The sequence below is a fragment of the Candidatus Enterococcus leclercqii genome (assembly GCF_009933135.1).
In the GTDB taxonomy this organism is placed as follows: Bacteria; Bacillota; Bacilli; order Lactobacillales; family Enterococcaceae; genus Enterococcus_C; species Enterococcus_C leclercqii.
In genome coordinates, this window is sequence record NZ_MAEH01000016.1 from 1 (window position 1) to 57671 (window position 57671).

The following is a 57671-nucleotide window of genomic DNA, read 5'->3' on the forward strand; positions in this document are numbered from 1 at the left end:
TCGCTAAAACATCTTTTTCCCCCATAGAAACATGATTTTTATATACTTTCCAAAAGATATTGGCTAAAAATCATTGATATAAATACCTAAAGAATACTATTATGACCCACTAACATGCATTCTAGGAGTCGTTGCCAATATCTATCAAAGTCAATATAAATATTGTTTATTTCCTGATTCATCGTGTTGAGGCTAAACTATTAATTATAAAAAATGAATAGAAGCATAACACTCCACAGGCGTATATTCGGATGCAACGCGTCCTATATTATCTAATTAATACTATAATCGATTAAATTCAAACTAGTATTTCTATCCTTTAAAATTGTATTGTTGCATTCTAGACACTGGTATACAGCTCCAGATTCTAAAAGATTAAAGTTCATACTTTTACATCTATAACATATTTTACTACAAGGGTAGGTTGGGGCCACTTCGGTAAAATCAATATTTAGTTCTTCACATTTGTAGTGGAGTTGCCTTTTTAATTCATAATAGCACTCCTTTGATAACCTTTTCTGATGTTCTTGTTTTTTCATTAATTCATGAAGAGGTAAATAAGAAATCACTATTTTCTCAGGGCGCTTCTTGAGAATGGTTGTGGTAACATAGTGCCAATAGTTTTCACGAATATTTGAAATTTTCCTGTAGATCAATTGAATTCTTATCTCTAACTTGTGAAGATTCTTTTTTTCAACAAATAATTTATCTTCATTCATCCTTATCTTTCGACGATGTTGTTGTTTTAGTCTAGCTAGTTTTTTCTCAAGTTTTTTCATTGTGTTAGTTTGGTTTATTGAAGTAAATTTTTCTCCTGTAGACAACACAACTGGATAAGTTCCATCCAAGCAAATTCCCAAAGTACCACTTATTGGATAAGTTATTTGATCAACTTCTAATCCCACAGCTAAATACCAATACTTTCCGTCAAAAGAGATTCTAGGATTATATACTTTCTTATTCACCGGCAAATTTACATTCGTTTTTACCCAACCTATTTTTTCCAACAATACAGACTTATCCTTAAACTTTATACGTGTTGAATCATTATAAAATGAGGGAGTTGTTTTCTTCTTGGTTTTATATTTCGGAATTTCAACATATAAATTACTTGACCCATCTATTGTATGAAACCACTTTTTGTAAGCATCACAAGCATCTTTAACAGCTTGTTTTGCTATATTATTCGACACTAAGCTTAACCAATAGTATTTAGGCCGTTTTTTCATTTTTGTAATATGTTTTCGAATCAACTGGTCGGAAAGGAATCCCCCATCATTAAATCGATAATTCATACGTTGCATACTTATTGTATAATTATAGACCCAACGAGCAGTTCCCGCGGATTGCCATAGCTTCATTAATTGTTCATTCGTGGGACATAGCCTTATCTTTTTCCTCGAATCATTTTTTTCCCTCCCTCGAGATTAATGATCTCTTCACCAGAATATTATTGACAAGTCTCCACTAAAATCATTAATTATAAATAAATAATGAAATGGAGTCTTCACTATATTTCTGTTGCTTTGAATCACAAACGACCAGTACAGACACACACACATATACAACAAGAAAAGTATAAAAATCACTAACAAGCTCACTCTTCTCACTTCTTTCGTTGTTCCCTTCGTAAAAGAAACACACTATTTTTTTGATGACGGGTAACCTGAAAAATTGCCTACTTGACTGTATACTGTAAGATAATCCATTTTATAATAACTCTTTATAACGATGGATATAGAATCGTTTCACGATGGTCACTAAAGCCAAGTACGCCACAATAGTAGCTGCTAACCATAACCAATAATCGGTCGGCAAAGCTGCTAACCCTAAACTTTGTCCAAAGTTTGTAAATGGCAAGACCGTCCCTACAGCGATACCTAGTGAAGTAATAGCTGTCATGATAAATGAACCCCTGCTTTGAATAAACGGAATCTTCGGCGTCCGTAATGCATGTAGTACTAAAGTCTGTGACCATAAGGATTCCACAAACCAACCAGCATGGAACACAGCAATAAACGCGACTTGTTGAGCTGGTGTCAGAGTATGAAATTCTCCGCCAATAACAGCCGGACAAATGACAAAATACATGAGTAAATAGGTCGTAATATCAAACACGGAACTTGTTGGTCCTAACCAAATCATAAATTTCCCAATACTAGAAGCTTCCCAACGTTTCGGTTCATCAAGATATTCTCTATCCATGTGATCCCAAGGAATCGATACACAGGAGATATCATAGATAAGATTTAAAAAGAGGATTTGCAAAGGCAACATCGGTAAAAATGGTAAGAATGTACTGGCAACTAAAACTGAAAACATGTTTCCGAAATTTGAACTTGCTGTGGCTTTGATATATTTCATGATGTTTCCAAATGTTTCTCGTCCAGAAATAATCCCTCGTTCCAAAATCATCAAGTCTTTTTCCAATAAAATAACGTCGGCGGATTCTTTGGCAATGTCAACTGCGGTATCCACTGAGATACCAACATCCGCTGCTTTCATAGCTGGTGCATCATTGATTCCGTCACCAAGAAATCCTACAGTATGACCATTTTCGCGTAAAATCCGCGTAATTTGTTGTTTTTGGTGTGGATTTAGTTTTACAAATACGTTGTATTTTTCTACTAAATGGCTGAGTTCTTGATCTGAAATATTTGCAATATCCTCGCCACTGATTAACTTTTCTGTCCCCAAGCCAACTTGTTTACAAACTGATTGTGTTACCAAGGCATTATCCCCAGTCAACACTTTCACACCAACTCCATGCGTCTTTAAAGTCTCTAAGGCTTGTTTAGTTGTTTCTTTTGGAGGGTCTAAAAAGGCTAAATAGCCAATTAAAACCATCTCAGATTCGTCTGCTACTGAAAACTCTCCTACAACGCTAGGATTTGTCTTTTGTGCAACACCAATCACTCGTAAGCCGTCTTCATTTAATTCGCTTACCTTTTTCAATATTTCTTGTCTAACCTCATCAGTCAATTCTGTAACGGTCCCTCTAAAATCTACAAAGCTTGAGATGCTCAACATTTCTTCAATTGCACCCTTAGTGATCATTTGGGTTTTTCCACTAGTATCTTCTACTACCACACTCATACGTCTACGTTCAAAATCAAAAGGAATCTCATCAACTTTTTTGTAACGTATTTCTTTCGTATCCAGTTCTTCTTTTGCCGCATCAATAATAGCAACGTCCAACAAGTTTTTTAATCCTGTTTGATAATAACTGTTTAAATAAGCATGGCGTAATACACGATCGTCTTCCTCGCCAGATAAGTCCAAATGATACTCCAAAATGATCTTATCTTGTGTCAGTGTTCCTGTTTTGTCGGTACACAACACATCAATAGCACCGAAATTTTGAATCGAATTCAGATTTTTTATAACCGTTCCTTTCTTCGCCATAGCTGTTGCCCCTTTGACCAAATTGGTTGTAACAATCATAGGCAACATTTCAGGCGTCAAACCAACCGCTACAGATAAACCAAATAGAAAAGCTTCCATCCAATCCCCTTTAGTAAATCCGTTGATGACTATAACTGTTGGGGCCATCAAAGCCATAAACTTGATAAAGAGAAAAGAAGTTTTTCGAATGCCCGTTTCGAAACTTGTTTGAATCGGCTTACTTGATAATGATCCCGCAACATTTCCAAATAGAGTACGATTACCAGTTCCAATTACCACACCTTCGGCACTTCCGCTAATAACATTGCTTCCCATATACACCATATTCTCGTAGCTAGTTTCTGAATTATGTTGTGTAACAATGATATCTGATCTTTTTTCTACTGGGTAACTTTCTCCTGTTAGTGCGGATTGTGAAATAAACAAGTCCTTAGTTGCAATGAGTCGGATATCAGCCGGAATCATATCCCCAGCTGATAATTTGACAATATCTCCACAGACAATTTCTTCCATAGGAATTTCATCATATTTGTTCTTCCGTTTTACGGTTGCAGTTACTTTTACAAGCGATTTTAGTTTTTCCGCCGCTTGATTTGATCGCACAGATTGAATTAAAGTCATTGTTCCGCTGATCAAAACCATTGCGAAAATAATACTACTCCCAAAAAAATCACGATCTTCCGGTGCTACAATAACAACATCTGTAATAAAAGAAGTAATCCCCAATCCAATCAGAACTAACGTAAAGGGAGTGATATAGGCTTTTACCATTTCAATGAAAAATGGTGTTTTCTTTCCATATGAAATCTTATTATCCCCATATTCATTTCTTGCTCTGATTGCTTGTCCCTCAGATAGTCCTTTTTTTGATGTTTGAAATGTATCAAAAAGATTTTCAATTGTTTTTCGTGCTATTAAACCATAATTTACATCGTGATTCCCATTATTTTTAATTTCCACTCTTCTTTCCTTCTCTCCAAAAAAAATTCGCCACAATCCTATCCCAATCATTAGGTATAGAATGATATTTCCTAGCGTCTTCATAAAACTTCCTCCTTGCTAGGGTTTGGAGAGTCCGGGAACTAAAAACAAATAGACAATAATAATTGATTTGTTTTTAGTTCACTCTTTTTCTGCAAACCCAACTGCCTCGAACTACTGTCATCCATTTGTTTTCATCTCCTTTTTTTTCGAAAAGTATACTAATTCTTTTTTAAATACTTTTAATGTCAACCCATTTTCATGATAAGCATCCATTAAATCACAATACCCCATTTTTTCATAAAATCCCCAGGCTTGTTTTCTTCCAGTTAAAAAAATGATGGAAAAGTTAAAATTTCTAGCTACCTGCTCGGCATACACAATCAGTCTTTTCCCCAGACTTATTCCTTGATAATCTGGATGAATAGCCACTTGCTTTATTTGAATGCAGTTTGAAGAGCAGGGATGCATTAGTAGAGTACCTACTGTCACGCCATTCCGTTTGACCACCAAGTGAATGTCATTTATCTCACTAATAGGTGAGGCTGTCATATAGGGTTGCCCTGCGCTGGCTTTCAACAACTCATTCCGTAAGATAATCGCTTCCCTGTAAGTTTGACTGTCCCATCTAACTATAGTAAACACTGTTTTACCATGTTTCTTCCTCCTTCGTTAGCTGATAAACTTCAAGTACCTCTTTGTTTCTCGATAAATGAGCAATGATTTCCTTCATTGCTAGATCCATATTTGAAGCGGGCTCAAGCTCAACCTGTAATTGAACCATATCTCCAGCAAGGTCTTGACATACAAAATGACAGAATGATAAATAATACCGATCTAGTTGGGCGATAGTTTCTGTTCTCAGCGAAACTTCGGATGAAATTTTACCTGTAATGATCAAAAAAGAATTTTGCACGTTATTTACAGTATCAGGTCGATAAACTTCCGCAATTTGATCAAATCGATGAGAAATAAAACGTATCACAATGTTAACAAAAGTGATCACAATTGCTGCCAAGAAACCTTCTTTAATCGATCCCGCACCAATCATTACTCCTACTGCCGCTGTACACCAAAGTGTCGCAGCAGTATTTAAACCTGTAACGCTAAAACCATCCCGTAAAATGATGCCTCCTGCCAAAAAACCTATCCCACTAACTACTTGTGCTGCTATTCTTGTTGGGCTAGTATCTGTCGTAAATGTCGAAGACAAAGAAACAAAAATTGTTGCCCCCAGTGAAACTAAAACCATCGTACGTACTCCAGCTAGTTTTTTTCGCCACTGACGTTCAATTCCAATCAATCCACCTGCCAGCACACTCATAAACAACATAATTAAAAATTCATAGCATCACTTCCTCTCTACGTTATTAAAAATAAAAATGAATATGTTAAATAAAAAAACGGTTTTCCGCACAAAAACTCCGCGAAAAACCGTTCTAAAATCATCAAATCACATGACAAAATAAGACGTCGATCTAATCGTTGAGTTTTGGCACTATACAACGTAAAGACAAACATCTTAGCTACCTTAAGAAAAGCCTTGTATTCGACAATCCCTGTTCTACCCATTGGCGTCTCTCGACATTTTTGGGCAGTAGCCTATGTTTGCATAGGAGCCTCACCTAACAAATCATATTTTATTTTCATGGAAATAGTAACAAAATGAATTAGCTCTGTCAACAAATAGTTTTAGACTTGTAAAAAAAATTTGAATAATAATTAGTCAATAATAGAACAATCCGGTTTGGATATTCAAATTAAAAACGAAATTTGATCCCAAAGAATACTATGGATTTCCAAGTAACTAGGCTAAACCCCTCGTTAAGGTATGTTCACTATCTACTAGAACAATACTTGCTAAGGTACAGTTTCTCGACCATTCATATCTTCGGATTGTGGGTTCTTTTTGCCATTGCATCTCACAATAATATATAGAATTCGTATATAAAGAATCTATTCTAATAATTTTAACCCAAGTTTCGAATTGTTAATATGTCAAATGTTCGAGGTAAATATTCTACCAAAATTCTGACCTCGATAAAAACTAACCTATTTTCCAACAAACAAATTTAGACTAGCTCAGCTTGATCATCCTCATTACTATATCAGGAAATTATTTTCTCACTCCTAAATCTGCCATCAGTGGATACTTTTGTGAACTATATAATATGATATTTCCAAAATAAGATTTTTTTATATTCATACGTTATCAAGTTCAAAATGTCAATTTAGATTAGTTTTTTTCAATTTAATACACATTTATAATTTTCCAGTTCCCTGACTTTTGTAAAGTAAAACAATATTGGAAGCTATCCGTTGACTTCGAAATGACATCTAGATACTTAGCCACAACTGAAACTTGAATACTATCTCCTTTTTGTTGATAAACAATCCCAGCCAGCTCAGAAAATTTTAAATTGGTATTGATTGGTGGCATTGCGTTATTTTCAACATAATACTCAAGTTCTTTTTCTGGTGCTGTCGGATAAAGTTTGAAAAACGTCTCTAAAAATTCAGTGATTTCTTCCGTTGTTTCGGCATCAATTTTTGAATCACTTTCTAATTGTTTTGCCTCATATTTTGCCTTCTCTGGTTTTCCAATCATAGTAGGTAAATTAGTCACAATATAATTTCCCTTTTCGTCTTTATAGATTGTCACTCGATAAGCAGAAGAAGTAGGTTGTGACTTTTCCTCTTTTGTAATCTTTTGATTCACTAAAAATGAAATGACAAATTTTGTTGACTGTTTTTCAACACTTAAAATTTTCACAGATTCAACCTCTGAACTAGTTGGAATGTCCGCTCTAACCATATCTTGGCTCAATCCTAATCCTTCTTCTGTTAAATATTGACTAAGTGTACTCACTCTCTTTTCAATTGCTTCTTTGTTATTCTTCCATGAAAAGTATTCTTTCGCAAAATCGATCGTAAAATTCTCTACTCCTGAGGTATTTACTACTTCCTCTCTCACTACTACTTTTTCATGAGTCGTATGCTGATCAATCGCAGTAAAATTCTTGTAGATACCAAAAGACACACTACAAAAAAGTAAAATCCAAAGAGCAGTCACTATTTTTCGATGTTTGCCCACTGATACTATCCGTTCTTTCTTCTGTTTAGAAATCTTCTCCTTTTGACTTCGTTCAATTTTTATCTTCATCGTGATTCCTCTTTTCTATTGTTTATATCGTCCAGCGCCAATGATATGCTGTTGCCAATAGGTTTCTGTAAGATTGGTCCATCCCACTGGATCACCCGCATGGAACATTCGATTGTCTCCTGCGTAAATGCCCACATGAGTGACATAAGTACCCGCATCATAAGTGGAGTGGAAAAAAATCAAATCTCCTGGTTTAGCATCTTTCAGGTCAATATGAGTCATGGCATCATACTGATCTTGTGCGACTCGCGGAAGCTTCAGACCAACTTTGGCATAACACCATTGGGTTAATCCACTACAATCAAAACCTGTTTCAGGACTCGAACCACCAAATACATAAGCAGTACCTTCATATTTAAACGCCTCATCGAAAATTCCCTGAACCGTTTTATCATCAAATTGTGTCGTAGTCAGGTATTGTTTCACCAACAAACAATAAAACATATTCCCGTAGTTATAGCGCCAGCCACCATTTTCCTTAATCGCAATTGGATTGGAATAATGAACCTTTTGTCCTCCTGACTTTTCTTTTGAAAAAGATTCAGCTAAAGCAAAACGATGCTTTTTACCATTTTTTGCCACATGATCCAAATACCCGCCACCATAGTTATAGGCCTGAATGATACTATCTTGATCACATCCTAGCTCCTTTGCCCGCTCGACTAACGAAGCAAAGTAAACACACCCTTGTTTGATAGATGCTTCTGTACTCAATGAATTTGGAGGTAGCCCTGCCGATTCAGAACTTTGCATCACATCTTCCATCGTGCCGCCTGATTCTATTTGAATAATCGCCAAAAGAATCGGAACATAGTCTAATATGTCCGATTCCTTGGCATATTTCTCTACAAGCGAACGATGCTTTAAAACTGCCTCTGAAACACTGCTAGACCCAGCAGAAGAACCATTGCCACTACTTCCTTCACTATCGTCACCAAACAATAAACCGACACACATCACAATCCCCATAAAAGAAATCATTAGAATAGTTAGGGTGATTGTACTCAATTTCTTTATTGTCATTTTTCATCACCTTGCCTTAACTTAGCTCTATTAGAACGATTCTTTTGATAATGAAGGCTTTTTTCTTTTGCTAAAGTGGATTGATTTTTCAATTGTTGGCTACGCGTTAATTTTCGATTTACTGGCGAATGAATAGTTTGTTGGAGAATTTTACGTTCAACTTGTGGTTTCCTGCTTTTCTGCGAATCTTTTTCTAGTTGACGGCGATCCTTTGAAGGACGTTGCTTTGTAGTGACAAGTTCTTTCGCTGACACATTGGTTCGTCGATTAAAGGTAGAATCTCGCTGAGCACCCAACACTTGACGCTTTTCATCCATTATTTTTTGCCGTTGTTGTCGGTGATTGTCTCGTTGTTTCTCTCGTTCTTTTTTCTCCCGAACAAGCCCCCGCTTAAATTCTTCTGGTGCTTTTTTTGTTTTTTCTATTCCTGTATGAAGAAGATATTTCAAGTTCATTGGTGTATCAGACAACTGTTCTTTTGCTTGTTTGGCTTTATCTTTTATTCTGGCTTTTGAATCAAGTGCCACACCAACTTTTCTACCCACTAAGTTCATTCGTGAAGGTTTCTTATTACTAACTACCGGATTTTGTTCCGTCATATCAGGGACTAATTTTTGGCTATCTTGCATGGACTGGTTCTTTCGACTAGATAATTTAATGGTTTTTGAACCATTTTTCACTCTTGAAGGATTGGCTGCTAATTTCCCGCCAATTGCAGCACCCTCACCAAAAGCTAGAGTTCGTCCAACATTTCGATTGAGTTGTCGTAATTTTCGATTCATCAACATTTGAGGTCTCCGCATGACAAGTCTCCCCATTGACTGACTATCATTACTTTGAAGATTGAACATACTCATAATGTCGCCTAATTTGAAATAGATACCGGCAAAGGTCACGATTTGAAGAAACGCAACCATAAAGAACGGGTAAGTAGCTGAGATATTGAAAAACATCGTGGAGATACTAAAAGCAGTCGTAATTACTAAGGTGACCCCTGCTCGCATCATAATCGTATTGAACAAACGAATAATCGCCTTTTTTCCCAAGCTCTCATAAGTTGGTAGCATCGATAATAAGAAGCTGATTGGCAGAAACATAGCGAAAATGATAAAGAGAATTTGGGAGAACAACATAATCCCCGTCAATAAGAAGACAAAGAATGAGATACCAATATTAAACAACACCAAAAAGACCACGGTCCCTAATCGGTTCATGGTCTTTGTAATACTTAGATTCACATTGTCGTTGTCTTCAATTTCAGCTTTTACCGCTTCTTCTCGATCCTTTCCCTTATTTTCATCCGGACTCACAGATAAAATCTTATTGACCCGGTCTTCACCAATTTCTTCAATATTGGAATCATCAAATTGCAACAAGAGCCAGGGTTGTTGAACTTGAATCGAAAACAAACTATCTCGAATCAAATCAACGCTATCCTTTCCTTGACTTTCAGAATTAGGGACGACAATCTTAGTTCCTAACGTAAGAGCTGCTTCACTAACATCCGAACTGAATTCATTGATTTTCGTGATATTAGTTGGTGCATATGCAATAAAGGAACCGGACAGCAGAAAAATCACCACAAAATTAATCACTGCCCGTACTGCTTTAGTGCTTTCACGCTTAAGCAATCCTGTATACACTACATATACTCCCAAAGCCAAAATCATTAATAACAAAAAGCCAAAATAGAAGCCCGAAGTCTGCATGCCGTTTTCATTTATTCCAGCCAGTGTTTGAATATTTTTTCCAATACTTTCTGCCGTATCCGAAATAAAATCCAACTTGTAAGCTTCTTGTACCACATACCCCGTTGCATTCGATAAATACAAACTAACGGTCCAAATGAAATTTGTAATGGCGTAGAGACCGTACATTACGCTTTTTCCTAAACCATCGCCCCAGTTCCAAGGCAACCAGTCCCACGAACTATCTACAAAGAAGTCCAATTGATAGTTATCAAGTGAATATTGAGAATAAAGATTGCCAGCTTTAACGGTATCATCAACTAATCCAGTTGCTTCCGCTACTCTACCGACTAAACTTAGGAGGATGATAAGAGAAAATAGACTGACAAGGACAATTCCCACAATCCGAAAAAGTTTCTTTTTCATCTCCTCACTCCGTTCTTTCTTGAACAGGTGGACGTGTATCAAAAGCATGGAAGAGTTCTTCAAAGACTGGATGAACTTGTACCACACCAACGCGACCATACAAGTCTTGCATCAAACATTGCCCATTTTCCAAATCCCGCAGACGCTTTTGATTACTTTCATCCTCTTGATCTAAACCGAAGAATTCCAAAGTTTTCTTGATTTCATGAATATCCGTGCTTCGAAAGGCAAATTTCAGCCCAATGTTGTTTTTCAGACGTTCATCTAATAAATCATCACTATTTTGAGTGACAAAGTAGACGCCGGCATTCATCGCTCGGCCGGCACGAACCAGTTTATTCGAAAGAGTTTTTCCTTGAGCAACTTGAAGGAAGCTCCAGGCTTCATCCAAATCCACAATTTTGAAGATTTCACGATTGCTATGGATAAAATCTAAGGCAAAAGTTGAAATGACAATCAGCATGGAAACACTAAGCAATTCCATCGTGGTGTATTCTTCAAACGTAGTCTCCGCATCTGGTAAAACCAAATCTGCCACCTGAATGATATTCAATTGTTTATCCAAACTAATCGACTGAGTAATTGACCCATCTGAAAAAAGTAACTGCGCAAAATCATAATCGGTAAACGATTCAATATGATCAGCAATATTTTCCGCAACTGGTGTCCCATCATTTCGAAGCTCGGTAATGACTTGTAACAACCCACATTGATTGCTTTGGGTAACGGTTCGAATAGCTTTTCGTAAAACAGGAAACTTCTCTCCGTCCCGGCTAGAAATTCCCGTTAGGAAAGTCAGAATATCAATTGCTAGACTTTCAGAATCCTTCTTTTTCTTCATGATCACATAGGGATCAAGTAACCCTTGATTTTCTGGTTTACTAGTTAGGTTGAGGATATTAATCTCATCTGCAATTTCTGGTAAGGTTTCTTTCCAACCACCTCGCTCCCCCTTGGGATCAACAATTACTGCTTGACCGCCAAATAAGACAGCATAATAAACTAAGAGATTATTACTAAAGGACTTGCCTCCACCAAGTGAACCAAGAAAAGCGGCAGCTAACGCATTAGTGACGGAACCTTTGACTCCTTGTGAAGCCAATGCCGGTTTAAGATACACATTGCGTCCGGTATCCACGTTGTAGCCAAAATAAATCCCCTCCAATTCTCCTAACATTTGGGTTGCCCCAAAACCAAGTCCAGCAAGAAAATCAGAAGTAACATATTGGATATAGTCGTTCATGTATCGCTTACTTGAAGGTAAAAACTCTTCATGTAGTCCCATCATATCGCCAAAAGGACGGACCAGTTTTACATTGGTATCATCGTAAAAATCTAAAACTTCATCACACCGGCGCTTTAATTCGTCCAATGATTCTGCACTTACCCGAACCACATAGCTTAATTTGTACATAGATTCTTTGGATTGATCCAACGTTGTTTCTAGTTCATCCACGGAGTCCAGAGCATCTAGAACATTGGAATTAGTTTCATTGTTGGACTGATACGCATGATTATCTAAATCTTTCAGTTCTTTTTTCTTATTACGAACTGTCGCTAGTGCCTTTTTATTCGTCACGATTTCTACATTCATACTCGTGTCGATTGGAAAAGTGAATTGTTGTTGCTGGTAATAAAAGAGTTCAGACGATGGAAACTCCATCTCACCGACAATTGTATTAATCGTTAGATAAGCTACATAGGATTCATGATTCTCGTGTTCTAGTCGTAGATAACGTGGTTTCTCTTCAATCAAACAGCGACTCGGACGTAGCAAGTCGTAGCGTTTCACTAAAGTTTCGGACTTCATTTTTTTCTTTGGCAACTGAAATTCATATTCCTCAAAAGGCGTGCCTTTTTCGCCATAGATATGTTCAATCAAATAGCTCAGATCACTAGGTGTTACTCGTCTTACTTTAAATCTACGAGCTAGTTTATTTTCCATCAATTTTTCAAGCTTAGTATACCGACGAATTTCTTCATTGGATAAAGAAACAAAATCTCCCATCAAATGATGATTGACCCCGTAGACAAACTCTTGAAGTCCAGAAAAGAAAGATTTTTTCAGACTTTTTAGATTGATCTCTTCATCTGTCGCAATCAATTTGAAGCCAATAAAAAAGCGATAATCAATTTGAGTATCGCCAATCATGGATACTAAAGCATCCGTCTGTAAATCGATTCGTTGTTTAGCGACTTCTTTCAAGCGACCACTAATTTCTTTTTTCGATCGTTCCTGCGTAGCACGAATACTGCTTTCTGTCGCAATTTGTAACGCATGAATCTTCCCTTCACGATTTTGTGCAATCAATTGGCGAAAGTTATCATGAACTTGATATTTCTGTTCAGGAGATAAAAAAGAATAGTTGTACGGAACAAGTTCATAGTAAGCAAAGCACTCGCCTTCTTGATTAAAGACGAGATTATTTTCAATATATTTAATCGGGTACATAATTCACACTCCTCACTAGGGTGATTGGTTCATCCCATCGTTTTTTCTGTTCTTTTACTTTCTTTCCAGAAAAAGTAACCTTAAATCGTAAGTGATAGCTGATAAAAGATCGCAAGAATCCTAATGGTTTCTTACCATCAAACATTTTTTGTGACATAAACCAAGTGACTGCCACTGGTATACCCAAGTATTTTAAAAATACCCCCTCTATCATAGATAGCGGAGGCACATGAGCAAATACAATGACAAACAGCAAGGATAAGACAAACCAAGCCATCTGATTAAAGGTTACAGGAAAAGGTAGCTGAAAGTCATTGATTGCATAAATGACTTTTTCAACTGCCCAGATACTGGTATAACTTTTTATTTTTTTCATTATTTAACCTCCTATACAAAAAGCCACCGATAATTTTTCGGTGGCTTACAATTATTCCTTATCAATTAATGTATTAAGATAATCTTTATTGTCTTGATAATCATCTGTATTCATAAGTTGATACTTCTGGTTTTCCAGAATGATTATATTTAAACTCAAATCTGTATCATAGTCTTCTCTGTTAAATCCCAATGTTGAAATAATGCATTGAGTGTCTATAGGAATATTTTCAAAGATATATTCAAAAAGGGTTCCCTTTTTCTTATTGTCTAGCTCTGCGTGGTTAGGACTATCCATAACTAGTGGGAATTTTATGGCTTCAGGAAAAAATTCATTTTTCAGTTTAAGCAAGTTCATATACCAAATAACTGTTACGATTGGCTGGTTACTCCCTGTAGCATTCACACTATTTTTGATATTTCCAATAGATTTATCATGTACTTCCTCAAGGCCAAATTTAACAATATCTTGTTTCATAGACTTAAAGTAGAAAGAATTTACGTCTTTCTTTTTCTTCGAATATTCATTTAACTTTTTCGTTAAAATTTTACCTTCAGCGACTAATTCTTTATGATTAGAATCTTCGTCTGACCATTCTCCTTCGAGTTTAGTTTTTAGATCTGAATAGCCCTGAATCTTAAAAATTTCATTTTGACTTTCCTTAGTACCTTTCAAAATTTTATTATATTGATTTAATCTTTTTAAATGATCTTTATAGACACTTTCTTTTTCTTCAATTTTTCTCTTAGATGAAGATATAAAGCTTTGTAACTCCAGACTTACCTGAGATAAGTCTTCAATATTAATATTTTTGATTATCCTAACGTCAAGTGTATCCTCAAGATCTTGACGACATAAAGGACACGTGTGTTCATGAAGTACATGTTCAATATCTTTTTCTTCATGCCTTTTTCTACTTCTTACATCCTCCAAGGTTTTAGTAATTTTCACATAGTTACTCCTTAGGTCAGATAGTTCATTCTTTGTTTTCTGTAAGTCAGAATAGACAGTACGATACTCGCTTTCTTGACGATCTAATTCTTTACGCAGTGCCTCAACATCTTCGGGGATTGCTTCAGGAATTTCTTTCTCGATTTTTTTAAGCATATTTGCAATAGTTGTCAGTTCTTGCTCACTTAATTTAAGCTTCTCAATCAAATTATCCTTTTTTAATTTCAAATCAAAATAGTCTTTATTAAACAATCCAAAATGAGTATATAATAAAGGTTCTTTGAAGTTAATAAACTGGCCTAAGCCAGTGAATGACCCGAACTTACTTCCGTCCATATGATCTTGGTCGGTAAAACTTAACATATATGCAAATGCTGGTGGAGCAATAATCAATTTGTTATCATTCTCTTTTCTTGACGGAAGATAGACAGAAAAACCAAATAATGGATACAATACTTCAGCCAGCTCGTCTCTTTTATCAGTACCAACTATTAAGTTATATTCTGCATCAAATAACTTAAAGAAACGTCCCAAACGCAGGATAGTATATCTTATAGAATCAATCATAAAATCAACTACGAAAGTAACTGTATCCTTTTTCAGGTTATCATCAAAATATACATCTGCACCTAATGCATAATAGACACTTTTCAGAATTAACGATTTTCCTTTTTTATTTCCGTCTTCTTGATCAGAAGTAACAATATTTATACCAGATGTGAAGGATACCTTTTTAGCTTTCTGAGTTGCTGTTGAAAATAGATACACATTATTTACTATCAACTTTTTAGACATTATAAACTTTCCTCCACTTTAATCATGACTATCAAACACAATAATTCTATCTCTTCTAGTGAAAATTCTAAAGGGAATGTAACAGTCGAAATAACAACATACTGTCTAACTAATTCGAAAATTTGAGCAGACTCGAGATTATTGGACTGCTCAAGAATATCATCTCTAATTTTCCCTTCAATCTCTTGCCAATGAAAATCCATTTTAAGACGTGATATTACATTCGGTAATACCGTCATGTATTTAAGACGTTTACCAAGATTTCCTTCAGCTTCCTGTATATATTTTTTACACTGTTCCATTATTGAAACTGACTGTTCCGCATAACGACCCATAATAAGTTTAAATCGATCTGAAGTAAAACCTTTTTTCTCCACTGCCTCTATTCGAGAATTTACCGGAAACTCATAGTTTGCCTTTTCCTGAGCCTCTTGTATTAAAAGAGTTAGTAACGCCCCGGGCTTAACCGGGTCTTCACCGTAAAGTTGAACAAAGAAAGACTCAATTCGACCAACCATAGTTTCTTTAACTGTAGAAATCCCAAGATCACTATTTATAAAGACTACCTCTGATAAATCAATTTCCTCATTTGGGAATTCCGTTCTGATTGCTGACAAAAAAGCATTTCTATTCTCTTCTTCCATTTCTTCAAGCATCAGTTCCGAGTTTGGTATTCTTAAATTACCGGAAACTCCTAAATGAAGATTTGAAACTATAGCTAGTTTAGACTTAGGCATATTTTTTTCTATTTCAGTATGTCGCAGTTTATATAGAGTTCCGATAATGGAATGCTGTTTCGAAGGATCTTTTTTTGTTAAAGCCCTAACTGTATATGATCCAGCATCTTTTTTTGACTTCACCTGAAAAAACTCAAGTCTATCAAGATGATGAATTTCTACATCACAGACATAATCGAAGATCATAGTGAAATTATCGGATTTCATTAGTTCTCTTAAAAATCTGTCAATTCCCCAGTAGATTTCATAAGAAAATCGATTTTTTGACCTGGCTCCAGAAACATCTGCTTCATAATACGAATACGCATCATCAATATCCATTTTTAAACCTCCCTAAAAATGCTATTCTTATTATAGCATCTTGCAGAGAAGTCTTACTATAGCAGGTACATTGAAAATAGGACACAACTCTAGCAATTAACCATTGCACATCTTATTAACTAGTAGCAATGTACTATAAAATTATCCATTATATTCAAAAACTCCTCGATTAGTAACTAAATAGTTTCCTTCTAGTTCTAAATCTCGCCCATATGCTTCATAATCAATATAATTTTGAAGGTTAGTCGGTACCTCACCTAAAGCACCAGTTTCTTCAATCAAATAATACGCCACATCACTCATATCATTACAATCCGGATAACAAATAATATCATCCACATGTTCCATCATTTCCTCAAAAGAATTGAAGAAGGAATGTTGAATTTCTGAAGCGACTTCTCCGATTGGGGTTCCGTCTAGCTCTTCTGCTAGTCCACACAACCGATTAATCTCTTCAATCGGTGTGTACTCATCAATCTCAAATGGAAGTTCATAATCATGAATCGCATACTCCTCGTATTCATCGTTTAGTCCAATACGTTCTTTGACTTCATCAAAATCAACAGGTGGGGTAAACCACGCCCCCACCAGCTCTCCTTCATTATATTTTCCGAGGTTCGCAATATAAATTCGCATCTTCTCCATAGTTTGTTCCCTCCTTATGCCCCAACAATACGGTTAAACAAATTGAGTAGAACATCTTTCACACCCGCTGCATTAAAGACCAATCCTACCGCAATTAAGGCAATTACCAAGAAGCCAATCAGTTTGGAAAACTCACGTTTGAAGCCTAAAAATAAACCAATGACCACAATCGCCAATAAAACTAAGGATTGAGCATTGGTTAAAAACCATTGATATAAATTTTGTCCAAAATTCATTTCATCACTTTCCTTTCTTTTCCATTACTCGGTCTGCAGCTGCGCTTACATTCATCAAACACATCACAGTGACACCAATCATGCTGCCACCGATTACCAATAAAATATCTTTTGCAATTCCCATACTGATTCCTCTTTTCATATAATTAAGTTTTCAATCGCCATACTTTGTTGCTCCAAAATCTTTTTATGCCGATCCGATAACTGAGCATTCTGTACCATATCAAGAATATAAGTCGTCTGATTTAATCGATCTAACTCCTTAGCCATCTTCCAAGTAGGTGCTACTTGTCGCCCCAGCCAGTTTAACGTTCTTTCAATGGTATACGGCTTCGGTTCAGAAGTCAGTTGGATTTCTTTACGATTCCGCCCGACAAAACGACCCCATCGTTCATTCAAGGGCCAGTTAGTTCGCCTTTTTCCTTCCACTTTATCCGCAAATCGTAAATAACGATTAATAATGGAAAAAGCGGTACTTTCAATACTTCGACCTTTTAACAAGTCTTGTATCGCATGATAGGCACGGTCATTTTTCAACCGAATTTCAAAGCGATTCTTCGTTTCAGTCTGGTCTAATGGAATCCCCAATTTGATATATTGCTCATAGTCTTTTTCATACAAACAAAAATAAACCTCACTCTTGAGGCTTCCGATATACAATGTATTTCCCATCCCATCTTTTTCATCTGATTTTAAAAGTTCACCCGAATGGTAACTCTTAAAGGTACGAAACAAAGAAATACATTCTTCCTTCTGACATTTTCTCGTTAATTCAGGAATATTCAATAATCCAACCCGATCATTGATTGCTAAATCCAAGCGTTTCATCACGCCCCTTGCTTTTAGACAATCATCGAAGAAGTCATACCAGCTACGTTTTTGAGCGAGCAAAAAGGTTTCAAATTGTCGACACCCTCGCCCCCTCAATTCCAAAAGAACTCCTTTCTCTTCCTCATGAGAAAGCATCACCACAATATCACCCATGATGTATTGTTCTTGGTAAGAATAAAAGGCATAGTCTTCATGAAGCATATAGTCAAATTTCAAATGCAAAATCTCTTGCACAATCTTTCGGGCATTCGTTGTGGGAAACCGAATTCTCACGTAATCAAATAGTAACGTCAAAGGCAAATCAGGATTGAAACTTTCCAATTGGTCGAATACTTTTCTCATTGTCTTCGCAGATGCCGTCACGCCACCATTTTCCATTTGATTCAAATAGGGACGACTCAATCCACAAGCAGTAGCCAATTTATTTTGAGAAACACCATATTGAGTGCGTCGCTCTTTTAATAAACGATAATCTAAGTTTCGTTGTGCCAAGTTCTCACCTCCAAATGAGTATGTTAAATTTTTCAAATGAGTTAACATCGGGTCAAACAGCTAATTATTCTTGCTATAACAACAATTCTTAATCGCTGCTTGCTTGTTTTTTGTGTTTTTGTACCCCCCTGTTAGATACGGGGGGTGAAACATCATGGCCGGCTAACGCCGTCCATGAACAGGCACAGCACCGCAGAGGATTTCTGCTTCGCAAATCCCCCGCGGTCAGTGCCTATCAGTTTGGTTACTTAGTTGTCATTCATCCGTAATGCCATCTGCCTCAAGCTCTGCTTTCATTTCTAACAAGTATTGACGAATATCCGGTTCTTTCGCTTGGTCCGCAATCCGTTCAAATTCTGCGATTACTTGATTTATTTCAATTCGAGGATCACTCTCCTCGTCCATCAAATAAGGATCACTAGCGACTTTCACCCCATTCTTGCGAATTTCAAAGTTTAGCCAACGTAATTGCTCTTCCAATTCTGGGTCTGACTGAATCTTTCCAATCACCCAATAAACTTCCCCAATTAATTCATCATAAATCATGGACCTCCGCCTCCTTTAATCTTCTGGCAATATCAAAAACGACCGGAACTGTTACAGAATTTCCAGCCTGTTTATACAACTGACTATCTGAATTCACTTTTGCTGCTCTTTCAAAAGCCCAGTCAGGAAATCCTTGTAGCCGCCAGCACTCTCGCGGTGTCAATTTACGTATCTGATATTCTTCTGTGAGAACTGCTTGTTGGTCTCCTGTCAGTAAAGTATGAACACTCTGTTTTCCAAGACGACCACGGCGACTTTTAGAACGAGGAAAAGCCAGGTTCACACTATCCCCTGGCTTGACTTCTTGATATTCTGTTTCATTTTTGCGAACCATGATTTTTGTGCCACCTTGTTTCGTGGACAAGGTTGGCGCTGTTCCAGTGATATCATAAACTCGTTTATCTTGTTCATAATTTCCAGGCAACATACCCGCCACCAATATGCCCTCCTTTACTGGCTGAGCAATTTTTATACTCTCATCACCTGTTAGTGTTGGCGAAATACCGTCTGAACCATAGACTTGCCCACCCATCCCGCGATTGGAGGGATTAATATTCAGCAAGTTTCTGATTTTTTGATCAGATGCTGCAGACGATCCAAGGATAGGAAATACTTGTTCGGTACATGCGTCTCGAGAATGTCCGATAAGAAATACTCGCTCACGGCTTTGGGGAACGTAGGCCTTTGAGTTAAGCACCTGCCATTCCACATCATACCCCAATCCATCCAACGTTCGGAGGATCGTTTCGAACGTAGCCCCTCCTTCGTGATTAAGCAATCATCGGACGTTCTCAAGGAATAAAAGCTTAGGTTGTAGAAGAGCGGCGAACCGAGCGATTTCAAAGAATAGAGTACCTCGAGTATCGGAAAATCCTTTCCGATTTCCCGCAATTGAAAAAGCTTGGCACGGAAAGCCACCGCAAAGGATGTCAACTGGTCCGAGGGATTGAACAAGCTCGTCTGGTACACTTGTGATGTCATACATTTCCACCTCCTCTTTCGTATTATGGATTGCCTTATAGCTACGTCTAGCAAATTCATCAATTTCACAAAAGTCGATACAGTGATGTCCAGCTTGTTCCATGCCAAGACGAAAACCACCAATACCGGCAAATAAATCTAAAAAAGTCATAACTCACCCATTTCTTTGCAAAGAAAAAAGCCAAGAACATTTTCGTTCTTGGCTCATAAATAACTGTTTTACCTTTCTATTTCTTATCTAATCCAACCAATTTTCTTTGTTTTTCATTGGCTTGATCGGCAATATACTTAATTACCATTTTAAATTCTTTCGCAGTAGCCTTTTCTGATAAATCAGCAATGCTCTTATTATATTTTTTTACAATATTCGTTACTTGTTCTTTCTCAGTCATGTAATTGAACCTCCAAATCTTCCTCACTATACTGTAATGGCAAAAATAACTCAAGATTATCTGCGGCATAATGAACTTCAGAAATATTATTCATATAATCTTTGATAATGATATGAAGCAATACATCTGGATGTTTGCTCTTTACTTTTTCAATATTTTCTCTTGATTTAAAAAAAGCATTAATGAACGCTTTTTTCGGAACATGGCGACCTTCCGCAATTTCGCGCTTTTGAGTAAAATGCCATGCAGTCTTCGGATCTTGATAAACATAGAAAATTGTTACTCGAAAATGATTTTTCAATGCTCGAGAAATATTTTTTTCAGCACTCAATATAGCAAATGTAGCATCTAATATAAATGAATAGCCATACTCCAAAACATATTTGAGGGACTGTTCAACTAACCACGAAGATGCTTTTTGGAAAAGGCTAGAATTTTTCCCATTGTAATCAGGAAATTGTGTACGAAAAAAATCGGCATCAATAATCACATGATTATCATAATTTTCAGCCAAGCCAATCGCAACTTCTGATTTTCCAGCACCAGGACTTCCAGCCATAAAGACCGCATCTCGACCAGCTTCAGGGGACTTTCCTTCGATAATACAAGAAATAAACTTATCCTTATTTGCTTTTGCGTATTCTAAATAAGAATCATTCATTTCCACTTTTTTCCTCCCCTTTCTCTCCATCCATTACAAGTATTATACGTCATTTTCAGTATAAAGTCAGTCTTTGAAAGTTATTCAATTACTCCTATCTATTTTTACTAATTTGTGAATAGAACTTAAAAAATCATATTCCTTTGGAACCAATGGCGTGTAAAACTCACTGATCACGCTACCTCCTGTATCGACATAGCCACGACCTTTGATTCGCTTCATAAAGAAATTTTTATCAACTTCACCAAACATCATGGAATATCCAAGATCACTCATTCGACCCAAAGCGACACGAAAATTGAACTGATCACGAATCCCGTCTCCCAGATATTTTGCATCAGGTCTTTGACAAGCAAGAACTAAAAAGAAACCTGATTGTCGGCCTAACATGACAATTTGCTTGAGTTTATTTAAAATCACGGCACTCTCTTTTGTCGTTAACATTTCCATATAAGCCACATATTCATCAAAAATCAAGAAATTTGGCGCAAGTCCTAGATACGCATAATTCTCTCCTGTTTTGTAGTTTGGCATTTCTTTCATCGCCGTACTACGAGCCATCATACGTTCATAAAAATTCGCCACGCAAGTAGAAATCTCCTCCTTCTGATAATAAACGTGGGGCATTACGGTAGTTAAATCCGCCAAATCTGCATTTTTCGGATCGAGGACAAACAATTCCGCATCAGATTTTAGTAGAGCTTGAATAATCGTTAATAAAAAATAGGTTTTCCCACCGCCCGTACCGCCAGCTATTAACATATGGGGTAATGAATCATACGCCCATACTTGGTTTTTCATCAATCGCAAACTGCCGTTTTCTGCTACGACTTCCTCAATTCCAATCCGATTGGCGATCATATCATAGAGCAACGTATATTCGACATAAGAATCTTTCAACTCCTTTTCTACTAGCTCACAGTACAATCCACTTTCCAACTTTTTTTCCAACTTCAAGAGCTGATCCTGATACTTGCCTAGCGAGATTTGAACAAAAATTGAAAGTAGACCGTCCTTCATTCGATAATAGATTTTGGGAAAGTAACTGATTGTCTCTTTAGTTCGATTGCTATTGAGGTCTTTGAAAAAACCTTCCTGCTGCGATTGTTTCACTTCATACCAGTGATTTTCTAAAATCATTCGCGCCAGCTTTTGTCGATGCCACAGGCTCCGCCAATGATTGGGAAAAAAATGAATATAAAGTAATATCATACTCCCTGATAGTGCCATACTTGCAAGTATAAAAATCAAATCCCAGATGGACCAAGACCTTTCTATTCTTAGTAACGATAACTTTGTAAAATCAAGACTCAGAAGTTCATCGAGATAAAAGATACTCAGCCAACCTAAAAATAGGATTATCAGCCATCCAAGAACAAAGTGATAAATTAGATTTTGATCTCCTGCACGTATACGGTGTCCTTTGTAATACACTTTTTCTTCACCTCCAAAAAAAGGCCCAAAGAAGTTTAATTGGGCCGCTTTCCACTATTTTCTTTAATTATTTACCTTGGCGGGAAACTGTTTAGTTTGGATGAGTTGTTGCAAAAATCCTTCAATCACAGTGGGCATTTCCATTCCCAGTGTTTCTATCACTGATTCCGCTTCCCGACAAAGACGTTCATCTACTTCCACCACTATATAGAAAGAGCCAGCTTCGTCTAACCAATCTAGGACGTCCAACTCATCCACATTTTCTTCCGTTTCAAAAAATTCCGGATGCATAAGGAGAAACATCTTTTCATCTACTGTCAGTGCTTCATTAACTTGTTCACTCGTCAACTCCCCCTTTCCATACTGATCCAAGCAGTCTAAAATATGTTCGACATTGATTTCCATTTTCTTCACCTATTTCTTTCCCTCATTTTTAACATCAGAATTACCTTGATTGATTTGACGTTTCAATACCAAATCATCTGCTTTAATAAACCAATTAACTGTCGTTCCTTCACGGAAAACATAATTCGCAACAGTATCCACGACTGGGTTTACTAATTCGATCTCAGTGTCATAGCCAAACTCTCGTAAAGGTACATTCGACGGAATGCTCACTTGAATCATTCGACCTTGAGCAGATGATTTCAAATTATACGTCCGTTCTTTTACCTCATTACTAACCGTCCCATCTTCATTTTGCTTGCGTACTTCTCGACGCAGTGCTGAAAAACGCAACTTGCCAAACGTTAATTCTGAATCTACGACAATACCTTCTGCTAATCTCATATTCTCTTCCCCCTATGCTTTCACTAAATCATCGACATACAATACATAATCCGTAAAACCTCGGTTTTCGATTTCATAACCATTGGCAACTAAGTGAGGATTGACTGCTTTTAACGGTTGATCTTGGTCAAAATCTTTTTCACCGGCCTCTGCTGCTACCACTACCTCAATATCATCGGCGCGTTGTTTACTAGAATATAAATGGTAACTACGTCCAATTACAGAAGTGTTTCGACCATACCCTTCTGTGAGAATTCTTCCTTCCCCACCATAAGTTATTTTTCCAAAAGTCTCTGTCATATCTGGCACGACAAATTTTAATTCCATTATTTTTCCTCTTTTCATTTTTAGTTTTGAATACAAAAATAGCACGACCACTATAATCTGGAGGTGGTCGCGCACATTGCTTCATATAGTTAAATTTTTTCATTCAATCATTCTTAATTTCGACGATTCCAGAAGTAGTAACCAGCCGTTACAAAAATCAAAGTAAAGCCGATAAACAATAAAAGGGTGGAATTCTTTTCACCAGTTTTAGGGAATTCTTTCACTGTTGAATCTCCTGGTATCGTAGATGCTTTGGGTTGTTCTGGTGTACTAGGAATTGTTGGAACCTCTATTGGTGATAGTGTTTGCGATTTTTCTGACAAGTCTTCATTATGCTTGCCATTGATAGTTCCATCTTTATCGTAATTAATTTCCGTAAAAGTAAACTTGGTGCCTTCAGGATACTTGCCGGTATCTACTTTTTCAGCAAGCACAGTTCTGGTGAATTCTTTGTCATTCACTTCATAATCAATCTTGCCAGATTTCCAAATTTCTTTGTTTGTTCTATCTGGAAGTAAAGCATACAGGATTGTTTCAAAAGCTTCTTTTGATCCGTCTAGTACATCATGAGTAATGGAAACATCATCAAACATATCCACTACATCCCCATGAGTGAAGGTTTGTGAACCATCCTCTAAGTGAGCCTTGGTTTGAATTGATACATGACGTTCAACCGTACAATTCACCGTTTGGGCTTGATTATTCAAGCTGGCATCTTCGGCAACTGGTTCATCGCCGGCATCATAGGACTTTTTGTCTTCATATACATAATTGAATAAGACGATTGTTTTGTCCAAAACTTGTTCAGCCGTCAGTTTATGAAGTATCTCCCAAGTGCCAGCTTTTTCTTTATTGGATAACGCAGCAGTTGTTTCAGCAATCACAACTGGTTTCGCCTTTTCATCTTTTTCTTGTGCTTCTTTCGTTGCCTGAACGTCAATCGCCTGAGACACCACATACCAATCTTTTCTAATTTCATGCAGGTTGTAGCTCAATTTATCAATTAACTCAGTAGAATCTAAATTAGCTAATTCTTTGTTGCCATCTTTCCAAGTTGCGAGGGAAGTCAAACTATCTTCTTCCTCAGGCAAATCATAGAGCATCAACCGATTCAAGCTAACAGAAAAATCATTATTGGTTAATTCCTCATAAGGAACCGTTACAGTCTTAATCGGATGTTTTTGACCTTGTTCCGTAATGGTAAAGATATACTCGCTTTTGTCATAGTTTTCTTTATTTTCCTTGAAATTAGAACAAATTTCTAAAGGCTGAATCTTCTGAAATCCTTCTGGCGCCTTAACCTCTTCCAATAAATAGTCACCATAAGGAATGTTTTCAAACTTGCCGTATCCATCAAATCCCAATTGTTCATTGTAACCTGTCGTTGCCTCATCTTCAGCGCCGGTAATTTCATTGGTTCCTTCCAACGGTATTAATTTGAAAGTCAAATCATTAAACCCGGTTCCGGCAGTTCCAGCAGCAGATCCAGCAAACTTGAAGAAATCAAACCCAAAGCGGATTACTTGTTCCTTCGCTGTGACATCGCACGTAATCACCGCATTTCCCTCGTTGTCATCAACTTTTTTTATTGAGACAGGATATTTTGTTTCATCCAAAGTATAGCCTTCGGGTGCTTTCGTTTCTTGCCAATAATACTCATTGAGGGCCAAATGCTTAACCGCCACTTGATTGTTTTCATCTAGCGTTAGAGTGACTCTTTCCTCAGAAGCTTTCGTTCCTGTTACTAACTTTGGTTTAAACGCATCCGCCCATTTGACGGCTTGACCATCTTTTTCAGTAAACAAAGTGTATTCTGCACCTGTAAATTCTGCTTTTCCTTGAGTCTTATCCCCAGTATCTTTATCTTCCTTCGTCAAAGTCGTTTCGCCAGTAATTTCTTGGTTTTTACCTTCGACATGACTGGTAACAAGTGCTACAGTTTGGTTGGCATATTTCAATTCAACTTTTACTGGTTTAAAGGTGTTCACAAAACCATTACTAGCCTTTGTTTCTGTCACATAATACGTGCCCAATTCCAATGCGTCAGAAATATCTTTTGGTGTTTCCGCATGCCCTTTTTCATCGGTAGTAATTTCTTGAACGATTTCACCAGTCGGGCTACCTTTACGAATGGCAAAGGTATTGCCCGCTAGGGAATAATTCTCACTCCAAAGATTATCTCCCGTTTCTACCCCAGTCTTATCCAAAATAATTTGACCTTTTTCACGCGTATTTTTAGAAGTCACTGAAATGGTTTCGCCAGCCTTTATCGTTGCGGTCATTGGTGTAGTATCAATCGTATAAGGTGCTGGGACTGATTTTTCAGTAATCGTTACTTTTGTATCATGTGGAATCCCATCAATGTCAGCAAGCCCATCTTTATCGGTAGTAACATCTTTTTCGGGAAGAACTTTCCCAAAATCTAAATGGAATACTGTCCCTGGAACAACATTACCAGATTCCTTGTCAACCTTTTTAATTTTCAGTGAACCCTTTGTTTCAACATCAATTTTAATAGTATAAGTGTTGGGCTTATCAATTGCCCCTGCCATTACAGTTTGACTCCCAAATTTTTTATAAGTGACAGGTGTTCCATTATCTGCGGTTTTTTTTAGTGTCAGCACTCCTTGTTTTGAATTTACATTTGGTGTAATCACCAGTCGATTGCCATTAACATGATAATCAACATTTGCCGTATTTTGGATTACTTCATCAAATTCAAACAAGTTCACTCCTTCCGTATCAGTCACAGTAGTCGATTGGCCTAACACCGTTTTCAACGTAGAATTATGGAAACTTGGTTTTTTTTGATACTCTTCAATTACTCGATTGATTTTGGACTCAATCTCAGCAATGTTTATCGAACTACCATCCGGTCTTTTGATTGAATTTAGAGTATAACCATTAACTTCTTCCCAAATCATTTTTTGTGCAACTATATTGGTATCCATATCAGTACCTGCATATTTCCAAAGAACGGAAACCAATTTTGCTTTTTCTGGCATAGATGGTAAGGGATTTTTCTCATAACCAGGTGTAACCTCTGTAGGAATTTTAACTCCTGGTTCAATACAAAATACTGTTTGCTTTTTACCATCATATTCTGCATATAATGTTGTTGTTACTTCTGAAAGTATACTTCCATCACTAAATTTTCCGTTTACTTCATAAAGCTTATTCATGTCATAGGTGATTGTCACTTCTTGCGGATAGTCAAATTCGCTCGCAAAAGCATTCGTTGGTACTATTGAACCCCCGATTGTTTGACACAGTACTCCTAGAATAGCAAACAAGCGCCAATTTCTAAATCTAGTTCTTTTCATAGAATGAGTCTCCTTTCATTTTTGGGTAATAAAAAAAGACATCCAAATTTTTAATTTTGAATGTCTAGCCCAGAGTATTACTATTCAGTTTTCTTCTTTTTAGATAAGTTGTTTCTCTGCTTATAGATTTTGATTCTTCGATAATCAAACCCTATTTCTGTCATCAACTCTTCCCAATTTTTATTTGTCCTTTTCATAATTGTATCAACTGACGGTAAATTCGAGGATCCTGAAAGTTTTCGGAACTTCGTCATTGATAAATCATCTTGTAACCTTAACCGAATTAGTTCGTTTCTTAATTCTAACAACAACTCAAAATGGGTAAGTAAAGATTCCTCTGTATTCTTTCTAAACAGATGCCTTACATCTCCAAATCTCTTTTTCAATGTACTTAACGAAGGAACGTCTTTCCCTACTGATTTTTTTTCATACATCCGTTGAGAAGTTATCTTCTCAACTTTAATAAAAGTCTCTACTATTTTCAATAAATCTTTTTCTGGTGTTTTAGCCCATTTTCCATATTCAGTATTTTCAATGCCAATACTAGCTAATAATTTTTCCCATGATCCATATTTTTGATTGATAAACCACATGCTTGGAGCAGTATTTGGATTCTCTGATAGTTTTTTCTGATATTGACGACTAGATTTAATTCCGTGTTTTTCAATGAATTCATTAATTACTAAAATAAGTTTTAAGTCACTTATGTTTTTCCAAACAATACGACCATCATCTTGTTTCACAATAAAAACTCCTAGAATTTATTTAGATAGAAGTCTATCACATCAACTTTTTAGTAGAGAAGTATATGTTTTGGTTTTTTTAAAAAAAGTCGACCTTTTTAGTAACTCGGATTCAAAAGTTGCTAAATTCGGTAAATGTTTTGGTTTTTTCCGTATTACATTTGTCATCAGACTGACTACTAAATTTTTCCCTATTTTGACGACAGTGATAGTCAAAGTCGGACAATCTAGGACAATTCAGAGGAATTTGAGGAAAAAATGACCCAAAACAGCCAAAATTGGCTTAAAACTGTGATAGAGAAAAAAGAAAAAGCCCTTGATATACAAGGACTTTTCACAGATTTCAGATTTCCAAGGAAGTTTTCCGTGTTTATCTTCTGATTTCTTTGATACGAGCTGCTTTACCGTGCAATGCGCGAGGGTTAAGTCTAACGATTCACAGGTATTCCAATGGGGTTCAAACCGCGTCAAATCACTATTTCAAAGGGATTTTATTCGAGTAAGATTTGTCTGAGATATGTCACTCATTTTTCACTTTTTGCCCCCAAAAAGCCCCCTAAAAAATAGATCCTCACGATTCATTTTACGGGGGTTTATTTCATGAACGTTACTCTCCGCTTTTACTGAATAAAACTTTTTTCATCAATCAATGGTATAATTTAACTGTGGTCTTTCTCCCTTTCCTAGAATGCTGTCCTAACCAACATCTAAACCCGGCCACACTTGTCCCTTGTCAATTCCAGCGGATTGACTAGGGGCTATTTTCATCTCGTTTCAGTCAATTTAGCTAAATATTCATGTGTTATAATGATGCCGAGGTGATACTAATGCGAAAAATACTGGATACTATTTTGACCATACTATTGTACTCGTTATTGTTTTTGGGAATGATTATTGTCATCATTGTTGCTCTGAAACTTTTCTCGAAATGAATTGCGTTCTCGTTTTTTCAGTGTTACTCTACCTGTGAGCCTTCATTGATTTATTGGCTCTATGTACACGAAAAGCAGCCGGTCCTCTCTCCAAGAATCTTCCCCAAGTTTCTTGAAACCGGCTGCTTTCCTATTTGATATACGTTGTCATACATAATCTAAACAAGAAATCAATTTTTTGCAAGTAATATATTATTTCATGGACTACATAAGATATACGCTTGGCACCCAACCCCAACCGTCAACTTCCGACCAGCTGGTGGATCCGTGGACGGACTGACCTTTCAGTGTGCCAGTCACCTTGACCTTCGTTCCTTTTTTTAGGATTCGGTAGCCATTCGCTGTTTTTACAATTGCGCTAGAAAGAGATTGACTGGTGTATACGTTCAAGCTGTCAATGGTTACAGTCTTGGCGTTGGGACTAGATAAGTCACTTGCAGCAGCCCAGCCAAGACCAGTTAAGTGGTAAGGCTTCTTCTTCCCGGTTGCAAGCTTGTCAATTTTGGCAGACTTCCCACGGCTCTTGCTGGATGCTCCTTTACCATCTGCGTCTGCAAACAGATTACCAACCACTTTTACGTTTTCACCGACTTTGATCGCTGCAGATGCACTACCATCAGTAGAACCGCCACCAGAGCTGCCATTTTTCAAGCGATTATACTCGGCGATTACAGCATCACGAAAGTCAGTCCAATCACCATCATTTCGCATTTTTGAAGGACAGTTTTTACCAGACCGGTCGTAATGTGATTTTACAGTATTGACATTAGCAGGAATGCCTTGCTCCAACATCACTTGAGCGATAACCTTAATTGCATTTGCCTTGGCTTTTTTGTATTGTTCCAACTGCGTGCCGCTGATATTTGTTGTGCCCCGAGTTGGATCATAGTTTCGACAGATTTCAAAGCTGATTGATTTACGGTTACCATGACCGCTACCACCATCTCCCGCATTCCATGAATTACGATCAAACGGAATACCTTGTACCGCCTCTTTTTCATCGATGGCTACGTGATAAGACACTTGCGCTGTATTGCCAATCATGTAGCGGATTTCGTTATCTGCAGGTGCATTGTTATCAGTCTCGTGGATTGTGACAGAATCGGCATCCATGCTGTAAGGACATTTCGCACCATAATTCCATGATCCGACAAGATTTTGTCGGAAAGGCACACCATTTTTGCTACTCATTTTGTTTCCTCCTCATTTTTGATATACCCGATTTGCTTAGCTGTCTGATCTACTAGCACTGCAGCACCTGTCACTAAGATTGCTTGTACGATGTTGGCGGCATCGTATCCACCTAACAGCAATGGAGTAAGCGCCAAACTAATGCCAAGCAAGATCACTGGGATCAACTCATTTCGGATGTAGGCCGTTCCTTTAATGATCATTCCAATAACAAAAAGGGCCGGAATCATTACGAGTCCGTCCCCCACTACGTATTCTAGAATTTGATCCATGTTATTTTCCACCTTTCTTCATGTCCACAATGTCATGTTCTGCCTCACGCATCCGTCCTTCCACGTTATACATGCGCTCAACGAGATTGTTATGCTTTTCAACTTTGCGCTCCAACTGCTCAATCCTAAAAACAGTGAGCCGATTGGCAGTCATGATTCCACCAAACGTCCCACCGAGGGTACCAACAAGACTGATAACAGCGATGATTATTGTTTCGCTCATTTACATTCCTTCTTCTCACTAAAATAAAAACAACCGACTAAAAGCCGGCTGTTCCTTAGCATTTGCGCCTCCTATTAATGCAAACCATAGGCTACGTCTGCGGTAGCCCACGTTGTCCGATTATCCCATCCGTAAGATACAATAATATCCCCAACTCCACTAGTCACATCATAACCTTGGATATCAAAACTTGCGCTGCTGGTTGTCCCACTAAGTCTGATGCCGCATCTGCACCATTTTGATTGTAGCGGTACCGCCCACGACGGCAACGAAGCAATAACAGTGCCTCGGGTGTTCGCTCCACCAGTAATCTTAAAGTGCAACAACAGATTGCCTGTTGACGTTTCTTCCACGCTCGCAACATCCGACTCATTTTGTAATATGAAAGCGTTTTTTAAAGTCAATACTGCGTGTTTTAGATTGCCACTCCTTGAGTCAGTGGTAATGTAATCAAATCCCATTGCAACCATCTCGTCAAATTTGGTATCTGGCACTGTCCAACACGCAGCAGACAGTCCAGCGTTGTGAATCTTAATGACATTTGTTGCCGTTACGGTTGAATCGTTGTACTTAACGCTGATACTGGCATTTGTCCCTAACGTTTTAGTATCGGCGATGACTTGATCGGTAATGGAGTTGACTAGATATTGAACTGGAACTGCTGGGAGCCGCTTTTTGATTTCCACCAGTGCTTGGCGATCAAAGCTGATGAAGATTGCTACTTGTGTGAGATTGTATTTTGTCAAACTGGTGATGATGGAATCATAGTTTGCGGCACTGTAGTCACCAGCTTTAATCTCGATGATTGGTACTCGTTTATTTTTCTTGCATACAGCTAAAAACTCATCGAAAGTTGGCACTCGCTTTTGTGCATCCGTCAAGGCAGCAAGATTAGTACCAGTATCAATTTTTAGAGCCTTAATCTGTGCTAGTGTTTTACTTGCCACAGTTCCTGTGCCATCAGTGGTGCGATCCACCGTGCTGTCATGCATGCAGATCCAAGTACCATCGCTAGTCACTTGGATATCCGTCTCAATCCCCCAATGACGAGTGACTGCTTCAAATGCCAGGACTGTGTTTTCCGGATAATCTGCATTCGATCCGCGATGAGCGATGTAATTCACTCCCCCGTCTGCTCCTTTAAACACTTGCTTTTCAACGGCTAATGCTGTTTTTTGAGGCGTCATATAGCTAGTATTGGCTAAACCAGCCACAGCATCAGCGTCGGTTGCGATGCCGTAATTCATCACATTTTCTAATCCGACTTGTTTTGCCGTTACACCATGTGGATTTGAATTATTTTCAACGTGGGCATCAAAGTCCGTTTTTGCTGCCTGACGGACATTCTCAACGTTACCTAGACCAACCTGAGAAGCAGTCACTCCATGGGGATTCAGTTTATTTGTCGCATGAGCCTCAAAGTCTACCTTCGAAGCTTGTTCAACGTCCGTCACGTTGGATAAACCAACCTGAGCTTTTGTAACCTTGTGGGGATTCTCTTCGTCAGTAGTATGTTGCTGTAGTCCAGACTCAAGATGGTTCATCCGTTCCGCTGTCACAACTGCTCCGACGTTAATATTTTCTTCTTCACTTAGATTGTCATCATAAGGCACCCAATTTTGCTTTTCATAAGCCATTACACTGACACCTCCTCGTCATCGTCAGTAGATTTTTCCTTATTCAATTGCTTGATTGCCACTCGAAGCGACGCATTTTCAAGTTCAAGAGCAGATAATCTGCTAAGCAACTGGGAAATTACGTCCTCTGATTGAATTTCATATCCTGAATTATTCATGAGTCTCACCCCAAATTCGATTGATTGATTTGTTTGTATCATCGGTCAAAACTAACCGCTCATTTTCATAACCGAGCCGTTTCGCCTTTATCTCCCACACGAACCTTACAAAAGGTTTAGTCGAACAAACTAAAAAAGCATCTGATCTAAAATCAGATACCCAGACTCTCGCATTATCGTACGCCTGCAAGAATACTTCATAAGGAATATCGAGATTTACCACATCGGAAAAAAGTAATTCGATTGGTACCCAGACTTGGCACTGTGAATCAGTTATTCCTCTTCCAATGTCACCAAGGAAGCTTTCAGCGGTCTCATATGCTGGAGTCAGTCGTACACCATCTCTCGTAACATGAGACGCGTTTTTAGTTCCGTATACTCGAAGATCCTTGTCTACATTAACATTTGCTTGAAAAGTTGTCTTAGTACCTGAATAATTCATTCCTGTTTTGCTCAATGTAAGAATTGAACTGGAAGCATTAGAAAGAACTATTTGGCTTGCTGTGATCCCGATAGATCGTATACCCTCTCCACCATTGATGGCTAGATTAAAACTAGCGTTAGTTAGCGAAAATGAATAGTATTTAGACGAATCTGGGTTCCAAGGAGTAAGTATATCTGAGAAATAAATTTCGGAAGTTTTTGCGCTAAGTTTTGGCTTTCGGTAACCATTACTTGGAAGTCCAGTTATACCAACCGAAAAAACTCGTTCGAGTTGCCCAATATCTTCGAAGTAGACATCAAACCCCGTTGATGTGCTTCCAAGTTTCAAATAAATTGAACCACTGGCAAAATCATTTTGTGCATTAGCAAATAAAGAGGCACCAAAAGAGCCATCAGATGTTCGATTCCATTCGATACTTCCATTTTGTAATTTCATTTCATAGCTCGTACCTACTGATGAAATTGTTGACCCTACTATGCGGATTCCTTTGATTGTTCCAGATGAAATGCTATCCGCATTCAAATTAATGATATTCACGTTTGCAGCGTTGAGGGTACCCGTATTGATCGTCCCCGCATCAATTGAAGCAATCATTGCCGCTGTAATAATCGCGTTATCAATTTTTGTTTCATCTGTTAGCCAAATCTTTGCACCGGTAATTTTCAGCCATTCATTGCCATCCATCTCATCACTCAAATTGATAGTTTTGATGATTTCATCAGAAGGGGTAGCGTTGTCGATTTTGTCTTTGATATCTTGATCCATCGCCGTTGACGTCTTTAGCACCCATTCAAATACCCCAAGTGCTACTTGTTGATAAACCCAGATTTCATCGTCTGGCCCATTTTTTTTGAACCATATGTCGCCCTCTTTCGGATATTTCGGCTCTTCATTTCCAGAATAGACATTGTTTTTTCCTGCCGCATCAATTCTATAATCTATCTCGTCTAATTTCTGCTGGAGCGGTCCCCGGAAAGTTGAGACACTTCCAGCATAGGATTTGGTATCTGAGCCGATTGTCGCGACAAGTCCGCCATCAAAAGTTAGTGAATAGTTTAATACAGGAGTTTTGAAGGGCTTTCCTGCTCTGTCAAACATTGTAACCCAGTCACCAGGCTCAAGCGCTGGATTTCCCCGCCATTTCAAACTGATTGGTGGAAAGTTCAATCCTTCCACTTTTTGAAAAACATCCGACAATAACATTTCGGACATAAGATTGTTTTCGATAGAAATCTGGGCCCCTTCGGTTGACCCCACATGCAGCACAACGGTCTCATTTTCTGACTCATTGTTTGTCTGGACAACTTTACAAGATAATCCTTTCAATTGGTACGCTAGCTCATTTTTGACAAGACCTTTCTGATAGTACTCACCAGGCTCAATTGTAAATAGCGGGTCAGCGAGCGTCCGAATAGCAATTCTGCCCAAGCGATCAAAACACGCAAACCCCGCCTCAAATTGGGCAATCAAACCAATCGCCTGCCGGTAAGTGTAACCTATTGGCTCTTCAACTATATAATTGCTCAAATGAGAAAAGGAGACAGGATCAATAACTGATCCTGTCATATTTGCTATCTCTAAAGCAACTTCAGCAATTTTTGTAGGATAAGACAATTTTGATTCATACATACCTTCAAGGAAGACAAAAGCATCTCTTACCTCGATTGTAGTAAGATTCTCATTTCGGTCCGGATCTACTTTTTCACTAATATAAAATGTACCCAGCGGAACAAATTCGAAACGATCAGGAACATAGCTGATTAGACGCGCGCGATTTACTCGTGCTTTTCCAACCGGAGAAACATCATTGATGTTAGTTGGTAGACCACTTCCGGGTATTTTAATCCCAATTTCAATCTTGACCTCATCAAGTTCTTGTAGATCTTCAACTATTTCCGGAATAACAATTTTCGCTGTAGCGGATTGAGTTGACCCAATTTGAAAGTTCTCCCCACCCAGAACACCAGTAGAATACTCAATGCTCTTAATTTGGTTGTTTTCAAAAATCTTGTCTTTAATTTGGATTCGTGCATATACTTCGCGGTTCAACCCCTTAAAAGAATCGTGAAATTCTTTTGATACAGTTAGCATTTTTTCACCTACCTCTTAGCGTTCAATAAATGAGACAGTCAATCCATTCCACATACTCGCTTCAAATTTTGGATGCCAGGAGTATACAGGAATTGATCTATCTCCACAGTAAAAAGTTTTGGTGATTAATTTCCCTTCTTGCGGATCCATGTAGCGCACAGTAAAAAAGGAAGGATCAATCAAACGTAAAATCAAAGAGACCTCCGATGTATTTAGAGGTCCCCATACAATATCAAGTTTTGTCTTTTTACCAAGAACGTCTCTGACCATATCTCCGTTTGCATTTCTACCGGTGGAACTGCTGTCCAAGGTTTGGATGCCAACAACCATTTCTTTTGGTATTTTTACTTTGCTGCCAGCAATTAGAAATTCCATATAACTCCTCCTATAGATTAAGTTCCACTGTACCGATCTGTTCATGGTATTTGTTGATTTCTTTAACAGCAATTCGACCAAATTCTTTGCCACCAATATTGATGATGATATCGCCATTTGGCGCTTGCGTTGGTGTTGCTCCCATAGCAGAGATAGCATTCATCAACGTGGTTACCATCGCTGATGTGAAGTCTTGCATCCCGCCGCCTTGGTAGTTCATTTGGTCGTTATTGCTGAAGGTACTATTCGATGGTGCAAAGCTTGGCTCTTGGAAAATTTCCGGCAAGGTCAAAGCCGAACCAAACATATCCAAGCCAAGATACTCAATGGCTTGTTGGATTAATTCAGCCGCCCTTTGTGGTTTCTCAAGAGGAATGACCATTTCTTTCTTATTGCCTTCACCCATTCGGTAGAGCCCGTCTTGTGTCACGAGGCCACCATTCTCATACCCCATTTGCCAAGTTCGACGACCCAACGCCTGTGCTCGAGCTTGAGAGTTGCCGACAAACACGTCAATTCGATTTCGGCCTTTAATAGCACCGCCGACATCTACCGCATGGAATCGCTGGCCGTTTAATGTTAGATAGCTTCCTAACTGGTGATATCTTGGATCTACCGCAATATCCCCCATCTTCAGATAACTACCTAACGCATTAAGCGGGCCGCCTTCCATTGCATTGTTTTCATTAGTGTAAAACGAGACATACGCAGGATTGGAGATTGCACCTTTCCATGCCATCGCTCGATCGACAATATCACCACCGCCGCCTAGCGAGGAGCCACTGCTTTGAGGTACAGTTTGCCCATATGTTAAAGGATCGTGAGCGGTGCCACCGAATGGACCAGAACCGCCTGTCCGTAGTTCATAATGGACGTGCGGACCAGTCGAGTTGCCTGTGTTCCCGACGAGCCCTAGCAGAGATCCTCGTTGAACGTTTTGTCCTGCGGAAACAGCAATGCTATGCATATGTCCATAAAGAGTCCGAACACCATTTGCCACTTCTACAGCCACCAGATTACCAAGCCCCGTTCCAGAGCTTCTCGCGTAGGACACACGGCCAGGATATTGCGCGGGAATTTGTGTCCCAGTTGGCGCAGCGTAGTCGAGACCGTAATGCATCGTTTTTCCAAACAAGTAACCTCGATTTCCAAAACCAGAAGTAAACGAGTATGGTGGTTGTGAAAAGTGAGGAGCAAAGGCTCCCGCTCCAAATGACGAACCGGCTGCAGCTTTGGCGGCCTCTTCTTCTTGATGTTTTTTAAATCCAGCATCAAATTTTGATTTGACCCACCCAAGGGCACCGTCTGCCAGTTTTCCAACCGTGCCTTGCGCCATAGACAAAGCAGGTTCAATTGCACCTGATAGATTCGTAAATTTGGAGATAGCCGCGTTCAATAGTTTCCCAGGATTGGAGGCATACGACCAAATATCAGAAGCTATTTCTTTGACCCCGTCCCATTTTTCTTTGAACCAGTTTCCTATACCACCGGCATAAGCAGGAGCACCAAACATATCAGCTGTTTTAGGACCGCTCAAAACTGAAGTTCCTTTTGGCAAATTCACCATTAAATTTCGTTGAGAAGGGAAAATGCCTGTATGCCCGTCAGGGGTATGATAAGCTTCCTGGTAATTACCACCTAGTCCGTCATTGACTAAAGCCAATCCACCCGGATGGTAATTTGTACCTCTTGCATATGTTGGAATTTCCCACTTAGCAAGTTTCGATCCGCCGGCGCCTACTTTGTCCAATACCCAGTTAATTCCACCAATTACTCCGTTCACGCCTTTTCCAATCACGCTGGTCATACCATTAAAGATTTTACCCGCACCTTTTTTGACGGCCTCGACTCCCCCACTCAAGCCTTTACCAATTTTACTGCCGAGTCCAGAGGCCCAATCGCCAATTTTTCCAAAAACTGATGAGGCGGTAGTTTTCATTGTTTCAAAAGATTTGCCCATCTCTGTTTTTAGATTGGAGAAGGCGATTGATGCATTCTTCTTAGCCGATTCAGCTTTTGTTGAAATTTTCTCTCCAACATTGTCCCAAACTTCTTTGGTATTTTTCTTTACATCTGCCCATTTTTGAGAAACACTGGTCCAAATTTCCCCAGCTTTTGTAGTCACCTTATCCTTGGCACCATTCCAAGTCTTTGACGTCCAATCAGTGACTTTCCCCCATGCTTCAGAGGTGGCCTTCTTGATATCGTCCCATTTCTCACCGATCCACTTTCCAAGTTTCCCAGCAACTTCTTTGATCTTATCCCAGTTTTTCCAAAGAAGAACTCCGGCAGCGATAGCTAAACCAATCCCCACAACAAGAGGCCCGCCAAGCATCGTGACTAACGCACCTAAGCCAAATTTTACAAGGGCAAATGCACCGGCAAAGGATTTCACCATAGAAAGAGCTTTTATTACGCCTGTCACAATTCCAACTACCCCTGAAAGCCCATTTAGTACTGCCAATACGCTTACAAACGTGCCAATGGTTAGTACAAAGTTAGAAACTGTTTCACTATGCTCACTAATCCAGTCGCCAATGTCGGATAGTACATCGCCTAAGCCTTTGAGAACATCAACAATAATGCCGCCTGTCCATTCTGCAATTGGCTGCAAAAAATTATCCCATAACCATTTGAATGCTGGATTCAGGCCTTCAATCACCCCGTTGAGCAAGTCAATTGCGCCACTCAACAAATCTAGAAATGCAGGAATGATATTCTCGATTGTAAATTTTGCCAAAGGAAGCAAAACATTCTCATAAAACCAAGCTAACCCGCTGCCAATATTCTCGGTCAATGGCTTAATAGATTTAAGCAATTTGTCAATTGACTTTAGTAGCGGCGTAAAGTTTAATTTCTTGCCCCATTCTTCGGTGGCTCCGGCCATCTCATTAATCTTTTCTAAAAGGCCGTCCACAATTTCCAAGATAGTAGTGAAGATGGATTCGCCAACGCCACCGGCTTTCCACGCTTTCGTGAATTGCTCCGTAATATTGGTGATTGTGTTGTTCCATTCGGTCAGGATTTCAAGGATATGCCCGAGGATTGACTCACCTAAGCCATTGTCATTCCATGCCCCGCGAAACGCCTCGGCCACTTCATGTAGTAGCTCTAAAATGGCATTCCACTTGTCGAAGTATGACTGGATTAGTTTAGTTCCCCGGCCATTGTCTTCCCAAGCACGTTTAAAGGCGCCAGCTATATCACCAATGATATTCAGAACATCAGCCAACAGGATTAGGAGATTTTCAATAAATTTCTGACCGGTGCCGTTCGTCCAGACATCCATAAACGACTTGCCAATAGCAGCCGCCAAACCGATAACTTCACCTAGCGCATACTTCCAGGCGTCGATGACTTTCCGGCCTTGACTCTTCCAAGCATCTTGGAATGGTTTGAAAAAGTCCTTCAAAAGTTTTTGAATGTCAGTCATCCACTTAGGCGTCGTGTAGGTTCCAGTTGCACTACCGAAATCAATACCTGGCGCTTTATTATCCAGGCTGGTGTCTTTATCAGAATCATCATTATCCAGGTTAAGTTTGTTGATCTGGTCAAATCCCATTAACGATTTTTGGAGTTTTTTGACCTTTTCCTTCGCTTTATCCGCTGATGATCCTGTCTCATTCATCGCTTGGACATTATCATACAAACCACTTGCGCCGGCTTTGGCTGCCTCGTAGTTCGTACCGAAGATCCCCGCAATGAACGATGCAAACTGACCTGTTAGTTGTGCCAAACCAGCCATCAGCGCATTGATTGCTGGCATGATTGCAGTGTAAATCGGGTAGAACGCGGTCAACAGGTTTACCTTAATTTGATTTAGTGAAGCGGCAAATTGATCATTCGTTTTCATTGCAGAGAATAATCCGCCTGCAAGCGCACGAATCGCGCCACCCAATAATTGATACACGATTAATGATGGCAATAATTGTCGCATCGATTGAACCATCGTATTGTTGCTTCGGCTCATTCGATTGTTTCCGGCTGTTACTTTGTTGGAGCTGCTGGAAAATAGACTTCCAAACTTTCCAACATACCCAAGAGAGCTCTTCAGCCCGTTTCCGATTCCTCCAAAGCCATGAGAAATGGCGTTGGACATTCGGTTGAAGACGCCACCGTACTTAGATACGGCTCTCTCAGATTGTTTCAAGCCAGAGCCGGTTTGAGCGGCACCATTGGCGGCTGAACCCGTCTGAATAGAGGATTGGCTCATGGTGTTGTTAATACGTGCCAGAGCTTTTCGCAGGCTATTTGCTCTATCCTCTGTTTGAGCATACTCCTGTTGCAGACGGTCATTATCACTAATCAGCTTGACCATTTTTGTGGATTGCTTCTGGATTTCGGCTGAAGTTTTCAGTGACTGCGGAGTATCCTCATACCCCTTGAATCCACCACTGAAACTACCGACTGGGGTACGTTGATCAGCGTATTCAGCTTTCAGCGTCTTGATCCGTTTGCGCATGGATTCAATTTGCCCCTCGTTTTGAGCCATGGATTTCGTAATGGTATCCAAAGAAGATGGGACCGTATCAAACTCACGCTTGATGGTATTTGCCATCCCTTTTGCTTGATCTTTAAATTTAGACATCTGTGCCTGGGCACGGGCAATCTGTTCGTCGTATTTCACGACTTTTCCAGTATCGCCGGCAGAAGATGCGGATTGACGCTGTGATTTCAAATAAGCAACTTTTTCTTGAGCCGCTTTCGCCTGCCCCATTTTAGCGTTGATCTCGTTGACCATCGCATCAATTTCTTTGGTAGCCTTTGGCCGTGCTTTTCGGACGCCAGAAGCAAAATTACTCCCAACATTATCGCCAGATACTTTAGACGTTTTCTCAAGATTAGCCATCGTCTTTTCGAAATGTTGGTTCATTTTTTCCAGCTGTTTCGTAAAGTTAGTGGCACCTTTGTCGATATCCAGATTCTTTTCAGTTTTACCCATCGTACGGCCGGAAATCTGTTCGAATCGACTCATCATGCTTTCAATTTGTGGCAAAACTCGCTCAATCGATGCTTGTACTCGTTCCGTATTAACATCCAAGAGGACTTCAAGAGTTTCCAATTCCATATTTCTCACCTACCTTTCTTCTAATACTTTTCTCCGTTCACGAGTTGCTTTGATGGCTTCTGCTTGAGCCAGAAAAATTTCTTGTTCCCGAGACATCGCTTCCCGTTTCAACTGTTCTTCCGTCTTTGCTTCCTCTACCGCATCCTTGATCTGATTTAGAAATGGATAAGCCTCCTCAAATTTTGGAAACTTTTTCGGATCGTTGAAGGCAAAAACTGCAAGCCGTTGTTGGGAGTAATCAAACATGGCCCGTTCCCGCAACTCGTTTTCTTTATTTTTTTTATTCGCTGCCACCTGAATCATGATTTCCTCAAGGGTCATCTGCCAATATTCAGTGGCCGGTATACCTGCCTCGACAGCTTGAGGATACATGTGCTCCAGGAGCTCGGACAGAGTATCAAAGTTTACAGAAGGCTGCCCGCTTCTGGCTCTTGATCCAAAGATTCCCCACCGGTCACTTCGCTGTCCGCTTTTTTCTCGCCGAAAAAACCAGACTCGTCCAAGAATTCATTAATATCCCCGAAGAGATCCATCGTTGTGTGGCCCTCGTCAATGTATTTTTCAAAGGCATCCATAATTACTTTGTCGGTCACACCGCTAGTTTTGTTCGCCCCCTGAAGAACAATCAGCAGACTATTAGCCGGCGGCAACTTCACTTCGCCTTGCTTTTTAATAAACAGCCCCATAATCCCTTCGTCTAGTCGTTTTTCGATATTGATGATTGATTTTCCATCCAATCGCAGTTGTAAAGTCAACCCACCAAATGGAAATTCCTTTGTGTTGGGCATTTGTACCACGTTGTTTTTTGCTGCCATGTAAAATTCCTCCTAATTGATAAAAAATAGAGACCAGGATTTCCCCGGTCTCGATGATCTGTTGATTAGCCTTCTGATGGTGGTGTTGGTGCAGTAGATGGTGTGATATCTGGCCCATCGCTAACAACCACGCCCAAGTTAAAACCAATCGCTTGGTTGACTTCTGCACCGTCAAATTTGTAGTACGGTTCCCCGGTAAATTCGGCTTTCATGCCGTCTGGGAAAGTAATCGTCCAGTCAACGGATTTATTTGTCTCAACCAAGGCGTGAATGTCACGGAAGTTATCGCCTTGATAAATAATGGCGAATTCCATATTGTCCACATCCTGAATTCCTTTGATATAAGCTTTCTTTTCTGAGCCCAAGTGAGTGACATCCACTTTCTCTGGATCAGAACCCAATGCGGGAATCGATTTAACCGCAGCAACCGGCTTACTCGTAGAACCGTCCTTGTAAGTCAGTACCGTTCCTTTTGATAATAGACCTGCAAAATCCATAGTTTAATTCCTCCTATTTCTGGTAAACATATTTCGTGACATTATCAACGACTGCCGATACCTCAATAACAACTCGTTTAAGGTCGGCAGTATTTGCATCTTTGGCGGTGCCCGTAAAACCAATCGTTCCAAAGGTTTCTAGCACTTGTGTAGCTATGGCAGTAAGGCTGCCTGTTCCGTATAGCTCAACGGTAATCGTCCACTGAGTTTGCAACTCTTCCCCTAAAGCATCTATCTGATACGGCTTGTTAACTGTCCGATAGATTGCTGTGGGAAAAGTCGTCCAGTTTGACGGGTAATCCGTAGCAACTTTTTTGATCTCGGGAACCGACTTTAGGACTTCAACTGTCACAGATTTCATGTTGATAGTTTCCATCTATTTCAGCTCCTTCAGTCGTTTTTGGACGTGTTCTTTGTAGATATCTGGTGCTTGCTCCACGATTTCCTTCAAGGAAGGATATAAAGCTGGACGTGCCGGCTGACCGCGGGTTAGGAAGAAGTCTTTCCCTTGGATTGTAATCCGAGGAATACCGTAAATAGCTTCTAAATCTATCTCAACTTCGTCAACCGGAATAAACCATGCAGAAGTTGAGTAGACAGGAGTAATCCCTTCTGGCAGATCTTTCTGACTTGCCTGACCAACTGGCCCCGTACCAAACTCGCGATACATGGCTTGCTCTTTGTCAGACCAGATACGCGCAACAATTTTCCCTTGAGCGTTGATCACTACTTCATTTTTATAGCTTCCGGACAATTCACCACTGCCGTATTTCACGCTGGAATCGATACGAAGTTCTGTTGCTTGCTTGATTAACTCAGTAATTTCAAACGTTGCATCCCACATCGCATCTTCAAGGATTTTCGGCGTAGCCTTCAGCTTTCGACGCAAGCTGTCCAGTCCCTTAATCTCAACTCCCATCAGAAACACCTCGCTTTTTCAACGTGATATTCAGATGAGTAGAAAAAGGTTGAATAGCCACAACTTCATAGTCTGGATCCTTGTCCTTTGAAACGTACATACAAATGCCGTCCTTTTCGTTCTGCCCGGCTTTTAGCTGGTATCCTTGATACTTGCATGTCTTGACGTAAGGAAGGCTCTCACCATAAATCTGAGCCATTACTTGACCACCAGCCGATTGAACATTCATTTGCAATTCTTTGGGGTCCTCCGAGTAGGTGATTACATCATTCCCCTCATCGTCAGAAGTAACTTTTCGATGTTTCAACCAAACCGTTTGAAGCTCACGCTTTCTTAGGCGCATAACGCTTGACCACCTTCCCAACACGATAACGCCGCAAACCAGATTGAATATCTGGAGGGATATCGATAATGAAAGTTTGAGAAATGCCACCTTCACTACGAGAAGCCTCCCCCTCATTTCCTTCACGATTCCATGTAATCACAGCTAATTGGCGAGCATAATAATAGAGTTGTTCTGGAATATCTTCAGAATCCCTCCCGGTAAAATCGAGGACGAGGATTAAAGCATCCTCGATTAGACCTTTTAGCTTAGCTTTCTCATTCTCGTCACTAACGCCTAAGCGGATTGCTAAGGAATCAGTCATTTCTTTCAGCTTTTCCTCATCCATCAATTAGACCTCCTTACTCTCCGCCAGTGCCGCCAGGAACCGTCACGGATGGCACATAGAGTTTGTGCTTAAACTGAACGATCCGAACATTTTTAGGCTCATATACCCGTTCCCAATTCGTCCCCAAGGCCAACTCTGCATTTGTCGGTGAAGAACCCGCAACAGACTTGCTGGTGAATTTAACACCACGCGGGTGAAGCAAGAAGTGTTGTCGATTGACAAGAATATCATCCCCAGCCAACGAATCCCGGTCTGTCTCAGTCGGCACGGGAGCTGCACCATTCCCCAGTCCAATTGCTCCGGCACCGAAGATGTAAGACGTGAATACACCACCATCTACCGGCATACCGTCGTCCACAATAACCCGTTTGCCCATATAGGTTGGAATCTTGGTATTGTCAGAAGCCAACAAGAATTCAATCAAGTTCTGTTTCCGAAGGTTGGCATACACAGAAGAATGAACACCGATTGCTGTCAGTTTTTCTTCTGCATCCCCCAGTTTATACGAAGCATCAATGAAGGTTTCACCAGTGAAGGCAGCAGCATTTCCAGTTTCGGCAGAAATATCCAGGCTGTTGCTCGCCATTTTAGTAGCCGCTGAACCAAATACGCCTTTTAGTGTAGACAGCAACGTAACCTGCTGACGACGTGCCCAGTAAGCTGCCACCAGATCACCGATCGCGCGCATTGGATCGTCCCCAGACAAAGCCTTGGCCAAGTCATTGGTTTTCCATGCTTTTCCGCGCATCAACAGTGCTGCAATGTCTTGTCCGGCATCAATTTTATCTGTTTCCAGCGGGGTGCTGTCCGATAGCACTTCATCGTCACCAGCCAGATCATGCCAAAACGGCATATTGATTAATTTCCCGCCCGCCGTGGCCAATTTATCCAATTCTGGATCAGCCACCACAATTCCTGATTGATACAAGGCAGATAATTCTGCAGTTCTTTCGATGACGTAGCTGTTAAAAACCTCAGGTACAATTACGTCACTAATTAAAGTTTTCGCCATTTACTATTCCCTCATTTCTTATTTTTGGCTTGTTGCTTCAATAACTTCGCACGTTCCGGGTCTTCTGTTAAAATCCGTCCTTGCTCAGTCAAATTGAAAGATTCTTTAGACCAAGGATTGTTACCAGCAGCAGATTGACCATTTCCTAAAGGTTGATCAGCCGAATTGGCTAGACGTTTGTTAACCTCAGTTTGCACAGCCTCATCAAATGAACCAGTAGCCTTCGCAAAGGCATCTTTTACCTTTTGATAGGAATCGTTACACGCATCTGCATCAGAAAAATTCAATAAATCAGTCAGTTCAGCAGGTAGATTATCTTCAGTCAGTTGGACAGTAACTTGAGCTCGTAATTCACGAGCAGTGATATCAGCCTCCCGTTTCGAAAGAGCATCTTCTCGCTGTTGACGCTCATACTCAGATTTTTGATCTTCATTCATCTGTGCTAGTTTCTCAGCCTCGGTCTTTGCCTGTTGAATTTCCTCGTCTTTTTTCTGAACAATGGCTTCGGTAGCTTTCTTTACCTCTGCAGCGATAATTCCAGCCATTTCAGCACGGGTGAATTTTCTTTCTGGCGGATCCTGTTGTTGATTTTCATCATCAGCACCAGTCTCTTGTTCGTCGTCTTGTTCAGCAAAAAACTGCAAATTCATTGGCAATTTAAATAAGTCTTTCATAGTATTTCCTCCGGCGATTACGTCGCTACTCGAATCTCGTTTAACGCCCGGCGGCTAGACAGGTCCTCTTTAACGCCTGGAACAAGAAAAAAGGCATAATAAAAAGCCTAGTGGATGCTAGACTTTAATACACTCATTTGATTCTTTCGTGTAGGTATCAACATAAATCTCACCTTTGTCACCGTTGTGGGTCACTTCATATAGCGGTGCGCCTTTAATACTGGCGCTCAAAATGGCTTTATTGTTTTGTAGAGTTTTGCATGACCAAACTATAAATACATCAAAATGAGGTACCGCTCCGCTAGGATCAGCAATAGCTTCCTCAATTTTATTTCGTACGATTCCCTTGCACTTTGCAATAAATAATTCGTTATCCATTATTCTCCAACCTCTCTCAACGCATAGCCTGCTGTGCTGGTGTTGTTAAATACTGCCTGACGAGTTACACCTGTTGCTTTCCCTGTATATGAAAAAGAGAATCCGGTAGTTGTTGGTCTAAAATTTGTTACATCATTAAAGTGATAGGTTTGTCCGTTATTTGTGAATACAATCAATTCCATTTTGCAAAATCCTCTCTTTTGATAAATAGTTTTTTCTTTATACTTCCATTTCTGAAATAAGCTGCGATTTAGCTACTTCCATCATACCAATGGCATTCAGAGAAGTACTCTGAGTGTAAAAGGTCGAGATGATTCCATCAGGATTGACGCCCACAACAACAATGCTGTCTGCGTCTTCGAAAAATTCTTTGGATTTATCCATGAACTCTTGATTTGTCACCCCGCGCTCTTTTTTCTGCTTAATCAGGTTAAAATCATCCATTCTACTTCCTCTTTCCTAAATGACCTTCCACTGACACAGTAATAATCAACTTTTCATTCATCACTTCTGGGATGTCAATTTCAGACATTGCTTTCTGAATTGCATCTGCTTTGGAACAACAGGTCACGAAAGTGAAATCCTTCCAATGATTCCAAGCATGGCTAAAAGTTACTTTAAATACGTTCATAGGATATCTCCTTTCTGTCGGGCGGTTTTTTGACGGGTAGCACGAAAAGACCGACTACTTCTCGTAAGGTCGTCGGTTGCCAAGGATTATTCTGTTTTAGCATAGATAGTTTCTCCTTTGGTATAATCTTCTTATCGGCTAGTGGTCAGTCGAAAAACTGATAAGGGGGTGAAAAAATATGGAAAAGGACTTCCAGGAGTTTATAAAACAACTTGATCCAGAGTATCTAGATTTTATTTCGCAAAAGATTACAAACGACTTTGCGAAATCTAACGGATATCCTCCAGGGGCAATTCCTCAAAAGGATTTTGTTAGTTTTACAAACTATTCTTCAAGAATTACAACATTATTGCTATTAGACAAATACCATGAATGGTTAAATAGTTAAGTTTGTGCGAGGAAACTTTGACGGATCATTTTTGGATAAAACTTCCTTAGCAGTTACTTCAAAAGTCATCTCGTCAATACTACTAGGGTTATGAATAATCTTTACTAACCGTTGCTCTAAGTTGCTCCCGACAACTTGGAGCAACTTTGCTATTTCTTCTGGTGATCCATTAATTTTGATTTCCATTGGAGACCTCCTTAATTTTGAGTACAAAAATAGCACTCAATCGCAAACCTGCGACTGGGTGCTATATCAGCAACGTAAAATTTAATTCATCAAAAACATCATTCATTGACTTTCCATCAAAAATTTTTTCATCAAGAGCACCTGACCAATCATCTGAATGTCCGATAGCTATTTGATTGTTAGGACTTTTTAAAATGACGTATCCGTTATCGGGATTATCAGGATCATCATTGTTGTAGCCTATATAATAATGCTGTCCTTTATAATAGAATTCAATGTCTCCGTGAATTTCCAAGCTGAAAAGTACATCATCTCGTAAACTCATTTTGGTCCCCTCCAATCATCAACTATTCTTTCTGCAAGTGACCGACTACGTTCCTTCTCTCGAATGACTTTCTTTTGCCTGTCCCGCTCATATGATGACCATTCATGAACGTGAGGGACTTCTCGGTGTTCTTTTGGATTTCCATGATCTGAGTAATCAATATCTTTCTTTGGCTTGCCCGTTTTGCCATAATAGCGGCGGCGCTCCAATTTTCCTCCATCAAAGAAATCTTTTACCGAATTAGGGTTAGACTCAAAAGGCAGCTTTCGAACATCGTTAGTTTTAACAAGCGATTCATAATCACTAAAAGCACTTTTCATGGTCTTTACGTCCTGATAGGTACTCTTCAGTTGCTGCCATTCATCACCATCATTATACTTGATTTCCTGAAATTCATCCAATGACGGCGGTGCGTATTCCTTGCCAATCACACTGCGATAATGCCGATACTGCTCATTGTCTTTCGACCGATTGAGGATCATTTCCTTATGCTTGGCGATCTCTTCGTCTGAATACGACTCACGGAGCTTGTTGATCCAGTCCTCGTAAGTAGCCCGCTGTGGTAAATCAAACGTCTTCCCGCTTATTGGATCATTGGCAATTCTCATTCCTTCTAACGTTCGTTTGCCAAAATCAGCGATTGCGATTGTCCGGCACCACGGATGGAACGGTGGGTAGTTTCCTTCTGCTCCGTTGACCACGGCTTCAGATACCTTGTACCGCTTGTTCTCTTTTGATTTTGACTGACAAATGCTAGAAGTGCGAAAGTCTAAAACGACCACTAACCGGTAATGCTCAACCCCATTATCAATCCAAGATTTCAACTTTGCTTGGTTCGCCATATAGTTGGCTTCCGTTCGGATTAACCGACGAGCTACACCAACAGAAGTATCAAACTCTTTAACAATGGCCTTAACCATATCCTGCTGACTCATGCCGGTGAGGGCTTCGACAGTAAAAAGCTCCTCTAAGCGTTTGGCTAGCTTTTCTGTGTCGTTCCAGATTCGCTTGGAGTAATTCGACCCGTGCCAATGGCTTTCCAAGATATTTCTGGTCTCTTTGGTGGAAAGCTGTTTGAACTCACTCCGGGCACTTTCCCAGTCTGACTGATTCCATATTTCAAGCTGAACGCCTTTAGCCTCCAGGCGTTGGATAGCCACATTGGCTTGCTCACGCTGGTAGACTTTCTGAATGGCATCCACAAAATAGCCAGTAGATTCACTCAGTTGAACGTCAGCAATTTGACGGGCAACAAGGTGAGCTTTAGCCTTCAAGTCTTCTGCACGAGTGATGCGGTGTTTCATCGCTAGAGCATCCAGCCGCTTCTTAGCTGATGCTTGAATGTTCGGATCACTGATATCCTTCGCTAATCGCTGAAGCTCGACCAGCTGTTCAACCGGCACAGTTTCATTCAACAGCGTTTTGAGTTCGGCTTCCTCGTAGCCTGTCTTCGCTTGAGCCCGTTTGAAAAGCTTCTTGGCTTTCTGGGTCAGATACTCTTGGGCTTGGCGATAGGCTGAGACAATTGTCTTTTCTACCTGCTTTGCACCGTCGTTAATGGCTTTCTCGTCTTCAAGAGCCCGGCGCTGCCAGTAAGATAGCTTGTTACTCTTCTTTGCCATCTACCTCACCTACTTAGCAGAACCAGTGAAAACCCCAATAGTGAACTGAAGTGCTTGTTGTTCATTGAACCCATTTGTAACACACTCATCAAACAAGAATTTTCCTTGTTTAGCTAGAATGCTCAACCCTTTTTGCGTTTCAAAAAAAGCAGCTTCTAGTGTTTGATTATTCTCGTTCATTTTCATCAGTTCTTCTAACTGTTTTTGATTCATCTTCATCCTCCTCGTCAGGTTCTTCATCCAAATCACTGTGGCTATCATCAGCCTGAGAACCCATGGCCCTTTGCTGAAGAGCTATAGCTTCCTCTTTTTCGAGATTTAGTTGTTCTAGCACTTCATCCACATCTGATATGTCCGGCAGCCAGGTCAACAGGAAGCGCAAAGGTAAAATACCAGCATTGTAGGCAGATACAATTTGATTGATAGTATCTGAAGTATTAACTGGCAGATTTGGCTTCAGCCTAATCTCTACCCCAGTCACATCAACTTCTGGACCTTTGAGGTTTTGAACGGTGGCAAAAATCTCCAGCCGTTGCCGTAGCCCTTTAATCATGTACCTAGACTTAACAGACATCAGCTGAAGGAGTCCAAATAATTTATACTTCATAGCTTCTCCCGACACATTTCCGGCAAAGTTTTCGTCGTTCATGTTCGGCACATAGGTTACTTTGTGGAAGTCATCCAGAATCGCGTCTCGAAGCATAGAGACGTTGCTTTCGTTCATTTCCTTGGTCAAATAGCTAGCCGACGTTTCTGAAGGAAGACCAGGCACCTGGAGCATACGATCCTCCATCAGTGCTTCACCGTCTTTATCATCCAACATGAATCCTTGAATGAAGAGAATAGCATCTACAAAAGCTTCCTTATCATTCAACCGGTCTGACTGGAGAAGGTTATAGGCATCAATCAAGCTGATAGCCTGTTCGAAGTCTCCCTGTTTCTCCTCGTTATTTCGATACTCGATTACTGGGACACGGCCAAAGTAATGCGGTAGAGCCTTAACAAATGTGTATCCACTCTGCCCTTCTGTGTCAGATTTAAAGGTGATAATTCGGTTGTCGTTGTAATACTTGTACAAATAATGGTCGATGCCACCTTCCAAATCGTAGACAGGTTGGACGTGTACCGCAAAGAGTGGATTCTTGTCGATGGTGTCATCTGTCACGAGAAAAATTCCTCGCGGGTCAATGCAGCGGACATCGGTTTCGGTTTCCGCCTCAGATACTTTTCGTAAATATATCAATTCGTACCCAACACCAAAAGTCGATAGATCCTTTTCGAGTTCCGTATCATGGCTGACGATATCAATTCGATCGTACTCATCCAAAATAGCAGAAATGTCGTTTCCTTCCGAAGCACTGTAGGCAATTGGATTGCCCACCATAAAACCCACATTCATATCTACCACGTATTTTGCATGATTAATAAGGAGCCTATTATTCGGTGCTGAATCATCCTCTTTGATTCGGTTCAGGATTTCTTGCTTGCCGTCGTAATAATTCGATAGCTTTTCAAGCCGAGCCTTATTGTTCAGATGTTGCTCCATACAGTAATTTAGCAGTTCCGTTGATGGGTTATTTAGATCACCAGCGATCTCTCGATTAATTGCAATTGCCATGTTCTCACCTCTCTTATAGTCCTCTGATTTTCTTGCGGACCACTGCTTTTTTAGATTTATTCAGGATAGTAAACACGAAATAACGCAAAGCATCCATGGCGTGGTCATTCGTTTTTACAGGCTTGTCCTCACCACGATCAGCAGCCTTTTTGTCCCACGTGTAGCTACTAAACTCTTTCAATGTATTCACGCAATCCACATGAATCTTGATTTTTTCCTCGTTCAGCATGGTGCCTACAAGCCGGATTCCATCTAGTACATCATTCTTGGCTTTCCGAATACGAAACTTCCGCTCTTCCAATTCGGCAATAAAGGAGGCCGCCGATGGATCCACGATTACTTCTTTGATTCGAATATCTTTAGTAAATTCTACTAGTTCATCAGCAAATTCTTTATCGGTCTTCTGCTTGGCATTGTCACGGCCTGAATAGTAGTATTCTTTAGCGCAGTACCAGATTCCATCTTTGCCCTTTTGCCACAATAAAAAAACGGTTGCGTTTTGCGTACCGTAGTCGATAGAGATATAGGTTTGACCAAAAATAAAATCCACCATTGCATCATAGCAATGCTTGGCTTGGTCAAACATGTCGTAGATAATACCTTCTGCTACCGTCCACAGACCTAAGATATAGCGCTGATAGAAAACTCCTGAATACATGCTGCGATAGCGGGCTTTAATTCGTTCGGAAAGGCTCAGATTATCGTCCATTGTGAAATGGAGATAGACCAGATTCTTCTCAGTCTGCTTATCAATCCAGTTAGTCTTAAACCAATGATACGGACCGTCCGGGTTGCAGTTGAACCACATCTTAGAACCATCCACTGACAAACGGCCTGTCGCTTGATTGACAAAGGATTCTGGCATCAAGGCTACTTCATCGAAAAACATCCCGGCTAGCGTGATCCCCTGGATGAGGTCTTGGGACCGTTCATCCTTCCCACCAAAAATATAGAAATAGTTGGTGACATTGCCACGGGTAACTTCCAATAAATTGTCTGCACGGTGGTCTTTGAACCGATATCCTCGGGCAAACAGCATCAGTTTTAACCAAAAGAGAACATTTCTTCTGAAAGAACCTATTGTCTTGCCTGCCATTCCAAAGTTTTGGTTGGCAAAAGTTGACATGGCCCACATGACATACGACAAGGACATTGAAATAGTCTTTCCGGATCGAATAGCACCATCAGCAATGATACCGTCCTTGTTTCGAACTGCTGACTTTTTAGTCCACCACGTTAAGATTTGTTTCTGTTTTCGGGAAAACTTCTTAAATTTAAAGACAGATACTTTCATTCCTCGGGCCATAGTTCTTCACCCTCCGATTCCAACGCTGCTAGGAAGCCATCGTCTGGAATTTCACCATCTGGTTTATCAATCGTAGCTTTTGCGGTTACTAGCTTGATTTGCGCATCCATCAATTCTAATTTCTTTCGACGAGCATCCTGTTCATCAGCTATTGCTACGAATTGTTTAATTAAATTAGCCAAGGTGGACATGGCACGGGACTGGGCATTCATAAAAGCTGCTTGTTTGTCCCAGGAGTATTGGAACTGTCGAGTTACTTTTGTTTGAACAGCATTTCCAGTTTTTATATCAATTAGTTTCGGATCAACCTCGACTGTCACGATATCTTCCGTTGAGTCAAACTGATCTTGCACATACATAATTTTTTGAGCACGAATGATTGCTGTGTACTGAATCATAATGTTGTTCCAGATTATATCTGCCGGGTCAGACGTGTATAGTTCCTGAATGATCTGCCTTGTATCATCGGGTAACCAGTTAGCGAATAAACCGTGACTAACAGAGTTTTTATTCCTAGGTGGTGCCCCGCCCTGATTACTGGTAGCATTTTGATTTCCAAACATTGAATCGTAACGCTCTTTTTCATTCGGAACGCTCAGTTTCGATACCTCGCTCCATTTATCCTCGGATTTCCATTTTCGGACAGTCGAAGCAGACACGCCTAACTCATCGGCAATATCCTTTAAAGGCTTAGTCTTATTCGATTCTATCCAGATTTTATAAGCTTCATCCCGTAGCGGATTTCGTTTTCGGGCCACATCTTCACCACCTCTTTTCAACTGTGTTGTTTTGTAGACTGCATGAAAAAAGACACCTGCGTGCACAGATGCCTTCTCATACATTATTCGATACTACAATCTTAAAACTTTTTTCTTCTATTGTATATGACAGAACTATGACATATTTATGTCCTGCTTATGACCTAAAATTAGCAATTCGTACATCTTCCAATCCTTGACTATATAGCCGAGTTACATGACGAAAAGAATAATGCTTCGATTCAGCAATCTCATCAAAAGACAAGAGATCAATAAAATACATCTCCAAAACTTCAGCACACCGTTCATCATCCAAAGCATCAAAAGCAAAACAAGCTTCTTGTCTAATCCTATGACTTGATTGAACCAAATTATTAATTCGGGTATTCAATTCTTCTTTTCGAACTAATAATTCATCAAGTGTAAGAGGCTGTCCGCCTCGGGGCATATCAGTAATTTCTTTACTGTTCAGTCCTTCAAGTTTGAAATCCAACTCAGAAAGTTTTTCTTCTAAGCGGTCAATCTTTGCAATGCATCGGCGATACTTTTTCAAATAGTATTTTTTCCTTTTTGTTTCCTCTTTCAAACTACTACCTCCCATTTGACTGCATATACATGTCATCTTGAAAAGAAATAACCGCACTCAATATTCTATTAACCAATGGATGATTGTTGTATTTATTCCCAAGCTCACCTAATGAGTGTACAAGCCAGCTCCAATAATCATCTGAATCAAAAGAACAACGTTGCAAAACTTGATTCGATGCGGCCATCCATTTTTGAAGATCATCAAAGAATGCTTTCCAGTCCATCATGGCTGTAACGCTTTCTCAGGAGTCATTTTATACTTGAAAATTCTACTAGAGATTGTAGGTCTTGGAATTCCTGTTTCCTTTGACCATTGAGCAATATTCTGAGTTTTTCCGTTACAAGTAATTAAGTGATTCGACCTTTGATTGTTCATTTGAACATTATCATTGGCCCAACGGCAGTTAGAAGGTTCGTAATTTCCATTAACGTCGATACGATCTATTGATAATGAATCACCATACCCATTTTCCAATGCCCATTTTCGAAATACCAAATAATCACTAAACCATTCACTACACATTCTAATTCCCCGACCTCCGTAGTTAGGGTATTCCCTCCTATTTTTATTTGTAGTTCTTGTTTTGATACCAGCCCAAATTCGATACAACCGTTCATTACTATATCCATGCTTATAGCTTCTCTTGCTTAATTTTTCCAAGGCTAAGCAACCACAACTCAAAGTATGACCTCGTCGCAAACTATCACCTAACACATTTTTTTCATTTCCACAATCACACTTACATAACCAAATAATATGATTATTTCTATTCCTTCCAGATTCAGCTAATACCGTCAAACGGCCAAATTTTTTCCCAGTTAAATCAATTTTCTTCATATTCAATCCACCTCCATAATTTTGATATATATACCAGGTAGTTTTGAATAAAACTTTTCAACCACCATGCTTACAATTAATTTGTCATCTGACCAAAAGCCTAGATCTGTGCAACAATCTAATAATAATTTTTGCAAATTATCTACATCTGGCTTAGTTGCTTTCCATTCCCCATCCTTATGCTTACCTGACAAGGGGAAACACCACTTGGCAATCAATCGAACAGGTCCAGTGAATTTTTTCTCTGGTGTGTTCGGCCCCAAATGTGCAGTCAACTTAGCTCGCGCTGCTACTAAATCCGGTGGCTCATAAAATATCGGCTTCCCATTTTTGACAGTGATTTGCTTTTGCTGGTGAGTAGTAGTTGGCACCTTAGCCATTGGCATGAAAAATTCAATCATCTATCTAGCCTCCTTAGGCTTAATGCCGTTTCGTTCCATTTCCCGACTGATTTCCTCTTCAATTTGGCGAAGGACCGTCTTTTCTCGATGGACATCTTTCGGATCAGCATTGGGACGTTGAATATAATATTGGAGAGCATGTTTGATAATTTGTTTTCTGGTATATGGTGACATAAAATCAACTCCTTTAAATTAGTGATTTCTATTTTTCTTTTCGTTCTGCCTCCTTGCCGATGAAAAAGCCAAGCATCAATGTCATTATCCAAAATACAAATCCAACGATGATTTTGATAATCATTTCAATCCTCCTAGTTGTCTAATTTGGTGGTTAGCGGACTAATTATATAAATCAATCTCGGCACCATTTTCAACCTCAAAAAGCGAGATAGTTGCACCGTAATTTGCCTCTGTTAAAAAGATTTCTGTTTCTTCGTTTATCTCTACTTCCCAATCAGGATAGTTCTCCTTCCGAATTTCACCCATTTTTTCAATAGCTTTCTGTTTATCATCAAAGCGCCACACTCTCAAAACTGTGTATGCAGGCATATCTTCAAAAACTAAATATGTTTTCATGATATTTCTCCTTCCAAGTCAGTTAATTCCGTCAATGACGGTATTTTATTGGTGGTTAGTGGACTAAACTATTTCACTGCTTATTCCGAGGACAACATATCCACCCTTTTGCTGATAGTCCGTTATAAACGTAATTCTAGTTTTGAATGAGTCACCTGTGTAAACACTATTTTCGTCGATTTCTTCTAACATGATAATATCTCCGACTTTAAAGTTGCGGTCATTTTTCCTAATTTCAAAACGTTTTTTACCTTGAATTACAGGCTCAAAAAATTCCTGCCTAATTTTTAGTTTGTGTTCCATTGCATTTTCTTCCTTCCGTTAATTCCGTCTTTTAAGGCTCTTTGTAAGTTTTGTACCAATAACTTTGTTTAAAGAATTATTTTCTGCAAAGAAGCCTTTTAGTGCTGGATTCTTTTTCATGATAGCCTGATTTCTAGTTGTCTCGTTTTTGAGTAAAGTCGATAAATATTTTGCTTCTTTTTCTGTTAAATCTATCATGTCGTTACTCCTTTAAATCCGTCATTAGTAGACTGGTCTCTTTTCACATGGTTCATTAAAATTCTCTGCGTTCGTTTCCCAAAATTCATTGACAGCTTTCTCATATTGTTCAGTATTATAAGAATAGTCTTCGCTATCTTTTGGCAGATGAATTAAATTGTTATTGTAATAAATGGCGGCAGAAAGCTTATTGTATAATGGTTCATGGTCAAGCCACGACTTACCAATTTCCATAATTGTGACTGTTGGTCCCGTACTTAATCCACTCAGAACTCTAATCTTTTGAGACATCATTTGTAATTCCCATGCTCTAATTTTTTCAGCTTTTGTGGCCACTGATTTTTCCTCCTAGTTGGTAATATCTGTCTTTGGTGGATTAACCATAGTTAGCTAAAATATTCAGCAGATGCATCCAAAACTCCTGCAATTCCGGGAAATGGTTGTTTAACCAGAAAAGAATTTTCCGAAGCACCTCAATCGTCTCCTGATTCATCCGCTTCCTCCCTCACATCAACGTGAACTTTCCAGCCACACTTGCACCAGCGATCAAAAGTAAAGTCATCAATAATGAGTCCACCTTCACCATTTCCAATGAAGCTATTCCCACATTCGGGACATTTGATATATTTTTCGTTCAGTTCAATGCATTTTGACATTAACAACTTATCCACCTCATTTGCGTTATTTTATACTGGTATAGTCCTATTTCTTTTTCTCTTTCAATATCCAAATTCGTCATGCTGTAACCATTTGTCAATATCTATCCCCCAAGGGGAGATATTGACAAGGTTAGCAGACAGCGGTGTGACAGTGTTTTCTAGCTGTAAATAGCCAGTAAAGTTTTACTAGAATGTGACGTAATGAATGTTTTGTAAACAGCAAGTAAAGTTTTACTAGCCTTTTACGATTCATCTTGATCTTTTTTTTGAACATATCCTTCTGATGTTTCGAACAAATCATGTTTTTTTACTTTGTTGTACACAGTCTGACGTGATACATTTAAATACTCTGCCAACTCATTTACTTCAATCGGTCCTCCATCAAAAGACAAAGCGCTAAAAGCAGTTTCTAATTCTTGCTTACTTTTTTCACTTCGACTGACATTGGCTTTCTTGGTCCCCTTTTTCCATTTCTCCCTTGGCTCTTCCTCAAGAGAAATATCTTTCAAACTATCATCCAAGACATGGACTGGGTACTTGAACCAAGCATTGATGGGGTCAAACTTTGGAAATTCTCGCAAAGTCCCTTCTATCCGCCAGGCCGTAGCTTGTCGAACAGCACGGATTGCATTTTGCCGGCTTTCTTCTATTAAAGATAAAAGCGGCTGAGACTGAATAGCAGCCATTAAATGATGCCCCATTTGTTTAGGACTATAACGATCATCTTGCCCGATGTTGTCATATCCCGGATTATATTTGTTGATGGCATCCGCATAGACCTTGCATACTGCCTCATTTTCCAATGCTATATAACGATCTTCGGTGACTGGTAATTCAATCAAGTCCAAAATGGCATCGGGATCCCGTGCAAAAACTCCGGAACCAGAAGAACGGTCAATTGAATTTTTTCCACCTTGGCTGCCTTTCGAATGATGGTGACAATAAATCACTGCACAGCCCAGTTCGGTGGCGATCTTATCAAACTGGTTCGTAAAGTTCGCCATCTCATGGGCACTGTTTTCGTCACCCGTCAGAACCTTGTAAATCGGGTCAATAATTACTGCCATATAATTAGACTTCTGGGCCCGACGGATTAATTTAGGAGCCAACTTATCCATTGGAGAAGTTTTCCCACGAAGATTCCAAATATCAATATTTCCGACATTCGTATGGTTCGTACCCAGACAATTATAAATATCAACAAAGCGCATTTTGGCGGAACGCTCATCTAACTCTAAATTGACATAAAGAACTTTACCCTGAGCGCAGTCAAAACCAAACCATTGCTTACCTTCTGCAATTGCTATGGCTAGTTGAATCAAAGAAAAAGATTTCCCGGCTTTTGATGGCCCAGCGATTAACATCTTATGGCCTTGGCGCAACATACCTTTTATCAGTTCGGGTGCCAATTCAATTTCTTGATCAAATAAATTTTCCAAACTTTCGGGATCCGGCAAATCATCATTGACGCTCTCAATCCATTCTTTCCATTCATCCCAAGTGGCTTTGCCGATATTCGTATCAATGATGAATTGTTTTTTGTTCCCACGAGTAATCCCCGGCATTCGGCTTAAACGGGAAGGATTTCGGTTCTGATTATCAATACTTAGGCCATTCTTTTTGCAGACATCGTAAAGATAATCCACTCTCTTGCGGTATTCGGTGTAATCAGAAGCATCTACCTTAACGATTGCATGGATGGATTTTCCCCCGCTGTACAAAAGAGCGGTAATTGGTAATTCCAGTTCCCGCATGATGGCATTTTGTTTTTCAATGCCCATGTTATCCGATTCAACTAAGGCATAGCGAAATTCGGTAACATTATCGTTTTTTACTCCCTTGCCATCTAAGGGATTGAACCGAATCCAGGCTCCAGCTTCCGAATTGTAATCACCTAACACAGCACCAATATCATCACCACAATGATTCAAAGCCTCAATTAATTGGCCGGCTGTTCGGTCATAGGCACCCTTATTAGATGGCTTCCACTTCCCATCTTCATCTTGCCAAGATTCCATGTTATAAGCCACGGTTTCAGATGGTTCAAATAATGTTTCTAGGTAGCGAATAATTTGACGAGCCGGTTCCCATCTTGTGGGTTCATGAATTTCTTGACCTTCTAGCCAGTTTTTATCGACAATGACGAGCTCATCACGTTGAACCGTATCGTTCCAGTCTAATTCGTAACCGCCACCTTCATT

Annotated in this window: 61 protein-coding genes, 2 pseudogenes and 1 riboswitch (1 of these 64 running past the window's edge); of the genes and pseudogenes, 1 reads left to right on the forward strand and 62 read right to left on the reverse strand. The window is 39.5% G+C overall.

Translation table 11 applies throughout. The annotated features are described in order from the left end of the window. Positions 1-272: 272 nt before the first annotated feature. The 45 genes and pseudogenes from BAU14_RS10370 to BAU14_RS10590 all read right to left on the reverse strand — a co-directional run bounded on the left by BAU14_RS10370 (position 273) and on the right by BAU14_RS10590 (position 45707). Positions 273-1391 carry an RNA-guided endonuclease InsQ/TnpB family protein gene (locus BAU14_RS10370; protein ID WP_272927992.1) on the reverse strand — a complete coding sequence of 373 codons (1119 nt, stop codon included), beginning with the start codon at positions 1389-1391 and terminating at the stop codon, positions 273-275. A 319-nt stretch (positions 1392-1710) separates the two neighbouring features. Then, the gene (gene mgtA, locus BAU14_RS10375; protein ID WP_237580451.1) at positions 1711-4449 is read right to left on the reverse strand and encodes a magnesium-translocating P-type ATPase; all 2739 of its coding nucleotides are present in this window, start codon (positions 4447-4449) and stop codon (positions 1711-1713) included. Between the two features lie 117 nt (positions 4450-4566). Then, positions 4567-4965, reverse strand: coding sequence for a GNAT family N-acetyltransferase (locus BAU14_RS10380; protein WP_237580452.1), 399 nt, complete (start codon positions 4963-4965; stop codon positions 4567-4569). Between the two features lie 70 nt (positions 4966-5035). Next, positions 5036-5719, reverse strand: coding sequence for an MgtC/SapB family protein (locus BAU14_RS10385; protein WP_237580453.1), 684 nt, complete (start codon positions 5717-5719; stop codon positions 5036-5038). 137 nt (positions 5720-5856) lie between these two features. Then, a riboswitch (M-box (ykoK) riboswitch) is annotated at positions 5857-6026 on the reverse strand. Positions 6027-6637: 611 nt separating this feature from the next. Continuing rightward, positions 6638-7549, reverse strand: a complete 912-nt coding sequence (locus BAU14_RS10395; protein WP_161900046.1) for a conjugal transfer protein — start codon at positions 7547-7549, stop codon at positions 6638-6640. Positions 7550-7564: 15 nt separating this feature from the next. Then, on the reverse strand, positions 7565-8572 hold the full coding sequence (locus BAU14_RS10400; protein ID WP_161900047.1) for a lysozyme family protein: 1008 nt from the start codon (positions 8570-8572) through the stop codon (positions 7565-7567). Positions 8573-8865: 293 nt separating this feature from the next. Beyond that, positions 8866-10686, reverse strand: a pseudogene (locus BAU14_RS10405) (CD3337/EF1877 family mobilome membrane protein); the annotation flags it as partial. A 4-nt stretch (positions 10687-10690) separates the two neighbouring features. Next, positions 10691-13138, reverse strand: a complete 2448-nt coding sequence (locus BAU14_RS10410; RefSeq protein ID WP_161900049.1) for an ATP-binding protein — start codon at positions 13136-13138, stop codon at positions 10691-10693. Beyond that, complete coding sequence (locus BAU14_RS10415; RefSeq protein ID WP_161900050.1) at positions 13125-13514, reverse strand: conjugal transfer protein; 390 nt, start codon at positions 13512-13514, stop codon at positions 13125-13127. Before BAU14_RS10415 ends, BAU14_RS10410 begins: the two co-directional genes overlap by 14 nt. Before the next feature lie 51 nt (positions 13515-13565). Continuing rightward, the gene (locus BAU14_RS10420) at positions 13566-15260 is read right to left on the reverse strand and encodes a hypothetical protein (protein WP_161900051.1); all 1695 of its coding nucleotides are present in this window, start codon (positions 15258-15260) and stop codon (positions 13566-13568) included. Beyond that, entirely contained in the window at positions 15260-16318 is a 1059-nt protein-coding gene (locus BAU14_RS10425) for a dsDNA nuclease domain-containing protein (protein WP_161900052.1), read from the reverse strand. Before BAU14_RS10425 ends, BAU14_RS10420 begins: the two co-directional genes overlap by 1 nt. Before the next feature lie 141 nt (positions 16319-16459). Continuing rightward, the gene (locus BAU14_RS10430; RefSeq protein ID WP_161900053.1) at positions 16460-16963 is read right to left on the reverse strand and encodes an antirestriction protein ArdA; all 504 of its coding nucleotides are present in this window, start codon (positions 16961-16963) and stop codon (positions 16460-16462) included. Between the two features lie 14 nt (positions 16964-16977). Then, positions 16978-17199: a hypothetical protein gene (locus tag BAU14_RS10435; protein ID WP_010708778.1), complete on the reverse strand. Its 222-nt coding sequence runs from the start codon at positions 17197-17199 to the stop codon at positions 16978-16980. Between the two features lie 4 nt (positions 17200-17203). After that, a complete protein-coding gene (locus tag BAU14_RS10440; protein ID WP_202622207.1) occupies positions 17204-17341 on the reverse strand; it encodes a DUF3789 domain-containing protein in 138 nt (45 codons plus the stop codon). Continuing rightward, a complete protein-coding gene (gene mobT / locus BAU14_RS10445) occupies positions 17338-18522 on the reverse strand; it encodes a MobT family relaxase (RefSeq protein ID WP_161900055.1) in 1185 nt (394 codons plus the stop codon). Before mobT ends, BAU14_RS10440 begins: the two co-directional genes overlap by 4 nt. 255 nt (positions 18523-18777) lie before the next feature. Continuing rightward, the gene (locus tag BAU14_RS10450) at positions 18778-19068 is read right to left on the reverse strand and encodes a hypothetical protein (RefSeq protein ID WP_161900056.1); all 291 of its coding nucleotides are present in this window, start codon (positions 19066-19068) and stop codon (positions 18778-18780) included. Next, positions 19058-20200, reverse strand: a pseudogene (locus tag BAU14_RS10455) (DNA cytosine methyltransferase). Before BAU14_RS10455 ends, BAU14_RS10450 begins: the two are co-directional and overlap by 11 nt. A gap of 76 nt (positions 20201-20276) precedes the next feature. Next, entirely contained in the window at positions 20277-20441 is a 165-nt protein-coding gene (locus BAU14_RS14250) for a hypothetical protein (RefSeq protein ID WP_202622208.1), read from the reverse strand. Beyond that, positions 20434-21108 carry a zeta toxin family protein gene (locus tag BAU14_RS10460; RefSeq protein ID WP_161900057.1) on the reverse strand — a complete coding sequence of 225 codons (675 nt, stop codon included), beginning with the start codon at positions 21106-21108 and terminating at the stop codon, positions 20434-20436. The genes BAU14_RS14250 and BAU14_RS10460 overlap by 8 nt, the downstream gene beginning before the upstream one ends. Before the next feature lie 78 nt (positions 21109-21186). Continuing rightward, the gene (locus tag BAU14_RS10465) at positions 21187-22536 is read right to left on the reverse strand and encodes an FtsK/SpoIIIE domain-containing protein (protein WP_161900058.1); all 1350 of its coding nucleotides are present in this window, start codon (positions 22534-22536) and stop codon (positions 21187-21189) included. 63 nt (positions 22537-22599) lie between these two features. Then, positions 22600-22941 carry a type II toxin-antitoxin system RelB/DinJ family antitoxin gene (locus tag BAU14_RS10470; protein ID WP_161900213.1) on the reverse strand — a complete coding sequence of 114 codons (342 nt, stop codon included), beginning with the start codon at positions 22939-22941 and terminating at the stop codon, positions 22600-22602. 9 nt (positions 22942-22950) lie between these two features. Then, the gene (locus BAU14_RS10475; RefSeq protein WP_161900059.1) at positions 22951-23325 is read right to left on the reverse strand and encodes a YdcP family protein; all 375 of its coding nucleotides are present in this window, start codon (positions 23323-23325) and stop codon (positions 22951-22953) included. Between the two features lie 12 nt (positions 23326-23337). Beyond that, on the reverse strand, positions 23338-23652 hold the full coding sequence (locus BAU14_RS10480; protein WP_161900060.1) for a YdcP family protein: 315 nt from the start codon (positions 23650-23652) through the stop codon (positions 23338-23340). A gap of 113 nt (positions 23653-23765) precedes the next feature. After that, positions 23766-26975, reverse strand: a complete 3210-nt coding sequence (gene ecbA, locus BAU14_RS10485) for an MSCRAMM family collagen-binding adhesin EcbA (protein WP_161900061.1) — start codon at positions 26973-26975, stop codon at positions 23766-23768. A gap of 80 nt (positions 26976-27055) precedes the next feature. Further along, positions 27056-27718 (reverse strand): hypothetical protein, encoded by a 663-nt coding sequence (locus BAU14_RS10490; protein WP_161900062.1) that lies wholly within the window; start codon positions 27716-27718, stop codon positions 27056-27058. Positions 27719-28854: 1136 nt separating this feature from the next. Continuing rightward, on the reverse strand, positions 28855-29841 hold the full coding sequence (locus tag BAU14_RS10495; protein WP_161900063.1) for an N-acetylmuramoyl-L-alanine amidase: 987 nt from the start codon (positions 29839-29841) through the stop codon (positions 28855-28857). Further along, complete coding sequence (locus BAU14_RS10500) at positions 29838-30113, reverse strand: phage holin family protein (RefSeq protein ID WP_161900064.1); 276 nt, start codon at positions 30111-30113, stop codon at positions 29838-29840. Before BAU14_RS10500 ends, BAU14_RS10495 begins: the two co-directional genes overlap by 4 nt. A gap of 1 nt (position 30114) precedes the next feature. Further along, positions 30115-30336 carry a hypothetical protein gene (locus BAU14_RS10505; RefSeq protein ID WP_161900065.1) on the reverse strand — a complete coding sequence of 74 codons (222 nt, stop codon included), beginning with the start codon at positions 30334-30336 and terminating at the stop codon, positions 30115-30117. A 74-nt stretch (positions 30337-30410) separates the two neighbouring features. Next, positions 30411-31973: a glycerophosphodiester phosphodiesterase family protein gene (locus tag BAU14_RS10510; protein WP_161900066.1), complete on the reverse strand. Its 1563-nt coding sequence runs from the start codon at positions 31971-31973 to the stop codon at positions 30411-30413. 150 nt (positions 31974-32123) lie between these two features. Further along, positions 32124-34667: a gp58-like family protein gene (locus BAU14_RS10515; RefSeq protein ID WP_161900067.1), complete on the reverse strand. Its 2544-nt coding sequence runs from the start codon at positions 34665-34667 to the stop codon at positions 32124-32126. A gap of 15 nt (positions 34668-34682) precedes the next feature. Next, entirely contained in the window at positions 34683-35042 is a 360-nt protein-coding gene (locus tag BAU14_RS10520) for a DUF6711 family protein (RefSeq protein WP_161900068.1), read from the reverse strand. A gap of 10 nt (positions 35043-35052) precedes the next feature. Continuing rightward, the gene (locus BAU14_RS10525; RefSeq protein WP_161900214.1) at positions 35053-40110 is read right to left on the reverse strand and encodes a peptidoglycan DD-metalloendopeptidase family protein; all 5058 of its coding nucleotides are present in this window, start codon (positions 40108-40110) and stop codon (positions 35053-35055) included. A gap of 9 nt (positions 40111-40119) precedes the next feature. Further along, the gene (locus BAU14_RS10530; protein WP_161900069.1) at positions 40120-40482 is read right to left on the reverse strand and encodes a hypothetical protein; all 363 of its coding nucleotides are present in this window, start codon (positions 40480-40482) and stop codon (positions 40120-40122) included. 32 nt (positions 40483-40514) lie between these two features. Then, positions 40515-40925 (reverse strand): DUF6096 family protein, encoded by a 411-nt coding sequence (locus BAU14_RS10535; protein WP_161900070.1) that lies wholly within the window; start codon positions 40923-40925, stop codon positions 40515-40517. 65 nt (positions 40926-40990) lie between these two features. Further along, positions 40991-41422 carry a phage tail protein gene (locus tag BAU14_RS10540; protein ID WP_161900071.1) on the reverse strand — a complete coding sequence of 144 codons (432 nt, stop codon included), beginning with the start codon at positions 41420-41422 and terminating at the stop codon, positions 40991-40993. A 13-nt stretch (positions 41423-41435) separates the two neighbouring features. Beyond that, on the reverse strand, positions 41436-41798 hold the full coding sequence (locus tag BAU14_RS10545; protein WP_161900072.1) for a hypothetical protein: 363 nt from the start codon (positions 41796-41798) through the stop codon (positions 41436-41438). Continuing rightward, entirely contained in the window at positions 41799-42341 is a 543-nt protein-coding gene (locus tag BAU14_RS10550; protein ID WP_161900073.1) for an HK97 gp10 family phage protein, read from the reverse strand. Further along, the gene (locus BAU14_RS10555; RefSeq protein WP_161900074.1) at positions 42331-42684 is read right to left on the reverse strand and encodes a hypothetical protein; all 354 of its coding nucleotides are present in this window, start codon (positions 42682-42684) and stop codon (positions 42331-42333) included. Before BAU14_RS10555 ends, BAU14_RS10550 begins: the two co-directional genes overlap by 11 nt. Further along, positions 42665-43012 (reverse strand): phage head-tail connector protein, encoded by a 348-nt coding sequence (locus BAU14_RS10560; RefSeq protein ID WP_161900075.1) that lies wholly within the window; start codon positions 43010-43012, stop codon positions 42665-42667. The genes BAU14_RS10555 and BAU14_RS10560 overlap by 20 nt, the downstream gene beginning before the upstream one ends. A gap of 13 nt (positions 43013-43025) precedes the next feature. Continuing rightward, complete coding sequence (locus tag BAU14_RS10565; protein WP_161900076.1) at positions 43026-44024, reverse strand: major capsid protein; 999 nt, start codon at positions 44022-44024, stop codon at positions 43026-43028. Positions 44025-44035: 11 nt separating this feature from the next. After that, entirely contained in the window at positions 44036-44698 is a 663-nt protein-coding gene (locus BAU14_RS10570; protein ID WP_161900077.1) for a DUF4355 domain-containing protein, read from the reverse strand. A 117-nt stretch (positions 44699-44815) separates the two neighbouring features. Continuing rightward, positions 44816-45076 (reverse strand): DUF6275 family protein, encoded by a 261-nt coding sequence (locus BAU14_RS10575; RefSeq protein ID WP_161900078.1) that lies wholly within the window; start codon positions 45074-45076, stop codon positions 44816-44818. Further along, positions 45076-45258: a hypothetical protein gene (locus BAU14_RS10580; RefSeq protein WP_161900079.1), complete on the reverse strand. Its 183-nt coding sequence runs from the start codon at positions 45256-45258 to the stop codon at positions 45076-45078. Before BAU14_RS10580 ends, BAU14_RS10575 begins: the two co-directional genes overlap by 1 nt. Before the next feature lie 37 nt (positions 45259-45295). Continuing rightward, positions 45296-45520 carry a hypothetical protein gene (locus tag BAU14_RS10585; protein ID WP_161900080.1) on the reverse strand — a complete coding sequence of 75 codons (225 nt, stop codon included), beginning with the start codon at positions 45518-45520 and terminating at the stop codon, positions 45296-45298. 1 nt (position 45521) lies between these two features. Next, the gene (locus BAU14_RS10590; RefSeq protein ID WP_161900081.1) at positions 45522-45707 is read right to left on the reverse strand and encodes a hypothetical protein; all 186 of its coding nucleotides are present in this window, start codon (positions 45705-45707) and stop codon (positions 45522-45524) included. Positions 45708-45885: 178 nt separating this feature from the next. On the opposite strand from BAU14_RS10590, the gene BAU14_RS10595 reads away from it, so the two are divergent. Beyond that, positions 45886-46095, forward strand: coding sequence for a hypothetical protein (locus tag BAU14_RS10595; protein WP_161900082.1), 210 nt, complete (start codon positions 45886-45888; stop codon positions 46093-46095). Here the strand turns inward: BAU14_RS10595 and BAU14_RS10600 are convergent. From BAU14_RS10600 to BAU14_RS10670, 17 genes are all read right to left on the reverse strand, one after another. Continuing rightward, positions 46084-46281 (reverse strand): hypothetical protein, encoded by a 198-nt coding sequence (locus tag BAU14_RS10600; RefSeq protein ID WP_161900083.1) that lies wholly within the window; start codon positions 46279-46281, stop codon positions 46084-46086. The genes BAU14_RS10595 and BAU14_RS10600 overlap by 12 nt on opposite strands. 61 nt (positions 46282-46342) lie before the next feature. Next, the gene (locus BAU14_RS10605; RefSeq protein ID WP_161900084.1) at positions 46343-46606 is read right to left on the reverse strand and encodes a hypothetical protein; all 264 of its coding nucleotides are present in this window, start codon (positions 46604-46606) and stop codon (positions 46343-46345) included. Further along, complete coding sequence (locus BAU14_RS10610) at positions 46603-48228, reverse strand: minor capsid protein (RefSeq protein WP_161900085.1); 1626 nt, start codon at positions 48226-48228, stop codon at positions 46603-46605. Before BAU14_RS10610 ends, BAU14_RS10605 begins: the two co-directional genes overlap by 4 nt. A 9-nt stretch (positions 48229-48237) precedes the next feature. After that, positions 48238-48441, reverse strand: coding sequence for a hypothetical protein (locus tag BAU14_RS14260; RefSeq protein ID WP_202622220.1), 204 nt, complete (start codon positions 48439-48441; stop codon positions 48238-48240). Then, positions 48395-49846, reverse strand: coding sequence for a phage portal protein (locus BAU14_RS10615; protein WP_161900086.1), 1452 nt, complete (start codon positions 49844-49846; stop codon positions 48395-48397). The genes BAU14_RS14260 and BAU14_RS10615 overlap by 47 nt, the downstream gene beginning before the upstream one ends. Before the next feature lie 13 nt (positions 49847-49859). After that, entirely contained in the window at positions 49860-51152 is a 1293-nt protein-coding gene (locus tag BAU14_RS10620; protein ID WP_161900087.1) for a PBSX family phage terminase large subunit, read from the reverse strand. Next, the gene (gene terS, locus BAU14_RS10625; RefSeq protein WP_161900215.1) at positions 51137-51910 is read right to left on the reverse strand and encodes a phage terminase small subunit; all 774 of its coding nucleotides are present in this window, start codon (positions 51908-51910) and stop codon (positions 51137-51139) included. The genes BAU14_RS10620 and terS overlap by 16 nt, the downstream gene beginning before the upstream one ends. A 157-nt stretch (positions 51911-52067) precedes the next feature. Next, on the reverse strand, positions 52068-52496 hold the full coding sequence (locus BAU14_RS10630; protein WP_161900088.1) for a hypothetical protein: 429 nt from the start codon (positions 52494-52496) through the stop codon (positions 52068-52070). Positions 52497-52721: 225 nt separating this feature from the next. Next, the gene (locus BAU14_RS10635; RefSeq protein ID WP_161900089.1) at positions 52722-53336 is read right to left on the reverse strand and encodes a hypothetical protein; all 615 of its coding nucleotides are present in this window, start codon (positions 53334-53336) and stop codon (positions 52722-52724) included. 2 nt (positions 53337-53338) lie between these two features. Next, positions 53339-53737 carry a RusA family crossover junction endodeoxyribonuclease gene (locus tag BAU14_RS10640; protein ID WP_161900090.1) on the reverse strand — a complete coding sequence of 133 codons (399 nt, stop codon included), beginning with the start codon at positions 53735-53737 and terminating at the stop codon, positions 53339-53341. Continuing rightward, on the reverse strand, positions 53738-53911 hold the full coding sequence (locus tag BAU14_RS14265) for a hypothetical protein (RefSeq protein ID WP_202622211.1): 174 nt from the start codon (positions 53909-53911) through the stop codon (positions 53738-53740). Positions 53912-54073: 162 nt separating this feature from the next. Continuing rightward, on the reverse strand, positions 54074-54310 hold the full coding sequence (locus BAU14_RS10645) for a hypothetical protein (RefSeq protein ID WP_161900091.1): 237 nt from the start codon (positions 54308-54310) through the stop codon (positions 54074-54076). 63 nt (positions 54311-54373) lie between these two features. After that, positions 54374-54613, reverse strand: a complete 240-nt coding sequence (locus tag BAU14_RS10650) for a DUF3850 domain-containing protein (protein ID WP_161900092.1) — start codon at positions 54611-54613, stop codon at positions 54374-54376. An 18-nt stretch (positions 54614-54631) separates the two neighbouring features. Further along, a complete protein-coding gene (locus tag BAU14_RS10655) occupies positions 54632-54811 on the reverse strand; it encodes a hypothetical protein (RefSeq protein WP_161900093.1) in 180 nt (59 codons plus the stop codon). Positions 54812-54835: 24 nt separating this feature from the next. Next, positions 54836-55147, reverse strand: a complete 312-nt coding sequence (locus BAU14_RS10660; protein WP_161900094.1) for a hypothetical protein — start codon at positions 55145-55147, stop codon at positions 54836-54838. Between the two features lie 137 nt (positions 55148-55284). Next, positions 55285-55467, reverse strand: a complete 183-nt coding sequence (locus BAU14_RS10665; protein WP_237580454.1) for a DUF3797 domain-containing protein — start codon at positions 55465-55467, stop codon at positions 55285-55287. Positions 55468-55712: 245 nt separating this feature from the next. Continuing rightward, positions 55713-57671, reverse strand: the 3' portion of a protein-coding gene (locus BAU14_RS10670; protein WP_161900096.1) for an AAA family ATPase. The gene runs 273 nt beyond the window's last position; 1959 of the gene's 2232 nt are visible here — the last part of the coding sequence; its start codon lies beyond the right edge, outside the window; the stop codon is at positions 55713-55715.

Excerpts from the sequence above, each read along its gene's own strand:
- mgtA (WP_237580451.1), bottom strand. The coding sequence starts at position 4,449 with ATGAAGACGCTAGGAAATATCATTCTATACCTAATGATTGGGATAGGA.
- BAU14_RS10385 (WP_237580453.1), bottom strand. The coding sequence starts at position 5,719 with ATGTTGTTTATGAGTGTGCTGGCAGGTGGATTGATTGGAATTGAACGT.
- BAU14_RS10395 (WP_161900046.1), bottom strand. The coding sequence starts at position 7,549 with ATGAAGATAAAAATTGAACGAAGTCAAAAGGAGAAGATTTCTAAACAG.
- BAU14_RS10400 (WP_161900047.1), bottom strand. The coding sequence starts at position 8,572 with ATGACAATAAAGAAATTGAGTACAATCACCCTAACTATTCTAATGATT.
- BAU14_RS10410 (WP_161900049.1), bottom strand. The coding sequence starts at position 13,138 with ATGTACCCGATTAAATATATTGAAAATAATCTCGTCTTTAATCAAGAA.
- BAU14_RS10415 (WP_161900050.1), bottom strand. The coding sequence starts at position 13,514 with ATGAAAAAAATAAAAAGTTATACCAGTATCTGGGCAGTTGAAAAAGTC.
- BAU14_RS10420 (WP_161900051.1), bottom strand. The coding sequence starts at position 15,260 with ATGTCTAAAAAGTTGATAGTAAATAATGTGTATCTATTTTCAACAGCA.
- BAU14_RS10425 (WP_161900052.1), bottom strand. The coding sequence starts at position 16,318 with ATGGATATTGATGATGCGTATTCGTATTATGAAGCAGATGTTTCTGGA.
- BAU14_RS10430 (WP_161900053.1), bottom strand. The coding sequence starts at position 16,963 with ATGGAGAAGATGCGAATTTATATTGCGAACCTCGGAAAATATAATGAA.
- BAU14_RS10435 (WP_010708778.1), bottom strand. The coding sequence starts at position 17,199 with ATGAATTTTGGACAAAATTTATATCAATGGTTTTTAACCAATGCTCAA.
- BAU14_RS10440 (WP_202622207.1), bottom strand. The coding sequence starts at position 17,341 with ATGAAAAGAGGAATCAGTATGGGAATTGCAAAAGATATTTTATTGGTA.
- BAU14_RS10450 (WP_161900056.1), bottom strand. The coding sequence starts at position 19,068 with ATGATTTATGATGAATTAATTGGGGAAGTTTATTGGGTGATTGGAAAG.
- BAU14_RS14250 (WP_202622208.1), bottom strand. The coding sequence starts at position 20,441 with ATGACTGAGAAAGAACAAGTAACGAATATTGTAAAAAAATATAATAAG.
- BAU14_RS10470 (WP_161900213.1), bottom strand. The coding sequence starts at position 22,941 with ATGGAAATCAATGTCGAACATATTTTAGACTGCTTGGATCAGTATGGA.
- BAU14_RS10475 (WP_161900059.1), bottom strand. The coding sequence starts at position 23,325 with ATGAGATTAGCAGAAGGTATTGTCGTAGATTCAGAATTAACGTTTGGC.
- BAU14_RS10480 (WP_161900060.1), bottom strand. The coding sequence starts at position 23,652 with ATGGAATTAAAATTTGTCGTGCCAGATATGACAGAGACTTTTGGAAAA.
- ecbA (WP_161900061.1), bottom strand. The coding sequence starts at position 26,975 with ATGAAAAGAACTAGATTTAGAAATTGGCGCTTGTTTGCTATTCTAGGA.
- BAU14_RS10495 (WP_161900063.1), bottom strand. The coding sequence starts at position 29,841 with ATGAGTAGCAAAAATGGTGTGCCTTTCCGACAAAATCTTGTCGGATCA.
- BAU14_RS10500 (WP_161900064.1), bottom strand. The coding sequence starts at position 30,113 with ATGGATCAAATTCTAGAATACGTAGTGGGGGACGGACTCGTAATGATT.
- BAU14_RS10505 (WP_161900065.1), bottom strand. The coding sequence starts at position 30,336 with ATGAGCGAAACAATAATCATCGCTGTTATCAGTCTTGTTGGTACCCTC.
- BAU14_RS10510 (WP_161900066.1), bottom strand. The coding sequence starts at position 31,973 with ATGGCTTATGAAAAGCAAAATTGGGTGCCTTATGATGACAATCTAAGT.
- BAU14_RS10515 (WP_161900067.1), bottom strand. The coding sequence starts at position 34,667 with ATGCTAACTGTATCAAAAGAATTTCACGATTCTTTTAAGGGGTTGAAC.
- BAU14_RS10520 (WP_161900068.1), bottom strand. The coding sequence starts at position 35,042 with ATGGAATTTCTAATTGCTGGCAGCAAAGTAAAAATACCAAAAGAAATG.
- BAU14_RS10525 (WP_161900214.1), bottom strand. The coding sequence starts at position 40,110 with ATGGAATTGGAAACTCTTGAAGTCCTCTTGGATGTTAATACGGAACGA.
- BAU14_RS10530 (WP_161900069.1), bottom strand. The coding sequence starts at position 40,482 with ATGTATCCTCAAGCTGTCGAGGCAGGTATACCGGCCACTGAATATTGG.
- BAU14_RS10535 (WP_161900070.1), bottom strand. The coding sequence starts at position 40,925 with ATGGCAGCAAAAAACAACGTGGTACAAATGCCCAACACAAAGGAATTT.
- BAU14_RS10540 (WP_161900071.1), bottom strand. The coding sequence starts at position 41,422 with ATGGATTTTGCAGGTCTATTATCAAAAGGAACGGTACTGACTTACAAG.
- BAU14_RS10545 (WP_161900072.1), bottom strand. The coding sequence starts at position 41,798 with ATGGAAACTATCAACATGAAATCTGTGACAGTTGAAGTCCTAAAGTCG.
- BAU14_RS10550 (WP_161900073.1), bottom strand. The coding sequence starts at position 42,341 with ATGGGAGTTGAGATTAAGGGACTGGACAGCTTGCGTCGAAAGCTGAAG.
- BAU14_RS10555 (WP_161900074.1), bottom strand. The coding sequence starts at position 42,684 with ATGCGCCTAAGAAAGCGTGAGCTTCAAACGGTTTGGTTGAAACATCGA.
- BAU14_RS10560 (WP_161900075.1), bottom strand. The coding sequence starts at position 43,012 with ATGGATGAGGAAAAGCTGAAAGAAATGACTGATTCCTTAGCAATCCGC.
- BAU14_RS10565 (WP_161900076.1), bottom strand. The coding sequence starts at position 44,024 with ATGGCGAAAACTTTAATTAGTGACGTAATTGTACCTGAGGTTTTTAAC.
- BAU14_RS10570 (WP_161900077.1), bottom strand. The coding sequence starts at position 44,698 with ATGAAAGACTTATTTAAATTGCCAATGAATTTGCAGTTTTTTGCTGAA.
- BAU14_RS10575 (WP_161900078.1), bottom strand. The coding sequence starts at position 45,076 with ATGGATAACGAATTATTTATTGCAAAGTGCAAGGGAATCGTACGAAAT.
- BAU14_RS10580 (WP_161900079.1), bottom strand. The coding sequence starts at position 45,258 with ATGGAATTGATTGTATTCACAAATAACGGACAAACCTATCACTTTAAT.
- BAU14_RS10585 (WP_161900080.1), bottom strand. The coding sequence starts at position 45,520 with ATGGATGATTTTAACCTGATTAAGCAGAAAAAAGAGCGCGGGGTGACA.
- BAU14_RS10590 (WP_161900081.1), bottom strand. The coding sequence starts at position 45,707 with ATGAACGTATTTAAAGTAACTTTTAGCCATGCTTGGAATCATTGGAAG.
- BAU14_RS10595 (WP_161900082.1), top strand. The coding sequence starts at position 45,886 with ATGGAAAAGGACTTCCAGGAGTTTATAAAACAACTTGATCCAGAGTAT.
- BAU14_RS10600 (WP_161900083.1), bottom strand. The coding sequence starts at position 46,281 with ATGGAAATCAAAATTAATGGATCACCAGAAGAAATAGCAAAGTTGCTC.
- BAU14_RS10605 (WP_161900084.1), bottom strand. The coding sequence starts at position 46,606 with ATGAGTTTACGAGATGATGTACTTTTCAGCTTGGAAATTCACGGAGAC.
- BAU14_RS10610 (WP_161900085.1), bottom strand. The coding sequence starts at position 48,228 with ATGGCAAAGAAGAGTAACAAGCTATCTTACTGGCAGCGCCGGGCTCTT.
- BAU14_RS14260 (WP_202622220.1), bottom strand. The coding sequence starts at position 48,441 with ATGAATCAAAAACAGTTAGAAGAACTGATGAAAATGAACGAGAATAAT.
- BAU14_RS10615 (WP_161900086.1), bottom strand. The coding sequence starts at position 49,846 with ATGGCAATTGCAATTAATCGAGAGATCGCTGGTGATCTAAATAACCCA.
- BAU14_RS10620 (WP_161900087.1), bottom strand. The coding sequence starts at position 51,152 with ATGGCCCGAGGAATGAAAGTATCTGTCTTTAAATTTAAGAAGTTTTCC.
- BAU14_RS10635 (WP_161900089.1), bottom strand. The coding sequence starts at position 53,336 with ATGAAGAAAATTGATTTAACTGGGAAAAAATTTGGCCGTTTGACGGTA.
- BAU14_RS10640 (WP_161900090.1), bottom strand. The coding sequence starts at position 53,737 with ATGATTGAATTTTTCATGCCAATGGCTAAGGTGCCAACTACTACTCAC.
- BAU14_RS14265 (WP_202622211.1), bottom strand. The coding sequence starts at position 53,911 with ATGTCACCATATACCAGAAAACAAATTATCAAACATGCTCTCCAATAT.
- BAU14_RS10645 (WP_161900091.1), bottom strand. The coding sequence starts at position 54,310 with ATGAAAACATATTTAGTTTTTGAAGATATGCCTGCATACACAGTTTTG.
- BAU14_RS10650 (WP_161900092.1), bottom strand. The coding sequence starts at position 54,613 with ATGGAACACAAACTAAAAATTAGGCAGGAATTTTTTGAGCCTGTAATT.
- BAU14_RS10655 (WP_161900093.1), bottom strand. The coding sequence starts at position 54,811 with ATGATAGATTTAACAGAAAAAGAAGCAAAATATTTATCGACTTTACTC.
- BAU14_RS10665 (WP_237580454.1), bottom strand. The coding sequence starts at position 55,467 with ATGTCAAAATGCATTGAACTGAACGAAAAATATATCAAATGTCCCGAA.